Genomic DNA, 41,057 nt, shown 5'->3' with positions numbered 1-41,057 from the left:
CAAGCGACAAGACCTGAGGAAGCGTCGGGAACGAAGCGGCTACTCGACGGGGCTGGAGCGGGCGATGTCGGCGGCGTTGGTTGCCGCGGCCATCAGCAGGGCCGCACCCAGCATGTGTGCGCCCACGAGGAGCGCCGGAATGCCGTTGTAGTACTGCGTGAAGCCGATGACTGCCTGGAGCACAGTGACGCCGAGGAGCATCAGCACGGCCGTCCGGAAGATACCGGAGATGCCTCGACGGAACACAAAGTACACGGCGAGCAGCGTCCCGGCGGTGACCAGATAGGCGGGCACGGCATGGATGTGCGAGAACAGGTCCCAGTCCAGGTTGTTGCGGGGCGCATTGGCGTCACCCGCGTGCGGTCCGGCCCCGGTCACCACGACGCCCAGCATGACGGCGATCGCGGAGAAGAGCGCGACGGCGGTCATTACCGGCCGCACAACACCCGGCAGTGAGGTGAGCGGACGGGTCCGGAACCCGCCGGTCCTGCCGTAGGCCCGGTTGACCAGCAGCGTGGCGAAAACCACCAGGGCCATGGACACCAGGAAGTGCAGGCCAACCACCCACGGGTTCAGCTGGGTGAGGACGGTGATGCCGCCAATGATGGCCTGCGCCGGAATACTCGCCAGCAGGCCCAGGGCCAGCAGGAACAGGTCCTTGCGCTCCTTGCGCAGGTTCCAGAGGTAGACCAGCATGAGCGCTGCGACGGCCGCCAGGGCGAACGTCAGGAGGCGGTTGCCAAACTCGATGAAGCCGTGGATGCCCATCTCGGGGGTGTTCACCAGGGAATTGTTCGTGCACCTGGGCCAGGTGGGGCAGCCCAGGCCCGAGGCGGTCAGCCGGACGGCGCCGCCGGTGACCACCAGGACCGTCTGTCCGATCAGGGACAGCACGGCCAGGCGGCGGACGGTTGAATCGACGGTGACGGGCAGCTTGGATGCCAGGCGGCCGACGAACTGGGGGAGGCGCGAAGCCGTGCTCACTTATTCTCAATTCCATTTGAACCAGCGGATGGCTGCTGCGCCGGCGAGAACCGTCCACATCAGCAGGACAAGGACAGCGTTGCCGTTCACGACGCCCTGCAGGAACGCGTCGCGCAGGCCCTCGCCGAGGGCCCCGGAGGGCAGCAGGTGGACGGTGTTCTGGGCTAGTTCCGGCAGCCGCTGCATGGGGACCACAATGCCGCCCACGGCGCCGAGGAGGATCCAGAGCAGATTCGTGATGGCCAGCGTGGCCTCGGGCCGGACAGTGCCGGCCACCAGCAGGCCCAGGGCGGTAAATGCGGCAGCTCCGAGGACAAGCAGGCACAGGCCGGGCAGCAAGCCCAGCGGATTCGGCTGCCAGCCGAGGGGGAAAGCGACGGCGGCGACAATGACCACCTGAATCACCAGAACGGCCAGGACCGCCAGGATCTTCCCGGCTATGAGGCCGGCCCGTCCCAGCGGCGTGGTGGACAGGAACCGCAGCACGCCGTACCGGCGGTCGAAGCCGGTGGCGATGCCCTGACCGGTGAACGCCGTGGACATCGCGCAGAGCGCAAGGATGCCGGGGACGGCGACATTGATCCGGCTGTCCCCGATGCCGTCGAGCAGCGGGGTGACCGTGAGTCCGATCAGGGCAAGGAGCGGCAGGACCACGGCCAGGATCAGCTGTTCGCCGTTCCGGAGCATAGTGGCGGCCTCGTATTTGCCCTGCAGCAGTATCCGGCGGAGCAGGGGAGCAGGTGCGGCGCCCGTGGCTGTCGTCATCGGATTTCCCTTCCGGAAATGTCAAGGAATACATCTTCGAGACTCCGGGCCTCCATGCTCAGCGAGCCCGGCATGATGCTGTGGTGCGCCCACCACGCCGTCAGCGCTGCAAGATCCTCGGGGGTCAGCGCGCCGGTGGCCGTGTAGCTGCCGGAGCGGGTCTCGCGGATCTCGATCTCGGCAGGCAGAACGCCGGTGAAGTCCAGCCCCGGCAGTGCCTCGAAGTGCAGCGTCCGGACGTGGTCCCGGTGGGGCGTCTCCGGCATGTTGTGCTGGAGCAACTGGGCCACGGTGCCCTCCGCAACATTCCTGCCGCCGTCGATGATGTAAACGTAATCGGCCAGGCGCTGGGCATCATCCATGAGATGGGTTGTGAGGATGATCCCCATCCCGCCATCCCGGAGTTCGGCGATCAGTTCGAAGACCAGCTGACGGGATTGCGGGTCCAGCCCGGCACTCGGTTCGTCCAGGAACAGGACCTCGGGGTTGCCGATCAGGGCGGCGGCGAGGGCCAGCCGCTGCTTCTGTCCGCCGGACAGCCGGCGGACATTGGTCCGGCTAAAGGAGTCGATGCCCAGCCGCTGCACCAGCTCATCCAGAGGCCTGGGATTGCGGTACATACCGGCAATGTGGCGGAGCAGGGGAATGGGACGGGCCGACGGCGGGAGGCCGCCGTCCTGGAGCATGACGCCGACGCGGGCGCGCAGATCCGCACCGGCGGTGCCGGGATCGGCGCCGAGCAACGTAATAGTTCCGCCCGTGCGCTTCTGGAGCCCCTGGGCGCATTCGATGGTGGTAGTCTTGCCGGCACCGTTGGCTCCGAGCAGTGCCGTGACCTCGCCGCGGCCGGCAATGAGTGAGACGTCGCTCACCACCCTGAGCATCTTGCCATCGAGGGTGGGGAGCGGACCGACGTCCTTGATGAGCCCGTCGATGGTCAATACGGGGGATTTGGGGGATCGCACCCCAGCATTCTACGTGAAGTAGTACTGTCGCCGGTGAGCCGCTGGGCCGGGCCTGCCGGTGGCCTCAGGTCAGCCTTGCCTTACTGGAAGGCAGCAATAAATTACGACATGATTGTGTTGTGTATTCCATGACCAACACCACGTCCGCGCCTATGGCCGGGCAGGGCGCGCCAACAGGTGCGCTGCGCGGTGGCCAACGTGCTGCCCTGGCATCAGTGCCGGCCGCCGCCGACACTGACGAGCGCACGCGCGACCGCGTTCTCAGCGCCGTCCTGGAGCACGGGCCGGTCAGCGCCGCAGAACTGGGTGACCTGCTCGGGTTCACCCCCGCCGCCGTCCGCCGCCACCTGGACCACCTGTCCCGCGCGGGCGTCATCGAGGTCAAGCGCGTTGCCCGCGCAGGAGCCGGTGCCGGCCGACCCGCCCGCCGTTACGTCCTCAGCTCCCAGGGGCAGTCCTCGCTGGGTGACGACTATCTGAACATTGCCAGCCTGGCGCTCAAGCAGCTCGGCGCGGTGGCGGGGGATGAGGCCGTCCGCCAGTTCGCCGTCGAGCGTTTCGCGGAGATGGAACGCCGCTACGCCCCCGAGGTGGAAGCGGCCGGAACGGACATCACCGCCCGCGCACAGGCCCTGTCCGCCGCCCTGTCCCGGGACGGCTTCGTCGCCTCCACTGCCTCGATCGAAGCCAAGGCCCCCCTGCCCGCGGCGCTGTCCAGCGTCCAGCTGTGCCAGGGCCACTGCCCCATCCAGCAGCTGGCCACCCAGTTTCCCGTCTTCTGCGACGCGGAAACGGAAATGTTTTCGCGCCTCGTCGGTGTCGATGTCCGCAGGCTTTCCACGCTCGCACGCGGCGGACACGTCTGCACTACCCACATACCTACAGGCCGTCCGGCCATATCGGTGGCGGAGGCCGCCGGCAGCCAACCGGACAACCTGAATGAAGTATCCAACCATCTGCAAGAAAGGCCGTGATGACGGACCAACTATCAGAGAAGACGGTTGCCGAGACTGCTGTGATTTCGGAGATTCTGGAAAAGAATCCCGAGCTCCACGGAATCGGCACCTACGAGTACGGCTGGGCCGACAAGAACGACGTCGGTGCCAACGCACGCCGTGGCCTCAACGAGGACGTCGTCCGCGACATCTCGGCCAAGAAGAGCGAGCCGGAATGGATGCTGGACCTGCGCCTGAAGGGTCTGAAGTACTTCGACCGCAAGCCCATGCCCACCTGGGGTGCAGACCTCTCCGGCATCGACTTCGACAACATCAAGTACTTCGTGCGCTCCACGGAGAAGCAGGCAGCCACTTGGGAAGACCTTCCCGAGGACATCCGGAACACGTACGAGAAGCTCGGCATCCCGGAAGCCGAGCGCAGCCGCCTGGTCTCCGGCGTGGCAGCCCAGTACGAGTCCGAGGTGGTCTATCACCAGATCCGCGAGGACCTTGAGGCCCAGGGCGTCATCTTCCTGGACACGGACACCGCGCTGCGCGAGCACCCGGAGATCTTCCAGGAATACTTCGGCACCATCATTCCGGTGGGCGACAACAAGTTCGCCTCGCTGAACACGGCCGTATGGTCCGGCGGTTCCTTCGTGTACGTGCCCAAGGGCGTGCACGTTGACATCCCGCTGCAGGCTTACTTCCGCATCAACACGGAAAACATGGGCCAGTTCGAGCGCACGCTGATCATCGCCGACGAGGACTCCTACGTCCACTACATCGAAGGCTGCACCGCGCCGATCTACACCTCGGACTCGCTGCACTCGGCTGTCGTCGAGATCGTGGTCAAGAAGGGCGCCCGCGTCCGCTACACCACCATCCAGAACTGGTCCAACAACGTGTACAACCTCGTGACCAAGCGCGCCATCTGCGAAGAGGGCGGCACCATGGAGTGGATCGATGGCAACATCGGCTCCAAGGTCACCATGAAGTACCCGGCCGTGTACCTCACGGGTGAGCACGCCAAGGGCGAGACCCTTTCGATCGCGTTCGCCGGCGAGGGCCAGCACCAGGACACCGGCTCCAAGATGGTGCACATCGCACCGAACACGAAGAGCTCCATCATCTCCAAGTCCGTTGCCCGCGGCGGCGGACGCGCGGCCTACCGCGGCCTCGTCCAGGTCCGCGAGGGTGCCAAGCACTCGGCGAACACGGTGCGCTGCGACGCACTGCTGGTGGACACCATCAGCCGCTCGGACACCTACCCGTACATCGACATCCGCGAGGATGACGTGCAGTTGGGCCACGAGGCCACCGTCTCGCGCGTTTCCGAGGAACAGCTCTTCTACCTCATGTCCCGCGGCATGCGTGAAGACGAAGCCATGGCCATGATCGTGCGCGGCTTCATCGAGCCGATCGCCCGCGAACTGCCGATGGAATACGCCCTCGAGCTGAACCGCCTCATTGAACTCCAGATGGAAGGATCCGTCGGTTAATGACTGCCGAAATTACTACTGAAAAGGCCCGCATCGGGGCCCCTTCCATCGCCGGTTTCACGGAGGAAGGCGAGGCGCTGGTCCCCGCTAAGGTGGACCACAGCCACAACCACGGCGTCACCGTCATGTCCTCGCGCGCCGAACGGCTCACGAGCTTCGACGTCGCCGACTTCGCACTGCCCACCGGCCGCGAAGAGGAATGGCGCTTCACCCCGGTCCGCGGACTGGCCAACCTGTTCTCCGACGCAGCGACGGACGGCGAAGCGGCAGTGTTCACCGTCGAAGCCCCCGAAGGCTACCTCCGCGGCAGCCTGGCACAGGGAGCCGCCCCGCGCGGTTCCGTCCTGACCCCGGCCGACCGGGCCGCCGTCGTCGCCTCCGCCAACACGGATGAGGCACTGCACGTGGTCATCCCGGCCGACGCCGAACCGGCTGAGCCGGTCCGCATCCTGGTCGACGGCGCGGGCGCAGGCCGCCGCTCCAACGCACACTTCGTGCTGGAAGCCGGCGCCAACTCCCGCAGCGTCGTCATCGTCGAGCACACGGGCGCGGCGGACCACAACGGAAACCTGGAAGTGATCGTCGGCGAGGGCGCGCACCTCACCGTGATCTCCGTGCAGCTCTGGGAAGACGACGCCCGGCACCTGGGGCAGCACGACGCCCAGGTGGGCAAGGACGCCGTCTACAAGCACATCGCCGTTTCCCTGGGGGGTTCCGTGGTGCGCCTGAACTCCAACGTACGCTTCTCCGGTGAGGGCGCCGAGGCCGAGCTGCTGGGCCTCTACTTCGCCGACGCCGGCCAGCACCTGGAGCACCGGTCCTTCGTTGACCACAACGTGGCCAACTGCAAGTCCAACGTGCTCTACAAGGGCGCCCTGCAGGGCAAGAACGCGCACACCGTCTGGGTGGGCGACGTCCTGATCCAGAAGCAGGCCCTGGGCACCGACTCGTACGAGAAGAACCAGAACCTGGTGCTCACCGACGGCTGCCGCGCGGATTCCGTGCCCAACCTGGAAATCGAGACGGGCCTCATCGAGGGTGCCGGCCACGCCAGCTCCACAGGACGCTTTGACGACGAGCACCTGTTCTACCTGATGGCCCGCGGCATTCCCGAAGAGGTGGCCCGCCGGCTCGTCGTGCGCGGCTTCCTCAACGAGATCATTCAGCAGATCAAGGTTCCGGCACTCGAAGAGCGCCTGACCGAGGCTGTTGAGCGCGAGCTCGCCGCCACGAATTCCTAAGCAGCCCGAAAGTACAGGACAACGGATGACTGAACAGCCAAAGGGCGAACTCGTCTGCCATGTCAACGAGATCCAGCCCAAGCAGGCCCTGCGGATCCTGATCGACGACTTTCCCGTCGCGATCGTCAAGGACTCCATGGGAGAGATCCACGCCATTGGGGACACCTGCTCGCACGCGGACATCTCCCTCTCCGAGGGTGAGGTCGAAGGCTGCGCCATCGAATGCTGGGGACACGGTTCACAGTTCGACCTGCGCAGCGGCGAACCGCTCCAGCTGCCGGCCTACGACCCCGTTCCCGTGTTCGCGGTGGAGATTGTCGGAGACGAGGTCTACGTGGACTTCACGAACGTCCTGAACGGCGCCGAAGCTCCGAACTTCAGCTAGCCCGCCCTGTACCAGAACTTAACAACTTCCAGACCAAAAACCGCACCGCTGCCTAAATAGCGGCGCAGAGGAGAACAAGACACATGTCTACTCTTGAGATCAAGGACCTGCACGTCAGCATCGACACCGAGCAGGGCACCAAGGAGATCCTGAAGGGCGTCAGCCTGACCATCCGCACCGGCGAGACCCACGCCATCATGGGCCCCAACGGCTCCGGCAAGTCCACCCTGGCGTCCACCATCGCCGGCCACCCCCGCTACAACGTCACCGGCGGTACCATCACGCTGGACGGCGAAGACGTACTGGCCATGAGCGTCGACGAGCGCGCCCGCGCCGGCGTCTTCCTGGCCATGCAGTACCCGGTGGAGGTTCCCGGCGTCACCATGACCAACTTCCTGCGGACCGCCAAGACCGCCATCGACGGCGAAGCACCGGCACTGCGCACCTGGACCAAGGACGTCAAGGCAGCCATGCAGCAGCTGCGCATTGACGCCGACTTCGCCCAGCGCAACGTCAACGAAGGCTTCTCCGGCGGTGAGAAGAAGCGCGTGGAAATCCTGCAGCTGGAACTCTTCAAGCCGAAGTTCGCCGTCCTCGACGAGACCGACTCCGGCCTGGACGTTGATGCGCTCAAGGTCGTTTCCGAAGGCGTCAACCGCGCGCACGCCACCGGCAACATGGGCACGCTGCTCATCACGCACTACACCCGCATCCTGCGCTACATCAAGCCTGACTTCGTGCACGTCTTCGTGAACGGCCAGGTTGTGGAAGAGGGCGGCCCGGAACTCGCCGACCGCCTGGAAGAAGAAGGCTACGACCGCTACGCCGCGGGCGCCGGCTCAGCCGCGGCTGCCGCAGCGGTCCAGGCCTAGTTAGGACTCGCTGACCATGACCGAAATCGACGCAGCCCGCACCGGGCTGGAGGATGTCGAAGAGGCACTCAAGGATGTCATCGACCCCGAGCTCGGGGTCAACATCGTGGACCTCGGGCTGCTGTACGGCCTGAAGTACTCGGAGGATGACGGCGCCCTGCTGATCGACATGACCCTCACGACTGCGGCATGCCCGCTCACCGACGTGCTCGAGGAGCAGGTCGGCAAGGCGCTGGACGGCGTCGTGGACGAGTGGCGCCTGAACTGGGTATGGATGCCGCCATGGGGTCCGGAGCGGATCACCGACGACGGCAAGGACCAGATGCGGGCCCTCGGCTTCAACATCTAAAAAAGTACGACGGCGGCCGGTCACCTTCTCATCGAAGGTGCCCGGCCGCTGCCGTTTCAGTTAGGCCGCCGATTCAGTTAGAGTGTCGCGGCGCTGAATGTGTCGCACTGGTTGATGTCGCCGGTTTTGTAGCCCTGGTAGAACCACTTCTGCCGCTGCGCGCTGGATCCGTGCGTCCAGCCTTCGGGATTGACGCGGCCCGTGGCGGCTTTCTGGATCCGGTCGTCGCCGACGGCGGAGGCAGCCGACAGTGCGTCGTTCAGGTCCTTCTGCGTGAGCGGCTCAAGGAAGGGCTTGCCGGTCTTCGGGTCCTTCTGGGTGGTGGCGTACCGCGTCCAGAGCCCGGCATAGCAGTCGGCCTGCAGCTCCACCCTGACGGCGCCGGACTCCGCGCCCTGCGGATCCTGCTGCGCCTTGTCCAGATCTCCAAGGATGTTCTGGATGTGGTGGCCGAACTCGTGGGCCACCACATATTCCTGGGCCAGCGGGCCGCCCGAGGAGCCGAAGCGGGTCACGAGGTCCTGGAAGAACCCGGGATCGAAGTAGGCCGTGGTGTCCGGCGGGCAGTAGAACGGGCCCACCTCGGACGTGGCCGTGCCGCAGCCGGTGCGGGTGGCGCCCTCGAACAGCACAGTCTTCGGCCGCGGGTACTTCACGTTGTAGTCGGCGAGATAGGCCGGCCAGAACACGTTGAGGCTGTTCACCGTCCCGGCAATCCGGCAGTCGAGGTCCTTGTCGGCGTCGGAACCCAGCTTGCACTGCGTGAGCGCCGTTCCCGTGCTCTGGGCGGGCTGTTCCTCGCCGGTGCCCAGCAGTCCGCCCAGCAGTTGCGGGTTGATGCCAAACAGGGCCGCAAGGAGCAGGACGACGCCGCCGCCGATACCTCCGCCGATCTTTGTGCCGCGGCCAACTCCACCGCCGCGCCGGTCTTCCACCTGTGATGGGTCCAGCTCGACCCCGTCATTGAAGCTCATGTTGTCACAATAGTCTTTGCCACAGGGCCGTGGCGGGTTCAGGCCGGTAAAGTTGGTCCGATGCCATTTCTCAACAACCTTCAGCGCTGGGCCAATGAACGCCCCGACGACACCGCCGTCGTCGTGGCCGGAAAACGGCTCAGCTGGGCCGAACTGCGCGACGGTGCGCAGGCCGCTGCAGCCGGCAGCACGGCTGCGGTCACAGTCCTTGCCCAGCCCAATTCCACCCGGTTCGCGGTTGACTTCGCCGCTGCCGTTGCCGGTGACCGCGAGTGCGCGGTCCTGGACCCCACGTGGCCCGAATCGCTACGGGACGAGATCGTCCAGCGGCTCGGCAGCGGGGTTAGTCCCGTGCCTGGGAACGCCGGGATTGAATTGGCGGACGGGGATCCGGCAGCCTCGTTCCTCATCGGCCTGACCTCCGGCACCACCTCCGTGCCCAAGGCGTTCACCCGCTCGCGGCGCTCCTGGCAGCAGTCCTTCGAAGCCTCGATGGAGTTTTTCGGGCTCAGCCAGCAGGACAAAACACTGGCACCGGGCCCGCTGGCTGCCAGCCTCAACCTGTACGCCCTGGCCGAGTGCCTCTACGCCGGGTCTGAGTTCCACACGCTCGAGTCCTTCGACGTCGGGGATGTCCATGCCGCCATCACGCACGACGGGATCACCCGGCTGGTGCTGGTACCCACCATGCTGCGGCTGCTCAGCGAACGCGGCCTGCTGGGCTGCGTGGACGCGTCGGGCGTCCGGACCATCATCTGTGCAGGCTCGAAGCTGGATGCACGCACGCTGGAGGCGGCCCGCCGGTGGGCCCCGCACGCCACCATCTTCGAGTACTACGGCGCGTCGGAGCTGAGTTTCGTCTCCGGCGCCGGACTCGCCGCGGGGGAGCCGTTCGCCGCCGGAAGCACCGCGATCGGCCGGCCGTTCCCGGGCGTCGAGGTGCGCATCCTTGACGACTCCGGAGCCGAGCTGCCCGATGGGGTGGCAGGCAACATCAGTGTCCAAAGCGGCATGGTCAGCAACGGCTACCTCTGGGGCGACGACGGTCAGGCGCTGCGCTGCTTTGACGGCTGGTTCACCGTGGGGGACCAGGGCTACCTGTCCGGCGGGGTGCTGCACATCCTCGGCCGCCGCGCCGACATGATCATCACGGCAGGCAAGAACGTTTACCCGCACGAGGTGGAGCTGGCGCTGTCCTCGGTGCCGGGAGTCGCGTCCGCGATTGCCGCCGGCATGGAGGATGACCTCCGCGGGCAGCGCGTGGTGGCCGGCATTGTCCCGTCCCATGGCGGGGTCACGGCGACGCAGCTCAAGACCGGCCTCGAGGACGTGCTGGCCAAGGACAAGCGGCCGCTGCAGTACTACGCCCTCGACGAGCTTCCGGTGACGGACCGTGGAAAGGTCAGCCGCCGGCTCCTGCTCGACTGGATCGCAGCCCGCGACAGCCGGGTCCGGCACCTTGTCTAACAGCACGGGATCCAGGAGCGCGGCGTTCCAGCTCCCGGACGACCGGACGCCGGTGATCATTGCCGCGCTGCGCACACCCGTCTGCCGGGCGAACGGCGCACTGAAGCACCTGCGCTCCCACGAACTGCTGGCCCCGGTCCTCACGGCGCTGCTCGCCGAAACGGGACTGGACGCGGGCGAGATCGCGGACGTCGTGATCGGCAACGCAGTGGGCGCCGGCGGCAACGTCGCGCGGCTCGCGGCCCTTGAAGCTGGCCTTCCGGTCACCGTTCCCGGCCTCACCGTGGACCGGCAGTGCGGGTCCGGCCTGGACGCCATCGTCCTCGCCTCGCGGCTTGTCGCCGCCGGCGGTGGCACATATCTTGCCGGCGGCGTCGAAAGCATCAGCACCGCGCCGCTGCGCGCGCACCGGAACGACGACGGCGAGCCCGCCTTCTTCAGCCGCGCCCAGTTTGCGCCGCACAGCCACGGCGACCCGGACATGGGCGTCGCGGCCGAGAACGTGGCACGGGAGTATGGCATCAGCCGTGCGCGGCAGGACGAGTTTGCGCTGCGCAGCCACCGCAGGGCGGTGACAGCGCAGGCCAAGGGCACGTTTGCCGGGGAGACGGTGGCGCTGCCGGCCGCTGCCGGACCAGGGCCGGGCGCTTCGGGTGCAGTCGACGACGGTCCGCGCCCCAAACTCAGCGAAGCCCTCATGGCGCGGTTCCCCGCAGCGTTCGTGGAGTCCGGCACCGTCACCGCCGGAAACTCGTGTTTCGACGCGGACGGTGCCGCCGCCGTCGTCATCACCTCCCTGGCCAGGGCCCGGGAACTGGGCACTGCCGACGCGCTGGCCGTGCTGGGCACGGACACGGCCGGGGTGGAACCGCAGCTGCTGGGCATCGGTGCCGCAGCCGCAGCCGCGAGACTCCTGACAGCGCAGTCGGTGGATGCCGCGGACGTGGACCTCGTGGAGTTCAACGAGGCGTTCGCCTCGCAGACCCTCGCGTGCCTGGACCACCTGGGGATTGACGCCCTCCGGGCCAACGCCGACGGCGGGGCGCTGGCTTTGGGGCATGCCTACGGGGCGTCCGGAGCAGTGCTGGTCACCCGGCTCCTGGCGCAGGCACGCCAGGAACCGGCCGCTCCTGAGCAGGGAAAATTGGCCCTGGCCATGATCAGCATCGCCGGCGGCATGGGCACCGCGGCGCTGTTCCGCCACATCCGGCTGTAGACGGGACGGAAGCAGCCAAGAACCGCCGGAGACCGTAGCGCTACAGAGCCGCCGGGTCCGGGAACAGCTTCTGCCGGAGGTCCTTCTTGCGGATCTTCCCGCTGGCCGTGCGCGGCATGTCGTCGACGAACACCACCGTCTTGGGGATCTTGTAGCGCGCGAGCCGGCCGTCGAGGTGTGCCCGGACCTGCTGTTCGGTCAGGCTCGCACCTTCGCGCACCACCACAACGGCGCGCGGCACTTCACCCCATTTGTCGTCCGGAACACCGATCACCGCGACGCTCCCCACGGCGTCGATCTCGGCGATGGCCTGCTCCACCTCGGCCGGGTAGATGTTCTCGCCGCCGGAAATGATCATGTCCTTGAGCCGGTCGGAAACGAAGACAAACCCGTCCTGGTCCCGGTAGCCCATGTCGCCGGACTTGAACCAGCCGCCGTCGGCGTAGGACCCGGCGGTGGCGTCCGGCCGGTTCCAGTATTCGCGGATGACATTGGGGCCCTTGATCTGGATTTCGCCCACGGTGCCCTGCTGGACCGGACCACCGGCGGGGTCGGCGATCCTCACGTCGGTGAAAAAGTGCGGCAGGCCAGAGGAGCCTGCCTTGTCCCGGGACCGGGAGGCGGGCAGGGTGGTGGCCCCCGGGGCGGTTTCCGTCATGCCGTAGCCGTTCGAAAAACGCAGTCCCCGGGCTTCGTAGGCTTCCAGGACCCGCAGCGGGACGGCGGATCCGCCGCAGGTGAGCTTGTTCAGGGAGGTGATGTCGGACGTCGGCCATTCCGGGTGCTCGCAGAGCATCTGGTAGGTGGTGGGCACCCCGCTGATGGTGGTCACCCGGTGGCGTTCGATGAGCTGCAGGGTCCGCTGCGGATCGAACCTGGGCTCGAGGATCACGGTTCCGCCCTTGAGCAGGGTAGGCAGGACCCCCATGTCCAGCGATGCCACATGGAACATCGGGGAGATCATCAGGGCAACGTCGGTGGAGGCGAAGTCGAAATCGGTGATGACGTTGATGCAGTTCCAGGTGATGTTTCCGTGCGTGAGCAGGGCGCCCTTGGGGTTGCCAGTGGTTCCGGAGGTGTAGAGGATCATGGCGCCGTCGTCCAGGGTGACGGCTTCGTCGATGGGCTCGGTGCTGCCCGATGCCACGACGGCTTCATAGTCCTCGGCTGCCGCGTTGGGCACGGGGCCGCCGCCAACGGCCGTGCCGCCGTCGGTCTGGGTGCCGTCGACGGCGATGAGGTTGGAGAGCGCCGTCCCCTCGGCCGCCGCCCGGGCCAGGGTGGCCAGGTCCCCGGCGTAAACCAGAGCGGCGGCGGAGCAGTCGTCCAGCTGGAACCTGATTTCCGGCGGTGCGAGCCGGCTGTTCAGGGGAACGAAGATTGCGCCCAGCTGGCCGCAGGCGAAGAGGGTCTCCAGGAAGGCGGGGTGGTTCTCGCCGAGGTAGGCCACCCTGTCGCCCCTGGCCACGCCGCGGTCCCGCAGGGCGTTGGCAAGCCGGCGGCTGCGGTCGGCGAACTGTTCATAGCTGAGTTTCCGGTCTCCGGCGATGAGCGCCGTCTTGTCCCCGGATTTCGGGCGGCGCCGTTGCAGCCACGAGCCGATGCCAAAATTTTCCATTGAGCATCCTTTCTTGTCTCAAACTAGTCCTTGCGCGGCTGCTTAGAGCCGGGCGGACTCCAAATCGTTGTTCTTGGGTTCCCGCGTGAGCAGGATGAAGATGATGGACACCACGGACATTCCGGCCAGGTACAGGGCCACGGAGCTTGTGTTCTGGCCCGAGTCCTTGAAGATTTGCGCCACGATGCCGGGCGTGAAGCCCGCCCCCAGAAGCGTTGCAAGCTGGTAGCCGAGGGACGCGCCGGTGTAACGGGAGGTGGTGGCGAACTGTTCGGAGACGAACGCCGCCATGGGTCCAAAGAGCGTGGAGTGGATCATCAGCCCGATGGTGAATGCCACGAAGATCAGGAAGATGTTGTTCGAGGACAGCAGCTGGAACATCGGCACGAGGTAGAGGATGAACAGGACCAGCCCGCCGATCATCACCGGACGGCGGCCCAACCGGTCCGAGAGCCGTCCGCCCAGCACCACAAACGCAATGGAGATGAGCGAGGCGGCGGCGAAGGCGTACAGCACGCCCTGCCGTTCGGCGCCCTTGGAGACGGCGAAGGTCACCGAGAAGGTTGCCATCACCACTTGCAGGGCAAAGCCTGCGGCTCCGGCGAGCATGGTGAAGACCAGCGTCCGGGGGCGGCGCAGGACCTGCAGCAGGGGAAAGCGCGAGGCCGCGGTGCCTGTCACAGAGTCGTGGCTCTTTGCCAGCGTTTCCTGTTCAATGGCGGCCCTGAAGATCGGGCTCTCGGAAACCTTGAGCCGGACGAACATTCCGACGATCAGCAGGACGAAGGAGAGCAGGAACGGCACCCGCCAGCCCCAGGAGAGGAACTGCTCGTTGGGCAGGGCGGCGAAGGCGCCCATGATGAGGGTGCCCAGTACGGCGCCCGAGGGTGCGCCCGCGTTGACGAAGGAGGCCGCGAAGCCGCGCCGTCCGGACTCGGAATGCTCCAGTGCCATCAGCGCCGCTCCGCCCCATTCGCCGCCGACGGCAATGCCCTGGAATACGCGGAGGATCACCAGCAGGACGGCGCCCCACGGGCCTGCCACCGAGGCGTCCGGGATGACGCCGATCAGGGTGGAGGCCACGCCCATGACCGCCATGGAAACGATCAGCATCCCTTTGCGGCCCACCCGGTCACCGAAGTGTCCGAAGATGATGCCGCCCAAAGGCCGGGCCACATAGCCGGCGGCGAACGTGCCGTAGGCGGCCACAACGCCCACCCAGTCGTCGAGCCCGGAGAAGAACACTTTCGGGAAGACCACGGCGGCGGCGGTGGCGTAGAGCAGGAAGTCGTAGTACTCGATGGTGCTGCCCAGATAGCTGGAGGCGATGACAGTGCGGGCTTCCCTGCGCCGGGCGGTCACATCCATGGTCTGAAGCTGCGAAGTTTGGGACATCGTTGTTCCTTACTGCACGTGCGAGTGGGGGAGGTTTGGGAGCTGCTTACTTGTAGAAGCGGGCGAGGAATTCCGCCACGACTGCGGGGCGCTCCTGGCCTTCAATCTCGATGGTGTTGGACACCTTGATCTGGGCGCCGCCCTTGACCTCGGTGACCTCGGCGATGGTGGCCCGCATGCGGATCCGCGAGCCCACCTTTACCGGGGACGTGAACCGGACCTTGTCCAGGCCGTAATTCACCTTGGTGGTGACGCCGTCGACGTCGAACAGCTCGCCCCAGAACGGGATGATGAGCGAGAGCGTGAGGAAGCCGTGGGCGATCGGGGCGCCGAACGGGCCGTCCTTGGCACGCTCGGGGTCCACGTGGATCCACTGGTCGTCGCCCGTGGCGTCGGCGAATTTGTTGATCTGTTCCTGGGTGATTTCGCGGTATTCGGTGACGCCGAGGTCGGTGCCGGCGAGGGTGAGCAGTTTGTCGAAGTCGACGACGAGGTTGGGCATGGGGTGCCTCCTTGGGCGATGGTTTTTGGTTGCGGAAGTTTGGGGTTGCGGAAGTACGACGGCGGCGCGGTGCTGCCGCCATCGCGTTTGGGTTGGTGGTGCTTCAGTTAGCGGGTGAAGGCGCTTTCCCCGGTGAGGGCGCGGCCGATGATGAGGGCGTTGATGTCGTGCGTGCCTTCGTAGGAGTAGACGGCTTCGGCATCGGCGTGGAAACGGGCGACGTCGGAGGCGAGCGTGATGCCGTTGCCGCCCACCACTTCGCGGGCCAGTGCGACGGTGTCGCGCATGAACAGGCTGGTCTGCATCTTGGCCAGGGCCGAGTCCTGGTCGCGATAGATGCCCTTGGCCTGCTGTTCGGTCAGCCGGACCACGAGGGACAGGCTGGCCGTGACGTTGCCGAGCATCCGGGCGAGCTTTTCCTGGACCAGCTGGAAGGAACCCAGCGGGCGGCCGAACTGGGTGCGTTCGGTGATGTACCGCAGGGCCGCTTCGAATGCCCCGGCTTGGATGCCGGCGGCGATCCAGGCGACGTCCGATCGCATGGCCCGGAGCATCGCTGCGACGTCGCGGAACGAGTTCACGTGGTGCAGCCGCATGGCTTCGGGCACCCGCACGCCGTCGAGCGTGATGTGGGCGTTCTGCATCATCCGGAGCGAGGTCTTGCCGTGGATTTTGTCCAGCGTCACGCCGTCGGATTTCCGGTCGACGAGGAAGGCCTTGACCTGCCCGTCCGCCACGTCGCGTGCGAACACGGCGAGCACATCGGCCGTGGCAGCGCCGCCGATCCAGCGCTTGGCGCCGTTCAGCACCCAGCTGCCGTCGCTGCGCCGGTGTGCGGTGGTGGCCAGCCCGCCCGCGATGTCCGAGCCGGATTCCGGCTCGGTCAGGGAGAACACGCCCTTGAGCGAGAAGTCGATGACTTTGGGCATCCATTCGCGCTGCTGCTCCGGTGAGGCGCCGACGCGGATGGCTGTCCGGAAGAGACCTGCCTGGGCGGTGTACCAAGTAGCGAGCGAAGCGTCCGTGCGGGCGAGCTCGAAGATCCGGAAGCCCTGGTAGATGCCGCGGGCGGGTGCCTCGAATGGCTCCATAAGATTGAGGCCGATGAGCGGCTGCGCCAGCTGTTCCGGGAATTCGCCGCGCTCCCAGAAGTCGGCCAGCAGCGGCCCGGCCTCGCGGTCCAGGAACTCCCGGAGCCGCGCGAGGACCTGGCGCTCCTCGATTGTGAGCAGGGCTTCGGCGTCGTACCAGTCAGCCACAGCGTAGAGCCGGGTCTGCTCGGCCGTGGTGGCGCTCATCTCAGGCCCCCAACCCGAGAAGCCGGACGGCGTTGTGCTTGAGGATCTTCGGCCGCACTTCGTCCTTCAGGGGCAGGTCCGTGAAGGCACCCAGCCACTTCTGCGGCGTGATGAGGGGGAAGTCAGTGCCGAAGAGGACCTTGTCCTGCAGGACCGAGTTGGACGCCTTCACCAGGGACTCCGGGAAGTATTTCGGCGACCAGCCGGAGAGGTCGATGAACACATTCGCCTTGTGAGTTGCGATGGAGTTGGCCTCGTCCTGCCACGGCACCGAGGGGTGGGCCATGATGATCTGCAGCCCCGGGAAATCCGCGGCCACCGCGTCCAGCAGCAGCGGGTTCGAGTAGGCAAGCTTGATGCCGTACCCGCCGGGCAGCCCGGCGCCCATGCCGTTCTGGCCGGTGTGGAAAATGGCGGGCAGGCCAAGTTCCTGAAGGGTTTCCCACAGCGGGTAGAAACGCTCATTGTAGGGGTCGAAACCCTGCAGGCTGGGGTGGAACTTGAAGCCCCGGGCGCCCAGTTCCACGGCCTGGTGCTTGGCGCCAGCGATAGCGTCCTCGCCGGTACGGGGGTCGACGCTGCCAAAGGGGATGAGGACGTCGTTGTTCCGTGCGGCGCCGGCGATCAGTTCGGGGATGCTGTTCGGCTCATGCTTGAGCTGGGTCCGCGCGTCCACGGTGAAGACGACGGCGGCCATGTTCAGTTCGCGGTACACCTCGGCGATGCGGTCCAGGGACGGGGTGCGGTCCTCGGCCTTGAAGTACTTCGCCGAGGCCTCGGTCAGGGCTTCGGGCAGGGAGCCGTGGCCGCAGCTGTCCACTTCAAGGTGGACGTGCATGTCGATCCCGTCGATCTTGGCGGCGTCGATGCCCGGTTCGTAGCGGGTGGAGGCCATGTCAGCGCACCCGCACCGGTTCGGGCTGGACGGGCCGGGATTCGGGCTGCAGCTCTGCCGGCAGCGGCAGGAACTCCTCACCGACGCTCTGCAGGGCTTCCCGGTTGAAGAGCGTTCCGGCATTTCCGCGTATTGCCTCGTAACTCCAGCCGCCGGCGCGGTATTCGGTGGTGGCCGCGGTCGGGTGCGTCCAGACCTGCAGGCGGTCCCCGCCGGCGCCGATGGCCTGCCCGGTGATGCCGGCGGCCTCGTCGGAGGCAAGGAAGGCAATCAGCCCGGCGACGTCGTCGGCAGTTCCGAAGCCCAGGTCGTGGCGGAAGAAGGACGGCATGGCCTCCCCGCGCTCGTCCGCCTCCACAGCTTTCTGGAAGTAGGGGACTGTTTTGGTCATGGCGGTGGCGGCCACCGGGATGACGGCGTTGGCGGTGACGCCCGCCTTCTTCATCTCCATGGCCCAGGTCCGCACCATGCCGACGATGCCGGCCTTTGCAGCCGCGTAGTTGGTCTGGCCGAAGTTGCCGCGCTGGCCGGTGGGGGAGCCGATGGTGATGATCCGGCCGGGAACGCCGTTTTCCTTGAAGTAGGCGAAGGCCTCGCGGACACAGGTGAAGGTGCCGCGGAGGTGGACGTTGATGACGGCGTCGAAGTCCTCGTCGGTCATCTTCAGCAGGCTCTTGTCGCGGAGGATGCCGGCGTTGGTGACCAGGATGTCGAGGCGGCCAAAGGCGTTGACCGCGGCCTGGACCAGCTGCTTGGCAACCTCCGAGCTGCCGACGGGGGCGACGACGGCGGCCGCCTTCCCGCCGTCGGCCTCGATGGCCCGGACGGCATCCGCTGCAACATCGGCGTCAACGTCGTTAATGACGACGGCGGCGCCCTGGCGGGCGAGTTCCCGGGCATAGGCGAGGCCCAGCCCGCGGCCGCTCCCCGTGACGATTGCTACTTTGCCTGACAGGCTCATTTGCTGCTCCTTTGCTAGCTGATCGTGCATCCTTGCCTCCGGCATGGGATGCTGTTCTATATCCATGAAAATCTGGATAGTTGAAAAAGTCAATGATTATTTTTGTTTATTATTGGAGGGTCCATGACTGAGGCGGTGACGGGGCAGCTTGCCCCCGCGGCGGACAAGCTTGTTCCTGCCTCCATCAGCAGCGACGCCGGCTTTCTCCTGGCGAAGCTCCATGCCGCGGGATCGGTGGTTAACAACCGGGCGCTGGAGGAGTTCGATCTGAAGGAGCGCTCGTATTCAGTGCTGGCCCTGGCCGCGAGCGGCCTTGAGCCGAGCCAGCGCGAAATGGCTGATTTTCTCAGCCTGGACCCTAGCCAGATCGTCGCCCTGGTGGATGACCTGGAGAAGCGGGGCCTGGTGCTGAGGGCGCCAGGAAAGCAGGACCGGCGGGCCAAGATCGTGACGGCGACAGCCGAGGGGCAGAAGCTGTTCTCCGCGGCCACGAAGTCGACCCGCCGGGCCGAGTCGGAGGCTCTGGACCGCCTGGACCGGGAGGAAATAGCCGAGCTGAAGCGCCTGCTCCGCAAAGCGCTGTGGCCTAGCCTGGAGGGATAGCGGAACAGGCGCTCACGGCCTCTTACTGTCCGGGCGTCCAGTCGCGGTCGTTGATGAATTCGGCCGGGCGGAATTCGACGTAGTTGGCGCCATCCAGTTTCAGGGACGTTGCGGTCGCCTGCAGATCGGCGGTGGTGGCCACGGAGCCCCAGTGGCCGGTTTGGAGCCGCTGGTCCATGGCGTCGACGGCGGCCACGTTTTCGGCCACCGTGAAGTTGCAGTGCCCTTCCCGGCTGACGAAGGCCTGGCGGAACAGGGCGTTTTTGCCCGCCTGGCGGACTGTTTCTGCGTACTCTTCCTGGTATTCGATGGGGGCCAGGAGATCCATCGTGGTGTGGGTGGCTAGCAGCGGCACCTGGAGCTCGCCGGTGGGGGTGGAGGTCCGGAGCATCCACTGGAGGCCCTGGCTGCTGGGCTCGATGTCGGCGTTGGCCGTGAGCGCGGAAAGGTCGCCGTTCAGGTCCAGGCCGGCCGTGGCGTACATGTGCTCCACCAGTTGGCGCTGGGCTGAGGACTGCAGGAGTCTTGAATAGTCGACGCCCGCGGTCCAGCCGCTGTCGCCGCCGGCGGCGTTGACGATCGTGTGGCGCCGTTCGATCACCGTGGGGAGAGTGCCGAGGACCAGCTTCGCCTGGGCAGCTGCCAGCGCGTCCGGATTGTCCGCGGCGACCCCGTCGAGTTCGGTAGGGGTATTCAGGAGCGCGGCCACCAATGCGAGCCTTGCGCGGCCTTCCGAGGAAGTGCTTGCGTGCTGCAGGGCTGCTTTCAGCGCGGCAATCGTCTCGGCAGACTCCGCCGGGGTGGTGAAGCCGGCGAGGCGGATGTCCCGTCCGGGAAGAAGCAGTTCCGCCGCCGCATAGGCCGCGTCGAGCTGGTAGTTGTTCAGGGCAACGCCGCCGCCCACCAGGCCGCAGGTGCTGACGGCGCCGTCGATGCCGGAGTTCGGGATTTCCGCCATCATGCTGGTCACGAGGCCTCCCATGGACCGCCCGACGGCGATGACCCGGCTTGCCTTGCCGAAGTGCTCCTCGAAAGCTGCCAGGGTGCCGAGTTGGTCCTGGGCTGCGGTCTGGAGGGCCCAGCCGGTGGTGGCGTAGGACGAGGACGCAACGGCGTAGCTGCGGACCACAAGCGCGCTGGCCGTGGGCGCGAATCCTGTGTCCCAAGCGGGGTTTGCCGGTCCCGGGCGGAAGCCGTGGGCAAAGAGGACCAGCTTTCCGTTCCAGTTCGCAGGCACCTCGGCCCGCCACGCAGCCCCGTCCGAAAGGGTGCCCGAGGCGACGGAAGGGGTTGCTGTCGATGGCGTGGCTGCCGCGAGCGACGGCCCCGACGCATCCGCCCGCGGCTGGGCTGCCAAGGCGGCCGGGGATGCGGAGGCTGCAGCGAGGAGGGCGGCAAGGGCTGATGTCGAAGCGATGGTGCGGCAGCTTTGGCGCAATGTGCGGGTCATTCGGGCAACCTTGTCAGTCGAATTAAAGTTAGATCAGACAACTAATGCTTATCTTAATGATTGATGTTGTCAACGAATTTCCGTTTCAGTCAACTGACCTTCGACCACTAGTTCGCCTCACCCACGGCAGCTACCCGCGGCGGCCTGCTGTAGCTGTCCCCAGCCGGGCTGGTCTCGTAGTGTTTGATAAATGACGGGGGAACGCGCGGGGTGAGGCGGCAGCTCTGGCTTGGGACCGGTGGGACTCGACGCACACATCCACGGCCGGCGGGATGTAAGCGGACCCGTCATCACGCCATGCAAACTCCATCAGCGCTGGGCGGACAGTCGACTCATCGTCATCGAGAACGAAGGGCACGGTGGCCCGGAATCGGTGGCCGCGCTTGTCGACGCCGTCGAAGAAATCGCTGCTGGCCTGCCCTAAGCGGACAGACAAGGGGGGCCTAACAGAACTGCACGTCGTGTTTTAGGCTTACTCCACACCTCGCGTCTGCCCGTCGCGAGCTGAATGAAGAGAGGCAGAGCCAATGCAGCCCGACCTTGGCCAGCGCGCCGCGAACGAGCACGCCGACGCGGCACAGTCCCTTCTTTCCGCCGCCGAACAAGCTCTCTCAGGCGCCGATGTCGACGCTGAACTGCAGATCAGGCTGGCCCAGGCGCATGCCACTCTGGCCCTCGCATTCGAGACGCGCGCCGCGGCCTATGACACCCGGACTGCCGCGTACGTCGGATATCTGGCGACGCTGAAATCGGAGGCTCGATCGGACAAGAAGCAGCACGCTGCCGTCGTGGCGAAGCTCGTCCGCGATCGTCTGGGCTTCGAAGCCGAGTAGAGCCGCAACGCCTAGAAGCCGGCGCCGCCGGGCCGTGCCGGTGGACGATCAGAGCGTGGCGCTGGTCCGGCCCGCGAACACCTTGTCAGCAATGAACGACGGCGGTGGGTTTACTTACACTTTCGTCGCCCCGGCCCGCGCTGCCAAGGGCCAGGCAACGGTCACTGCGGTGCCGTACAACATTGACTGGTGCGACGACACCGGCAGGAACAACCCGCTGGAGGGAGCCATCGTCGTAGACGACGTCGATGACGAGGTAGCCGTTCTCCGCCCCCGACATCAGGATCGGCTGCCCCCGCAGTGAAGTCAGCTCCCGCTGGAGTAACAGGAGCTGCATTTCCTTGCCGTTCCCGGGCGGTCCTGTGACCGGTCGGGCTTCCGGAGGGGAAGCGTCAGTGGAGGGAACGGGCCTCCTGGTCTGGATGAATTCGCCATTCGCCAACATACCGGTCACCTCGTAGGAGCCCCACATCACACCGCCTGCGCTGGCGAAGTGCCCGGCCTCGGACCAGTCCCAGTTTCGGAGCACCGGTCCGCCGCATTGGGGCGGAAGCGAGGCGGCAAAGGGGCCCAGGCAGAACAGGGGCGCGCCGCCCCGCTTCTGCAGGACCATGCCCTGGCCAACGAGTTCGTCGCTCGGGACAGCTCCAGAGGTGGACTCCGTGGCGGTGGGTCACGGCTACGGGCGGGGCCGGTGAGCATGCGCAGAGCATTGCGGCAAGGGCCGCTATGAGCCACCACTTGCGCCGCCCGGTCATGGATTCGTTATGGATCTACACGCGTTTGCCGGTCGCTGCCCCGGCCGCTTTGCACTTGGCCCTGAGAAAGGACTGCTCTGCTTGTGACAATTGGTGTTCGCCGTGCTGGTCCTGGGCGACGTGGCCGCCCGAGACCTGGTGAACCACGTTTGCCACGGTCCGCGGAAGAACCACGCAACCGGGATTTTCAATGAGCCACTTCTTTGTGGGCTCATCAAGTTCGTTCCACCACTCATCAATCGGCCGTTGGCCCATGACGTGCTCCTCGGATTTTGAGACCCTGCATAAATTGACTGCGGCCGCCGGGGCTGGCGCTTCGGGCGCCGCTTGACGTGCAGAAACTGCCAAAGCACACATCGCTTAGGTGCTCATGCCCACCTGCCCCCGTCGCGGCGCCGGACTGTCAACACCTCTGCCATTGAGGTGCCGAGAAGAATTCACGAATCTCTGAGTTGGTAATCAGTATCGAGTGTGGTCCTGATGCAGGGAGGGGTCAAGGGGTACCCGTAACGTCGCGCAACCCGGTGGCGAAGCCCAATTGGTGGGCAAACACTATGCGGGGGAACTGACGGTGGAGTAGCTTTTACACGTCCGGATGGCCGTGCGGCCTCCGCCAGCGAAGACCCCGCTGCCACCCGCCACGAGGAGCCCCGGATGACACGAAAGACAACCGGCCCCCTCACTGACTTCGACCGGACGGACCTCGCCGCCGCCGGCGGCAAGGGTGCCGCTCTGGGCGAACTGGTGCGGCAAGGGTTTCCGGTGCCTGGGGGATTCGTCATCACCACGGACGCCTACCGGTGGCTTCTCGCCGATACGGGGCTCGGGGCTGCCCTGGACGGCATGAATCAAAACGTGCCCGACGGCGGTGCCCTCCGTGCGCTGTTTGCCCGCTTTGGCATGCCGGCAGCTTTGCGGGCGGAGATTGGCGAGGCATATGCCGCCCTGGGAGGGGGCGCCGTGGCGGTGCGCTCCAGCGCCACCGCCGAAGATTTGCCCGGCGCTGCGTTTGCCGGCCAGCAGGACTCGTTCCTGAACGTCGTCGGCGAGGAGGCGGTGGCCAAAGCTGTCGCCGACTGCTGGGCGTCCCTCTGGACCGACCGGGCCATTGCCTACCGGCGGCGGCAGGGGATCGACCCCCGCGAGGTGGCGATCGCCGTCGTAGTCCAAAAGATGGTGCCGGCCGACGCCGCAGGTGTCATGTTCACGGCGAACCCGGTCACGGGTGAGCGGAGTGAGACCGTTGTGGACGCCAGTCCGGGCCTGGGGGAGGCGGTGGTCTCGGGAAGGGTGACGCCCGAACACTACGTGCTGGACCGCACTGGCGGGATCCACAGCTTCCGTCCCGGCGGCGGCGAGGTGGTGGTCAGCCCGGACGCAGGCGGCGGCACGCGGGAGCGGCCCGGCGTCCGCAGCTCGGTTCCCACCCTGGCCGCGGCCCAGCTCCGGGAGTTGGCTGACCTGGGCCGCAGGGCGCAGGAGCACTTCGGCCGGCCGCAGGATATCGAGTGGGCGCTGGCCGGCGGCCGGATCCATGTCCTGCAGTCGAGGCCCATGACGGCGCTGCCGCCGCAGCCGCTCCGGCTCAACGCGATCCAGCGGCGGGTTGGGCCGTTCTTCATCGAAATGTTCCAGGAACGGCCCTACCCGTTGGATGTGTCCGGCTGGATGGAACAGGGGATTTTGGCCATGCTGCACCGGATGGCCGGCAGCGTCGGAGTGCGGTTCCCGAGTGTCGGGGAGCTGCTGCCCGAGGAGGACGGCGTGGTGGTGCAGCTGGTACCGCCGGTACCGCGGCTAACCCTCCGCGCGCTGGCTGCGCCGCTGACCCTGGCCCGCCGCGCCAGGCAGTTCAAAATGGCCGAATGGAAGGACGATTTCCGGTTCATCCACTTCCTGGACCGGGTGGACCGGCTAAACGCATTGGACCCCGAGCCCCTGCGCTGGGCCGAAGTTGTGGGTGTTACGCGGGAGTCCTTCGCCACGATGCGGGGCATCACCGACCTCCGCAGCTCCTACCTGCCCGGCATGTTTCTGCCCATGCTGCGGCTGCGCCTGTTGCTCGTGCTGCTGGGCAGGATGAGGCTGGCCTCCGCCCTGATCGCGGGCGCAGAAACCCGGACAAGCCAGGCGAACCGGTCCTTGGAGCAGCTGGCCGCGATGGTCGGAGCGGATCCGGGGCTGGCCGGCGCCTTTGCCTCATCCGACGGGCCGGCCCTGCTGCAGCTTGTGGAGCGGGACCCGGCGCACGCTGCCTTCCGCGAGGCGTTCGCTGGGTTCCTGCGCGAATACGGGAACCGTGAAACTGTCAGCGTTGTGCTGAGCAGTTCGCCCACCTGGTCCGACGCCCCCGAGGTTGTGCTGGGACTTGTCAAGGCGCTCCTGGGCCAGCGGCCGCGCACGGCCGACCAGACCGGCGCGGCGCTGGCGGAGCTGAAACGCCATCCGCTCCTGCGGTTCAGGCGCATCCGGCGGCACGTGCTGGCCGCCGTCGACGCGGCCCGGGCAGGCATGGCGTTCCGCGAGGACAGCCACTTCTATGCCACCAAGGTCATCCGCCCATGCGCCGCGCGTACCGGGAGCTTGGCCGGCGCCTCGTTGCCGACGGTGTCATTGATGACGCCAGGGACGTCTACCACCTGCGGTTTGCGGAACTGGCGGCAATAACGGACGACGACGGCGCGCTGCCGGCGTCCGTCCGGCAGCGTTACCGGCCGCTCGTGCAGGCCAGAGCGGCCAAACGCCGCGAACTCGAAGGGATTCCGCTCCTGGACACGGCGCTGCTGTTCAGGAACCGCCGCACTGCTGCCGGCGTTCTGGTCTCCGGCACGCCGGCCAGCCGCGGCCGCGCGGAAGGGCCGGTGAGAATCATCAGGGGACCGAACGAATTCGGCCGGCTGCGCAGCGGCGACATCCTCGTGTGCCCCTACACGAACCCGTCCTGGACGCCGCTGTTCCAGCGCGCCGCCGCCGTCGTCGTCGACATGGGAGGGCTCGGCTCCCACGCGGCGATTGTGGCGAGGGAGTACGGGATCCCCGCAGTCATGGGGACCGGCACGGGAACGGGCATCCTGGCCGAGGGGCAGCGCGTCATCGTGGACGGCAGTGCTGGGACGGTCGCCGCAGCCGACTAGGGGCCGGCGGTTTGGGGGCCAAGCACGACGGCAACCAGATTGGCCGTGGCCGGCCATGCCAGAAATCGCCGCAGACAAGACCTTCGCCGATCTTGCCCGAAACTTTCGCCGATCTTGCCCGAACGGGGTGAGCATGAAGACGAGGCTGAGAGGGGTGAACATCATGGCTGACGACAAAGAAGTGCTGGACTGGGTCTCTCCCCGCAAGCAGCGGGAAATCGACAACCAGGCCGCGTTCCTGCGCTTCCTCCTGGAGCGTGAAGAAGCGATCGCTCAAGAGGGCGAGAAACTGTATGGGTGATTGATGGCACCAATCGCGGTCGCCCGAAAGTAGCTGAAGAGGCACAATTGCCAAGGTCATTGCGGTCGGCGGCCTCGTCGTCGTACCTCTTTGGGGCAGACTGGTGGCATGAGCGGAATCCGGTGGGTGCTGCACGTCGATCTCGACCAGTTCATCGCGGCGGTCGAAGTGCTCCGGCGGCCGGAGCTTGCGGGCAAGCCGATCATTGTCGGCGGCCGGGGCGACCCCACGGAACGGGCTGTGGTGTCGACCGCATCCTACGAGGCCAGGGCGTTCGGCGTGGGTTCCGGAATGCCCTTACGCATTGCGGCCAGGAAAGTGCCGGACGCTGTGATCCTGCCCGTCGATCACGAGGCCTACCTGGCTGCGTCTGAAACAGTCATGACGGCCCTCCGCGCGCAGCCCGGCGCCACCGTGCAGGTGCTGGGCTGGGACGAAGCATTCATGGGCACTGAGACAGACGATCCGGAAGCCTACGCCCGGCAGGTGCAGGCCGCTGTCCTGGAGCGAACACAACTGCATTGCAGCGTAGGCATCGGCGATACCCTGGTCCGAGCCAAGGTCGCCACCGGTTTCGGCAAGCCGGCCGGCGTCTTCCGTCTCACGGCCGGGAACTGGCTCGAGGTCATGGGCAGCCGGCCTACCAAGGACCTGTGGGGCGTCGGAACCAAAGTGTCGGGCCGGCTGGCCAAACTCGGCATCAACACAGTCGCGGAGCTCGCCGCGTCCGACCCCCAGGACCTGGTCCCGGAGTTCGGCCCCAGGATGGGTCCCTGGTACGCGGAGCTCGGACGCGGGGACGGCGCCAGCATTGTGGACGACACCCCGTGGGTTGCCCGCGGGCATAGCCGGGAGACCACTTTCCAGCACGACCTGACCGAGCCCGCCCAGGTGGACGACGCCGTCAGGGAGCTGACAGCGCGCGTTCTTGAGGATGTTGCGGCCGAAGGGCGGCCCGTGGTTGGGCTGACCCTCAAGGTTCGGTACGCGCCGTTCTTCACCAAAACCCACGCGAGGAAGGTTCCCGAGACGTTCGACCGGACCGAAATCCTCACGCGGGCCTTGGACCTCGCAACCGCAATCGAAGCGGGCCGCCCGATCCGGCTCCTAGGACTGCGGGCCGAAATGGCGATGCCTGACGATGCCCGAAAGGGACATACGCCGACGCGCGGTGGTTGGTGACGCCGTCGCTCTTGTCCTTTACCCGTCGGGTAGGTTTGTGAAAAAAGGAGAGGTCAATGAGCGAGAAACTCCGTTGGGGCATCCTGGGCACCGCCCGCATCGTCCGCAAGACAATTCCGGCCCTGCAGGAAACGAAAAACGGTGAGGTCGTAGGCATCGCCTCCCGCACCGAGGAAAAGGCCAGGGAGTACGCCGACAAGCACGGCATCCCACAGGCGTTTGGCTCTTATGAGGCGCTGCTCGCTGCCCAGGACATCGATGCTGTCTACATTCCGCTGCCGAACGCACTGCACCTCGAATGGATCCTGAAATCCTTGGACGCGGGCAAGCACGTCCTCTGCGAAAAGCCTTTGGCGATGAGCGCCGCCGAGTGCGAGGAGATTGCGCGCAAGGCCGACGAGACCGGGCTCAAAGTCCTGGAAGGCTTCATGTACCGTTTTCACCCGCGTTTCGAGAAACTGCAGGAGCTGCTCGCGGCCGAGGCGGTGGGCAAACTGACCTTTGTCCACGTCGGTCACTCCTTCGATGCGGGCGCGGACGACAACATCCGATGGTATTCCGGGCTTGGTGGCGGCGCACTTTTCGATACGGGGTGCTACTGCGTCAACGTGAGCCGGATGGTCACGGCGCAGGAGCCGGCTCGGGTCGCCGCTTTTGGCAACTACCGCGACGCCAACGACGGCGGCCGGATTGACACCAGCATTGCGGGCATCCTGCGCTTTCCCGGCGCCGCAACCGCGCTTTTTGATACCGGAGTGAACCTCGAGCGCCGCAACTTTTTGGAAATCACGGGCACCGAGGGCCGGCTCTTCCTCGACAATCCTTTTGGGCTCCTGGAAGAGGATTCGGTCCTGGAGGAGCATCACTTCGGGCAGGACACGGTCTATCACGAGGTCAAGGGCGAAAACCACTTCGTACGGATGGGCGAACACTTCGCCGACAGCGTCCTCAACGGCACGCCGCTCCGCTACGATCTCACGGACGCGGCCAACAACGCGCGGGTGCTGGAAGATCTCGACGGGGCAGCGCGGAGCCAAGAGGGCGTCTGAACCGAGGGCACATCCGGATCCCGGCTAGCTCGCCGGGTCGTACCCGAACTCGCGGAGCTCCTGCGCGCAACGGCAGGCCACCGCGATCTTCCTCGCCCACCCGACCGCGTCCTCGCGTGTCGGCAGCTCCAGCACGGTGAATCCACCGGTGAGCTCGGAGCCCGGATAGATCTCGGTGCTCACCGACCCGTCGGCGGAGACCAGAACGGGATCGACTTCCTCGTTGATCCCGCCGCCGAATACGTAGACGCCGGCAGCCTTCGCCTCCTCGATGACTGCGTGGGATTCGGCCGAGACGACCGGGAACTCCTCGTCAGTGAGCACCATTGCTTCGCTGGGGAAGGAGATGAGGTATTTGGTCATGCCTCGATGATGCCCCGCGGGCGGGCCGGACAGCAACGGTTGTGCCTCAATCCCCATTTGCTCCCGGCGTGTTCAATCGGGTCCCGCCCGCCACTGGAGCTAGCCGGCCTGTCTTGGTAGCTTTCAACGCATGGCCATCAAACTTGAGAACGTCGGGATCGCCGTTCGCGACCTGGAAGCAACCATCGCCTTTTTCACCGACCTCGGTCTCACGGTCGTGGGCCGTGACACGGTCAGCGGGGAGTGGACCGATACCGCCGTCGGACTCGATGGCAACCACGCCAAGATTGCCATGCTCCAGACGCCAGACGGTTACGGCCAGCTTGAGCTCTTCGAATACATCCACCCCAAAGCGATCGAGACGAAGCCAACTCGTCCCAATGACATCGGCATGCACCGCGTCGCCTTCTCAGTCGACGACATCGACCAAGCCCTTGAGATAGCCGCGAAGCACGGATGCTATCCACTCCGCGGCGTGGCGACATACGAGGACGTCTACAAACTCACCTACGTACGCGGTCCCAGCGGCATCCTCGTGATGTTCGCCGAGAAACTGATCAAAGACTGACGCTTGAATCGGACCAACTATAAGCGTGGGTGCCCGCTGCAGCTGCACGGATAGGCCGGCGCGACGGAACGATCATCCTCGCAGGCGGCAGCGGCCACGCGGACGTCACCGGGGATCAGGCCTTGGCGAGCGGCAGCACCAGCATGTAGCCGGCCGGCAGATTGCTGCTCCAGCGTCGCGGTGCACGGACGACGAACTGCGTTGCCAACTGTTTGGGGGTGAGCAGGGCGTTGGGCGCGGGGGACGGTCCCCATCGAACGTCTCCGTACGGGTAGAGCGGATCCTGGACGCGGATGCCGGTGACCGAGAACTTCGGGAACTGGTCGGGATCGCCTAGTGACGTGAAGCCGCTCATCACCCACACATGGCGACCGCGCCACATGACCAGCCCGACGGGCCGGCCTGTCTCGGCGATGGCCCGCGCCGCGGTCCGCAGCGCTACGTCGTAGTTGGCGATGCTAACGACGGCGTAGGGCCCCATCCCGACCTTAGTCAGCACCTTCGCCCAGCCCAAGGGGTTGGCCCCGTTGAACGAGTTGGACGACCGCGCCCGGGCCATCTCCCACAGCTCGCCCTGCTGAACGCGATCGGTCCACGTGCCTGCTGCCCCCGCATCGTCGATTAAATTGTGCATGATCTGGATGCTCGCGGCCACACACCACTCAAAGGTGTACTGGGGAACGAAGTCCCCCTCCTGGTAGAGGTTGAGGGCGAACGCCCGGGGCACCGGGGTCGGCGTCGGAATCGATGTCGGGGTGGGGGACGGGGTCCGGTGAGGAGCTGGGACGCCATCGCGTGGGGCCGGCGGGGCCGAGGTGGTCTGGATCGGTCGATCGGTGGCGACTTCATCGAGTCTGACAGCGGGCGCGCAGGCCGAGAGGAGGGTCGCTAGGCTGACGAACCAGGCCAGGATACGGAGCTGGGCACCGATCATGATCGGACCATTTTATCCCTCCGCGCACAAAATGCGTCGCTCAGGGGAGGGCGGGGCCTTAGTGCCACGCTGATTCAGCTTGAGCAGGGGCCGAAGCGTTGGTTCTTGTTGTTGGTTCTCGCGTGCGGGAACCTTGGTGAGTCAGGTCAGATCACGTTCTGCAGGGAGACCAGCCGTGTCATCCACCCGCACCAGCGTGGCGTTCCACGTCTCAGAGCCAGTGGCCGCAGCCGTTGCTGGCGGGCGCCCTGTCGTGGCTTTGGAATCGACCATTTTCACCCACGGTCTTCCCCGTCCGCGCAATCTTGAAGTTGCTTTGGAAGCTGAGGAACGCCTCCGCAGTCAAGGGATCCTTCCTGCAACGATCGGTGTCTTCGCCGGTGTTCCGACGGTGGGGCTCAGCCTTGAGCAGATCACCTCGCTCTCCAATGACGGGGCAGTCAAGAAAGTCAGCCTCCGCGATCTTCCCGTAGTGGCTGCTCTTCGGCTCCACGGCGGCACGACCGTGGCAGCAACAGCATTCCTGGCACACCGCGCCGGCATCAAAGTGTTCTCAACCGGCGGCTTGGGTGGAGTTCACCATGGTGCGGCGACATCCTTCGATGAATCTGCCGATATGACTACCCTGGCTACTACCCCGATCATCGTCGTGAGCGCCGGCGTGAAGTCCATACTGGACGTCGCAGCCACCCTCGAACGGTTCGAAACGCTCAACATCCCGGTCATCGGATATAAGACCAAGAAGTACCCTGGCTTCTACGTTTCCGACTCGGGGTTTGAGATCGAGTACGCAGTCAACACCCCCGATGAAGTTGCAGCAATCTGCAGCGCACGAGACGACCTGCACATCGAATCGGCCATCCTGTTGGCAAACCCGATCGCAGAGGACAAACAGTTCCCTCCGGCCGAACTCGACGACATTCTCTCCCGGGCGTGGGCGGAGGCGGAGAAGAACGGGATCAGCGGCAAGGACACCACACCGTTCCTTTTGGACTTCATCCAGCGCGCATCAAACGGCCGCAGCGTGAATGTAAATGTCGACGTGTACCGCAGTAACGTGTCCCTGGGTGGCGAAGTCGCCTCCGCGCTGACCCGCTAACCGGAGTGGCCGCCTTGAATGGCCAGCGTTGGGAGTCGGCCCGCCCTTCGCAGCATCAATTTCCGAGGGTGTGGTTGGTGGCTGCTTCGTCGCTACCTTTCACCTCGACGCTGTTTGTGGCGGCCCAATTGGCCAGCAGCTGCAGTCCGTCGTGGGACGTGGAGCCTGGTTCCGCGGAGAACACGAGCATCTGAAGGCCGCGGTCAGCGGCCAGGTCCAGCCCGAGGTAGTTCAGGTCGAGGTCGCCAACGATGGGGTGGTGAATGCTTTTGATGCCGGTGCGGTGCTCGCGGACGTCGTGCGCTCCCCAGAGTTTCCGGAAAAGGTCGCTGCGGGTTGAGAGTTCGCCGACGAGGTCGCTGAGCTGGCGGTCGTAGGGGGAACGGCCCGCTTCGACCCGGAGAAGGGCAACGATTTGGCGGGTGTTGAATTCCCAGTCCCGGTAGAACGTCTGTGCCCTGGCATCAAGGAAGGCGAAGCGTGCGGCGTTCACGGGCTGCCGGGAGTCCTCGAACATCTCTGAGAAGAGAGCCCGGCCGAGGCGGTTGGTGGCCACGGCGTCCAGCCTGCCGTTTTGCACGTACACCGGGACAGTGGACATCGCGTCGATGGTCTGCTGCAGGGTGGGGTTGATCTGTGTTTTGCGTGCCGGGCGCCTGCGCTGCGGGTGGGCGCCGGCGTTGGCTGAACGGATGAGCTCGTGGAGATGCGAGTGCTCTGCCTCATCCAATTGGAGCGCCCGGCTGACCCCATCAATGACGGCCTCCGACGCTCCCTTGGCATTGCCGCGTTCCAGGCGTTTGTAGTACTCCGAGCTCATGCCGGCCAAGAGCGCCACTTCTTCCCGCCGCAGGCCAGGAACGCGGCGCCGCCCGCCGAAGTCAGGCAGGCCCACTTGCTTCAAGGTCAGCTTTGCCCGCCTCGAGACGAGGAACTGGCTGAGATCGTCCTGGTTGTCCATGGTGTCGAAGGTACTCCACCTCGAGCCCGCTAGCGGGTCCCTGCCAGGGAACCTCTAGGTAGGGTCTCGTTAGCCCACGCGCTGACCGGTTGACTTGAATCATCAGCCGTCCCGCACGGGCCGGTTGGGACCTGGGAAGGCATCATCGCAGATCTCCATTGCTGAGCCTTGGGCCATGCCCAGACCCAGGCCTGAAACCCACACTGAAAGGAAAGAGCATGAAGAACGCACGTCTCGGAGACCTGGAAGTTTCCGCCATCGGACTCGGCGCCATGACCATGGCCGGCACTTACACCAGCGAGGGCACCCTGGATAACGCGGAGTCGATCCGCACGATCCACCGCGCACTCGATCTCGGGGTCACCCACATCGACACGGCAGAGATCTACGGGCCTTTCCTGAGCGAAGAGATCGTCGGCCAGGCGGTCAAGGGACGCCGCGACCAGGTCAGGATCGCCACAAAGTTCGGCCTCGTCTCCCATTCCGGCGGCGGTCCCGGCGAGATCGACAGCAGTGCAGCGAACGTGAAGGCCGCCGTCGAGGGCTCCCTCAAGCGCCTCGGCACCGACCACATCGACCTGTACTACCAGCACCGGGTCGACCCGAACACCCCGATCGAGGAAACCGCCGGCGCCGTCGCGGACCTCATCGCCGACGGCAAGGTACTGCACTTCGGACTGTCCGAAGCCTCCCCGGAGACCATCCGCCGCGCACACGCAGTACAGCCGGTCACCGCCTTGCAGACCGAGTACTCTCTCTGGACCCGCGACGTGGAGGAGGAAATCCTGCCGCTGCTACGTGAACTCGGCATCGGCTTCGTCCCGTACTCACCGCTCGGACACGGCCTGCTGACCGGTCAAATCCGGTCCGTGGACGACTTCCCTGACGACGACTGGCGCAAGACCAACCCGCGATTCACGGGCGAGAACTTCCACCGGAACCTCGCGATCGTCGACGAAGTGAAGGCTATCGGCGCCGAAATCGGCGCGACCCCCGCACAGACAGCCCTCGCCTGGCTGCTGACCCGTGGGAACGACATCGCCCCGATCCCCGGCACCCGTCGGGTCTCCCGCGTCGAGGAGAACACTGCTGCCGACGGCATACAACTCACCGGCGACCAGCTGGAGCGGCTGAACACCCTGCGGCCTGCCGCAGGGGAACGCCACGACGAGGCCAACATGGCCTCGATAGACGGCTGATCCCCGGCCGTGGTGTCCGGCCAAACTCCCCGTTCCAGTGGGCGACAACGCAATGGCTGCGACATCGGCTCCCACGCGACCTGAGGCGATCAGAGGGGCTTGTCCGCGGTTGTTCCAGTTCCGAGTTGGGTCGCAGCAATGCCTCGTGCCGGCAGTGCCGCCACGTTCCCGGGCTTTCCGACGAAGCCGAACGACCCTTTGTGGAACCAGGGCGCCGTGGCGTCCGAGGTGCATGACGCTTCAAAACCGTCTGAACCGGTGAGGACGACCGGCACCCAGGCTCCCCGCCGTTCGGCAATGGCGACGAGGATCATGAAATTGCCAGCAAGTACAACAACGCGCAGATTACTGACATTACGGAAAAGACAGCCACAATCGCGGCGAAACCCCACTTTGCGCTCATGATTTCTCCCACTCCTAGGGGGCCTACATGCCCTGGTTCCTTCCATTCGCATTTTGATACGCACAAATGTGAATTCCATGGGAAACAGCCCTGCGTTCACCCAATTCGCGCCGAAGCGCCCGGACGGAGAACAAGCGACCAGAAAACTTCTGGACGACAGAGGTTGGGGTAGCCCGCTGTACGCGAACGAGGCAACGCCCTAAGGGTCCGGCGTAGCCGCTTCGGTGAGGGGTGCTGGCGGGTATGCCGAGGGTGACTACGGAGATGCCGGAACGACGCACGAGGCCGGAGTTCCGGAGGGCCAGCCAACGGAATATCCGGAGGGCCGGGATGCCGCTCCGGGCCCCACCGATAACGATAAAGAAGGCAGGAGCCGCCGCGACTGATTCTCAGGCCGGCGCCATCACCGGTGCTCATTTTCAGTCCTTTCCTGCGGGCGTCCGTGGAGTCTGCGTGGCTTTAAGGGTGCCCGGTCAGTGCTGTTCGCGCAGGTCAAAGTTCAGGTCGAGGTCCTCGAATGAGCGCAGGCGGCGCCACGCGGAGGCCGGCCGGGCCGCGGGCTGTGCCGCTGCTATTGGCATGCGGTCCGCCGCGGTCAGTTGTTTGAGGTCCAGCCCAGTCAGGGCGGCGATATCCCGGACGGGCACCTGGAAGGTCCGGAACGGGCCCAGCGGGGGAGAGCCTTCCTGAACTCCTGGTCGTGAGAGGTCCGGGAGTACCGGGGTCTGGTCCACGATGTACCCTGTGGCTGCCAGTGTGCCGTCGTGAATGAAGGCGGCGACCTTGAAGAACCGCAAGGGAATCTGGACATCCCGGTACAAGGGGTCGCTGTCGCTGAAAACGGGGCCGGTGAAGACGATGAGCCGGCGGCGGTAGTCGGCTGCGTTGTCCAGCAGGTATGTTTCCAGACCAAGCCAGAGCTCCATGCCCTGGTTGAACCTTGCTGCCTGCGGCGCCGCATTGGTGTAGTGGAAGGTGTCTTTATTGGCCTGGGCCGCCTCGGCGCGGGTGTCACCCCAAACGGCGGACGCCCTACGTGCGAGGTGGCCCCGATCGATGTCGTTGTTGGCATAGACCCGTTCACCTGTCTGCTGACTCTCCGGCAGCCTCGGATCCAACTTCCAGGGAATTCCGGAGCGGTCGATGTCCATCAGTTTCCCGCCGTCGATGCCGAGGCCGGCTACCGCGGCAAGGCGTTTGTCGGTGCGCATGAGCACCGAGAAGTGCGTGTAAGGCAGCAGGACGGTGTCGACCCCGTTCAGTGTGGGCAGGGGAACGTGCTGCCCCAGGAATTCGGAGTCAAAACCCTCACGGCCTGACAGATCGCTGGCGATCAACGGCAGCGGGTCAGGGGTCAGTTCCGTCATCTGTTGAAGGTATCAGCGACAGCTGGCGTCTGCGCGCACCACATGCGGTGCAGGCCGGCAGGGCTCCTCCGGAGCCGCCGGGTGCGTGGGCAAAACACCGGCACTGAATCTACCGCGGTCGCTGACGCCGCCCAGACTTTGCTCCCTTGCTGCTCAGTGCGGGACTGCCATGCATGCGGCGCAGGCAGCGCCGTCACCGGCACTTCTGCCCGGAGGTGTGCCTTGGTTCCCGCCGAACCCGACGTTACAGGCGGTGCATCACAGGGCCCGGCGGACTGGTCAAGAGCCACCGTACTGGCCAGGTGTCCGATCCTTTCGTGCTCTCCTAGGGATACCTGAGGAACACACGAGGCCAAGCCCCTCCACGAAGCGGTTGCCGCCACTAGAGTCTCGAGACTGATTACTTGCCATCGTGGCTGATCAAATCCACCGTTCTGCCCGTGCATATGCCCCGGCCCCGTGCCTTGGATCAAGAAGGCGGCCGACGGCTGGCTTGACCTCCACGTCGTCGAGTTGCCGGAACTTCGGGCCATGCCCGAAGCGTCGAAGATATCCCGGACGCTGTCAGGGACGCGGCAATACTGACTGACCGCCCCGGGCATGACTTCGACGTCGAGGTCCGGAATTAGCGCCTCAGGCCCTAGGACCTGAACTTTTCCCCAACCGGGAGCAGCGGACGCTTTATTGAGGTCCGCTCCGCACGTCGTCGCGCGTCGCCGGTCCGGAGGCTCGCCATCCCGTCAGCGTGTCACAGGAGGATCGCGACTTCATCCTGGACAAAGCCCGCCACACCACCCAGCAGGGCCGGGGCACCGCTTTTCTGGTCCCGCACCGGCACCATGGAACTAGGACTTCCGGACGATGGCCGCTCTGGCGGCTCGGCAGTAGCCCCGCAACGGCGCCTGCCCTCGCGGGCTTTTCCGCCGGACCCGACATAGGCGGTGTCTCGAAGTAGACGCCCCCAGTTTGGATAGACCGCCGCGGCGCGTCCTGCCAGTACGGTTTTCGGCTCCTGGAGCGGCGTCCTGCCCCCCGAATTTCATCCAATGATTTTGAGGAGTGTTGACGGTATGGTTGGGGTCAATCCAGCAAGCGCTCCATAGGACTGACCGGCGTCACGGTTTCACCCACGCGAGTGATTTCACCCCGTTCGGGCGCGCAAGGGGCTTAGGCGGCGCATTGTCGATGAGAGACGATCATGATGTCGTGTGGTTTCTTGAGGCAGGGGAGGATGAACTCTTCGTCAGGCTGGGGCGGCAACTTGTAGGCGACAATCTCGGTATGAGGCCGGACGATACAGATGAAAACCAGCGTTTCGGCAGGGCATGATTCGACGCGTATGCAATGGAGTTCAGAGCGGTGGTTTGTGCCCAGCGCTTCGCAAAGGGCGTTCTGAGCGGTGATTCGACTGGCATCCTGGTCGACATGGCGACCGTGGTACTGCCGCTTGTCAACAACCAGAAGCCGATCGCACTCACTGTTTCAGGAATCATCATGCGCCGCGGACTGACAGCCTTTTACCAACCCGGTGAGTCTTAACTCCTCAGGAGTCTGACCACTGTCGATGGAAGGGCGCACACCTTGAATTCTCGATCGGGGTGAAGGGCTGCCATCCGGATGTCCCGTATGCCCGGCTCGAGGACCTTCACCGCCCGGTGAAGGTCCCCGAGCTGGAGCACGGGCCGTCTCGAAGCCCTAGCGTTTTGAGGCAGGAAGTTTATGAGACGCGTTCCGATGGTTTCAAAGGTGAATAGAGGTCGATTGCACGAGTTAGCGGGAGTCAAGGGGGCCGTAGGTGGGGAGATCGAACTGCGTGTTCGATTTGCCGTCTCCGTTTAGGCGGCTGGCGATTCCTCGCACGAAGGGCGTGCCAGCTGTCCGGATCGCAGCTTGAAGTACCGCAACGCCGGCGCGCGAGGTGGGGTTGGCGATTCTTGGTACCCCTGGCGGAAGTTTCTGCACCTGCTCGACCCATGGGCGCATGATCCGTTCGTAAGCAGCCAGCCCGTCTTTTACGGCTCCGTACGCGGCGATCTCTCCGGCGAGGACATAGGCGCCAACGATCGCGAGGGTAGTGCCCATCCCGGTCACAGGCGAGGGGCAGTAGGCCGCGTCACCGACCAGCACGAGCCTGCCTTGTGACCACCGCGGCGCGTGGACTTGGCCCAGCGACTCGGTGTACAGGTCTTCGACATCGTCAAGGGCATCGAGCACCCGGTCCGCCTCCCAGCCAGCACCTGCAAAGGTTCTGCGCAGCAGTGCGCGCTGCTGGTCAGGTGTCCGCTGGGGAGAACCCATGGGTTTCTCGGCCCGGGTCAGGGTGCGCGTTACGATCGCGCGCGTGGTGCCGTGCCGGTCAGGTCGAAGCGAGATGGTTCCACCCGGGGCGTTGAACCAGCGCCACCAGTCCGTGTCTGTCTCCGTCCGCGGAATGGTCGCCCAGGTCGCCTCCACCCCCAAGCCGTGAACGACGGACCCACCACTCAGGAGCAGCCGGCGGGTGCTGGAGCCGATGCCGTCGGCGGCCACCACGAGGTCGAACCGCTCGGCGCTGGCATGCTCGAAGCTGGCCAGAACGCCGTCGCCTTCCGGCGTGACCGCGGTGATGCGGTCTTCGAAGCGGTATTCAGTGCTGTCGGAGGTGGCCGCGACAAGGAGTTCGGCGAGGTCACCCCTTAGGATCTCCACTTCGGCGGTCACGCTCAAACCGCTCGGGTCGCCGGCCGGAAAACGGGCAAGCACCTGCCCGCGCGAGCCGATGAACTCCACGCCCAACTCGCCCGGATGCACGGCGCGGACCTGTTCCTCGAGCCCCATCCGGCGAATGACCTCCAGCCCTGCTCCCTTCAAATCAACGTTCTGCCCCCCAGTGCGCAAAGCCGGCGCCCGCTCCACCACTGTCGTGCGCCAGCCGAAGCGGTTCAACCAATATGCGAGAGCCGGGCCGGCGATGCTCGCACCGGCGATCAGGGCGGAAGGAACAGACATCCACAAAGGCTATCGCTGTACTTCCGTCATTGGTGCAGAACGTCAGCGGACCAGTGCCTGGGTTCCGCTGGATTGGCGGCGATCAGAGTCGGCCTGGATCGGCGGATGAGGGCATTACTCATGGGCGGTTGATTTTTCACCTGCGAACGGAAGGACCTTCGTGGCCCTTCACGGAGGACGGCCATCTTGAGCCTGCCGGCCGGGCGCGGCTGCGTAAGTATGTAGTCACCGAGAATGTCACCAAGACCGTCCCGGCGCAGCGTGAAGAAGTCCTGATCGTACGCGAACCCATCACCGATGCCAACATCGCTGCCGCTACCAGCGGTCCCGACATCAGCGAGGAAGAACACGAAGTCATCCTTCACGAGGAACGCCCATTGTGGAGAAGGAAACCGTCCCGGTTGAACGGGTCCGTGTCGACAAAGGTCCGTGACCGAAAACGTCGCCGTCAACGAAGAAGTCCGCAAGGAGAACATCGAAACAGACGGAATCGACGACACCTGCCGCTAAACGATCAGCTGCAACCGGGCCCGGGCCCCTTCGCACGTCCTCCCTTGCCCCGCCCCTTTTCCTTCACCAACAACTCTAATGTGCCTGCCCCGGGGCAGCTGCTGTTGAAAGTCCCAAGGAGCAGAAGCCATGATAGGTCTGCCGTGAAGCAGACGCGGCGCGAGAACCTGTCCACGTGCAGCAGCGGCCAGGGCTATCACTCCCTGGGCTACGGACCTGCTAGTTGTAAGGTGGGTGGCAACCGAGAAGGCCGGGGGGCTCGAATGGATCAAGGCCGCGTTTGCCTTGTCGTAGAAGATGATGATGACATCAGGGCACTCATCAGGATCGTGCTGACGCGCTGATTTCGAAGTGCGTGCGGTCCGCACAGGGGCTGAAGGCATTGCCGCGGCCGCCGATCCTGCCATTTCCTTGATCACTTTGGATATGGGCCTGCCCGACATGGACGGGCACGTGGTTGCCCGCGCCATGCGCGCGCAGAACAACGCCCCGCTCCTGTTCCTGACCGCCAGGGCCGAAAACGACGATGTTCTTGCCGGGATGGCCTCAGGCGCAGCGGCTTACCTCACGAAGCCCTTCCGCCCAAAGGAGCTAGCCCAAAAAGCAAGTGAGCTCTGCCCCGCTCCTCTGGAGCACACCGTAACCAAGGCAACGCACCCAGCATGAAGGATCCTGCCTGCCAGCTCTCGCAAAACGCTGCAGAACCTGAAGAGCCGGACATGTCGCGACTCAGTTCGCCCTGCGGCGGCTTTCTTCAACACATATCTCGTACCAAAGGATTGCATCCGGTTCCGGCGCGCGAGTATCAAGATTTCGATAAAGACCATCCAGAAGTCGGGCTAGTTCTTGATCCGATAAACCAGCAGCGACCACGGCAGGCCCTCTTGAATCGCCCATGATCCTCAAGAGTTGCGTGTTCGTCGTCGGGGCGGAGATTTCAGCCGGGCGTCGGCTCCTCGTCATTGGCGACAGCCTCGATCCCGTCCAAAACCTCGGAAAGCTGCGGACGGGCGGTTGATTCGCCAGCCCACCACCACGCAAAATCAGCCGTGCCGCTCGTAACCCCGGGGATGTGGCCTTTACAGGCGGCGGCAGCGGCTCACCGTTGTGCTCGATAAGCCAGGTACGGGTTCCCGCCTGGAACAGCGGCCACCACTTGGAAATGCTCATTACTGCAGTGTGGCACCGACGAGGTCGTGTGCATACAGCTTCCATAAGAGCCCCGGGGTTTTGTACCCGCAGCCTTAGGAGAGGCACCTTCCTGACTTTCGGCCAATAACGCAGCGGCGGTGATTCCAAACCGGTTTGGAAGGAGCAGGGCCGGGAGCTTCGGGCCGATCGGTTATGTACCAAGCAGGAAGTCGGCCATCAGCCCTTGAACGGCTTCGACCATGGTTGTCGCCGTTGGCGGTCTTGCAGCCTACTTAGTCTGCGGTGGAACGAAAGTCTTGGCGGATCAGTGTTTTGCCGTTGTGAAGTGGGTAGCTCAACGTCAGGACGTGTTTGAATCCGGATTTATTCATCGCGTCTGCAAGGTTCACCGGATCGATGTCGGAGGAGATGGATTCCAGGGCGTCAAAGGATGCCGCGTACTGGGTGGCGCTGACGAAGCTGGCAGCCTGGTTGAGTTGGGTGACGCATGAGAGCGTTCCGATGTGGTGGTGGTTTGCGGCCGCAAAGGCGGCGAATTCGTCAATGCCAAGATACTCGATGATCAGGTTTGCAATCAGGAGCCCGACCGGTGGGACCCTTAGAGCACGGTCGATCGCCGTCTGAACCAGCTGTAAGCGAGGACCAAGCGTTGCTTTGTGCCGGTCCGCGCAGGCTCGAAGGTAACTGCCGTTGATGTCATATCCGAAGACCGCGTCCGTTGTGGCTGGATTAATCAGGTCCAGTCCGTTTCCGCCGGCGACACCCAAGATCCCGATGGAGGGGGACGGGTACGCACTGACGGGTACGCACTGAGTTGTTCCCCCGTGATCCGGTGAAGGAGCTGTAGCTGGCCCACCCCGGCGTCGCTCATATGCTTCTCGTAGATCGCCAGGTCAATGCCTTCCCATGGATGATTTTTGCGATTTCCGTGGTCGGAGGTGGTCATTACATCGATACCTTTGCGTGTTGGACAGCGGGAATTATCAAGAATGCAGGTGTCTCTAGACTGCCGGAAAACCGGTCCTCTTTGCGGGAGCCGGCGCGACGGTGTGCCGGGCTGTGCAGAACACGAGATTGGACCCATCGGAATAGAAGGTCCCCTTCCGGAGCCACCACGTGTGGAGGCCCAAAATAGGGAACCTCAACCGGGCCAGCTTCCTTGGTCTACTCCAAGGGGGCGGAAGCCGGATCGCTGAGCCGCAGCACCTCTATCGGGGGACGAGGAACTAATGATCGACGGAGAACAGGAAGTCCTCAGCGGCCATCAGGCAACTTTGATTTAAGTTCTTCTGCACGGGAAGCGATGGCCTGACGCTGCTCTCGGGTGAATCTTCTAGCCTGCAAGTCAAGGACTGCCCGGCTGCCCAATTCTCCCACACCCAACAGCTGGCCCACCCGACGGATTGCTTCGTCCCTGTCCTCTGAATCCTCAACCATCTGGAAGACCTCGTCACGCCGATCCATCGCCTGTACAAGGGCATCGAGGATCATCAATTCTTGCCTGGTCTCCCGCTCATCCCCACCCATGCGGCGATTCTTGCACGACGGAAGTCACAGGGCATCGCGTCCAGTTGAGGATCGCAGAAGAAACGTCTACCGGGCGTTCTTTGGCGGGAGGTTGAAAAAACTACCTCGGTCACCAGGGACCGATGTTGCTGTCGTCCTCTTCGCCCTCGTACCTGTACTCCTCTGGAAGCTTTGTGAGCTCTCTAATCGACAGGAATAACGCAATAGCACCGACAACTACTATGGCTGCGGCAATTAGGACATGGTCTCGCGTCGGCTCCCGCAGTAGGAGAATGGGACCCACGATCATCGCAATGACACCTAGAACGATTTGAGTCCACCAGTAAATCCTGGAACGCCTCTCCTGTGGGTG

At 65.2% G+C, this 41,057-nt stretch carries 42 protein-coding genes and 1 pseudogene; 22 read left to right on the top strand and 21 right to left on the bottom strand.

Features of this window, described 5'->3' with window-relative positions; genetic code table 11:
- Positions 1-39 precede the first annotated feature (39 nt).
- Genes ARGLB_RS03455 through ARGLB_RS03445 form a run of 3 tightly spaced genes read right to left on the bottom strand, consistent with a single transcriptional unit; the run spans position 40 to position 2,714 of the window.
- Complete coding sequence (locus tag ARGLB_RS03455) at positions 40-984, bottom strand: COX15/CtaA family protein (RefSeq protein ID WP_003798958.1); 945 nt, start codon at positions 982-984, stop codon at positions 40-42.
- A 6-nt stretch (positions 985-990) separates the two neighbouring features.
- Positions 991-1,749, bottom strand: coding sequence for an ABC transporter permease (locus tag ARGLB_RS03450; RefSeq protein ID WP_003798954.1), 759 nt, complete (start codon positions 1,747-1,749; stop codon positions 991-993).
- On the bottom strand, positions 1,746-2,714 hold the full coding sequence (locus ARGLB_RS03445; protein ID WP_003798953.1) for an ABC transporter ATP-binding protein: 969 nt from the start codon (positions 2,712-2,714) through the stop codon (positions 1,746-1,748). The genes ARGLB_RS03450 and ARGLB_RS03445 overlap by 4 nt, the downstream gene beginning before the upstream one ends.
- A 119-nt stretch (positions 2,715-2,833) precedes the next feature.
- Between ARGLB_RS03445 and ARGLB_RS03440 the strand changes: the two genes are divergently transcribed.
- From ARGLB_RS03440 to ARGLB_RS03415, 6 genes are all read left to right on the top strand, one after another.
- Positions 2,834-3,688, top strand: a complete 855-nt coding sequence (locus ARGLB_RS03440) for a helix-turn-helix transcriptional regulator (RefSeq protein ID WP_003798949.1) — start codon at positions 2,834-2,836, stop codon at positions 3,686-3,688.
- A complete protein-coding gene (sufB, locus tag ARGLB_RS03435) occupies positions 3,688-5,151 on the top strand; it encodes a Fe-S cluster assembly protein SufB (protein WP_003798948.1) in 1,464 nt (487 codons plus the stop codon). The genes ARGLB_RS03440 and sufB overlap by 1 nt, the downstream gene beginning before the upstream one ends.
- Positions 5,151-6,392 (top strand): Fe-S cluster assembly protein SufD, encoded by a 1,242-nt coding sequence (sufD, locus tag ARGLB_RS03430; RefSeq protein ID WP_003798946.1) that lies wholly within the window; start codon positions 5,151-5,153, stop codon positions 6,390-6,392. The genes sufB and sufD overlap by 1 nt, the downstream gene beginning before the upstream one ends.
- 25 nt (positions 6,393-6,417) lie before the next feature.
- Positions 6,418-6,777: a non-heme iron oxygenase ferredoxin subunit gene (locus ARGLB_RS03425; protein ID WP_003798945.1), complete on the top strand. Its 360-nt coding sequence runs from the start codon at positions 6,418-6,420 to the stop codon at positions 6,775-6,777.
- An 83-nt stretch (positions 6,778-6,860) separates the two neighbouring features.
- Positions 6,861-7,649 (top strand): Fe-S cluster assembly ATPase SufC, encoded by a 789-nt coding sequence (gene sufC / locus ARGLB_RS03420; RefSeq protein ID WP_003798942.1) that lies wholly within the window; start codon positions 6,861-6,863, stop codon positions 7,647-7,649.
- A gap of 16 nt (positions 7,650-7,665) precedes the next feature.
- Positions 7,666-7,998 carry a metal-sulfur cluster assembly factor gene (locus ARGLB_RS03415; protein ID WP_003798940.1) on the top strand — a complete coding sequence of 111 codons (333 nt, stop codon included), beginning with the start codon at positions 7,666-7,668 and terminating at the stop codon, positions 7,996-7,998.
- A gap of 77 nt (positions 7,999-8,075) precedes the next feature.
- Here ARGLB_RS03415 and ypfJ read toward each other — a convergent pair whose 3' ends face one another.
- Positions 8,076-8,972, bottom strand: coding sequence for a KPN_02809 family neutral zinc metallopeptidase (gene ypfJ / locus ARGLB_RS03410; RefSeq protein WP_003798938.1), 897 nt, complete (start codon positions 8,970-8,972; stop codon positions 8,076-8,078).
- 60 nt (positions 8,973-9,032) lie between these two features.
- Here ypfJ and ARGLB_RS03405 point away from each other — a divergent pair, with 60 nt between their 5' ends.
- Together ARGLB_RS03405 and ARGLB_RS03400 are read left to right on the top strand one after the other, a co-directional pair.
- Positions 9,033-10,439, top strand: coding sequence for a class I adenylate-forming enzyme family protein (locus ARGLB_RS03405; RefSeq protein ID WP_003798936.1), 1,407 nt, complete (start codon positions 9,033-9,035; stop codon positions 10,437-10,439).
- On the top strand, positions 10,432-11,655 hold the full coding sequence (locus ARGLB_RS03400; RefSeq protein WP_050934257.1) for a thiolase family protein: 1,224 nt from the start codon (positions 10,432-10,434) through the stop codon (positions 11,653-11,655). Before ARGLB_RS03405 ends, ARGLB_RS03400 begins: the two co-directional genes overlap by 8 nt.
- 40 nt (positions 11,656-11,695) lie before the next feature.
- Here the strand turns inward: ARGLB_RS03400 and menE are convergent, their stop codons facing one another.
- From menE to ARGLB_RS03370, 6 genes are all read right to left on the bottom strand, one after another.
- Positions 11,696-13,273 (bottom strand): o-succinylbenzoate--CoA ligase, encoded by a 1,578-nt coding sequence (menE, locus tag ARGLB_RS03395; RefSeq protein WP_003798932.1) that lies wholly within the window; start codon positions 13,271-13,273, stop codon positions 11,696-11,698.
- Positions 13,274-13,315: 42 nt separating this feature from the next.
- Entirely contained in the window at positions 13,316-14,668 is a 1,353-nt protein-coding gene (locus tag ARGLB_RS03390) for an MFS transporter (protein ID WP_003798929.1), read from the bottom strand.
- Between the two features lie 46 nt (positions 14,669-14,714).
- Complete coding sequence (locus tag ARGLB_RS03385; RefSeq protein ID WP_003798928.1) at positions 14,715-15,170, bottom strand: MaoC family dehydratase; 456 nt, start codon at positions 15,168-15,170, stop codon at positions 14,715-14,717.
- A gap of 107 nt (positions 15,171-15,277) precedes the next feature.
- On the bottom strand, positions 15,278-16,468 hold the full coding sequence (locus tag ARGLB_RS03380) for an acyl-CoA dehydrogenase family protein (protein WP_003798926.1): 1,191 nt from the start codon (positions 16,466-16,468) through the stop codon (positions 15,278-15,280).
- A gap of 1 nt (position 16,469) precedes the next feature.
- On the bottom strand, positions 16,470-17,363 hold the full coding sequence (locus tag ARGLB_RS03375) for a 4-hydroxyphenyl-beta-ketoacyl-CoA hydrolase (RefSeq protein WP_003798924.1): 894 nt from the start codon (positions 17,361-17,363) through the stop codon (positions 16,470-16,472).
- A gap of 1 nt (position 17,364) precedes the next feature.
- On the bottom strand, positions 17,365-18,324 hold the full coding sequence (locus ARGLB_RS03370; protein WP_003798923.1) for an SDR family NAD(P)-dependent oxidoreductase: 960 nt from the start codon (positions 18,322-18,324) through the stop codon (positions 17,365-17,367).
- Between the two features lie 123 nt (positions 18,325-18,447).
- Here ARGLB_RS03370 and ARGLB_RS03365 point away from each other — a divergent pair, with 123 nt between their 5' ends.
- Positions 18,448-18,927 (top strand): MarR family winged helix-turn-helix transcriptional regulator, encoded by a 480-nt coding sequence (locus ARGLB_RS03365; protein ID WP_003798920.1) that lies wholly within the window; start codon positions 18,448-18,450, stop codon positions 18,925-18,927.
- 22 nt (positions 18,928-18,949) lie between these two features.
- On the opposite strand, the gene ARGLB_RS03360 is transcribed toward ARGLB_RS03365, so the two are convergent.
- Positions 18,950-20,377, bottom strand: coding sequence for an alpha/beta hydrolase family protein (locus tag ARGLB_RS03360; protein WP_003798917.1), 1,428 nt, complete (start codon positions 20,375-20,377; stop codon positions 18,950-18,952).
- A 238-nt stretch (positions 20,378-20,615) separates the two neighbouring features.
- Here ARGLB_RS03360 and ARGLB_RS03355 point away from each other — a divergent pair, with 238 nt between their 5' ends.
- The 8 genes from ARGLB_RS03355 to ARGLB_RS03325 all read left to right on the top strand — a co-directional run bounded on the left by ARGLB_RS03355 (position 20,616) and on the right by ARGLB_RS03325 (position 27,634).
- Positions 20,616-20,801 carry an alpha/beta fold hydrolase family protein gene (locus ARGLB_RS03355; RefSeq protein ID WP_175304952.1) on the top strand — a complete coding sequence of 62 codons (186 nt, stop codon included), beginning with the start codon at positions 20,616-20,618 and terminating at the stop codon, positions 20,799-20,801.
- A gap of 103 nt (positions 20,802-20,904) precedes the next feature.
- Positions 20,905-21,210 carry a hypothetical protein gene (locus tag ARGLB_RS03350; RefSeq protein WP_003798913.1) on the top strand — a complete coding sequence of 102 codons (306 nt, stop codon included), beginning with the start codon at positions 20,905-20,907 and terminating at the stop codon, positions 21,208-21,210.
- Between the two features lie 40 nt (positions 21,211-21,250).
- Positions 21,251-21,514, top strand: a complete 264-nt coding sequence (locus tag ARGLB_RS22625; RefSeq protein WP_139023239.1) for a hypothetical protein — start codon at positions 21,251-21,253, stop codon at positions 21,512-21,514.
- A 1,108-nt stretch (positions 21,515-22,622) separates the two neighbouring features.
- On the top strand, positions 22,623-24,635 hold the full coding sequence (locus ARGLB_RS03335; protein ID WP_003798907.1) for a PEP/pyruvate-binding domain-containing protein: 2,013 nt from the start codon (positions 22,623-22,625) through the stop codon (positions 24,633-24,635).
- Entirely contained in the window at positions 24,530-25,102 is a 573-nt protein-coding gene (locus ARGLB_RS23810; RefSeq protein ID WP_003798905.1) for a PEP-utilizing enzyme, read from the top strand. The genes ARGLB_RS03335 and ARGLB_RS23810 overlap by 106 nt, the downstream gene beginning before the upstream one ends.
- Before the next feature lie 55 nt (positions 25,103-25,157).
- Positions 25,158-25,403: a hypothetical protein gene (locus ARGLB_RS23100; protein WP_139023238.1), complete on the top strand. Its 246-nt coding sequence runs from the start codon at positions 25,158-25,160 to the stop codon at positions 25,401-25,403.
- A 108-nt stretch (positions 25,404-25,511) separates the two neighbouring features.
- The gene (locus ARGLB_RS03330) at positions 25,512-26,585 is read left to right on the top strand and encodes a DNA polymerase IV (RefSeq protein WP_175304951.1); all 1,074 of its coding nucleotides are present in this window, start codon (positions 25,512-25,514) and stop codon (positions 26,583-26,585) included.
- Positions 26,586-26,641: 56 nt separating this feature from the next.
- A complete protein-coding gene (locus ARGLB_RS03325; protein WP_003798898.1) occupies positions 26,642-27,634 on the top strand; it encodes a Gfo/Idh/MocA family protein in 993 nt (330 codons plus the stop codon).
- Positions 27,635-27,658: 24 nt separating this feature from the next.
- Here ARGLB_RS03325 and ARGLB_RS03320 read toward each other — a convergent pair whose 3' ends face one another.
- Complete coding sequence (locus ARGLB_RS03320; protein ID WP_043417812.1) at positions 27,659-27,997, bottom strand: YciI family protein; 339 nt, start codon at positions 27,995-27,997, stop codon at positions 27,659-27,661.
- A 130-nt stretch (positions 27,998-28,127) separates the two neighbouring features.
- Here ARGLB_RS03320 and ARGLB_RS03315 point away from each other — a divergent pair, with 130 nt between their 5' ends.
- Positions 28,128-28,565: a VOC family protein gene (locus ARGLB_RS03315; protein ID WP_003798895.1), complete on the top strand. Its 438-nt coding sequence runs from the start codon at positions 28,128-28,130 to the stop codon at positions 28,563-28,565.
- Between the two features lie 115 nt (positions 28,566-28,680).
- On the opposite strand, the gene ARGLB_RS03310 is transcribed toward ARGLB_RS03315, so the two are convergent.
- Entirely contained in the window at positions 28,681-29,292 is a 612-nt protein-coding gene (locus ARGLB_RS03310; RefSeq protein WP_245531464.1) for a hypothetical protein, read from the bottom strand.
- 382 nt (positions 29,293-29,674) lie between these two features.
- On the opposite strand from ARGLB_RS03310, the gene ARGLB_RS03305 reads away from it, so the two are divergent.
- Positions 29,675-30,598 carry a pseudouridine-5'-phosphate glycosidase gene (locus ARGLB_RS03305; protein WP_003798889.1) on the top strand — a complete coding sequence of 308 codons (924 nt, stop codon included), beginning with the start codon at positions 29,675-29,677 and terminating at the stop codon, positions 30,596-30,598.
- 55 nt (positions 30,599-30,653) lie between these two features.
- Here ARGLB_RS03305 and ARGLB_RS03300 read toward each other — a convergent pair whose 3' ends face one another.
- Entirely contained in the window at positions 30,654-31,559 is a 906-nt protein-coding gene (locus ARGLB_RS03300) for a helix-turn-helix transcriptional regulator (protein ID WP_003798888.1), read from the bottom strand.
- 218 nt (positions 31,560-31,777) lie between these two features.
- On the opposite strand from ARGLB_RS03300, the gene ARGLB_RS03295 reads away from it, so the two are divergent.
- Entirely contained in the window at positions 31,778-32,758 is a 981-nt protein-coding gene (locus ARGLB_RS03295; protein ID WP_003798886.1) for an aldo/keto reductase, read from the top strand.
- Between the two features lie 89 nt (positions 32,759-32,847).
- Here ARGLB_RS03295 and ARGLB_RS03290 read toward each other — a convergent pair whose 3' ends face one another.
- The 3 genes from ARGLB_RS03290 to ARGLB_RS03270 form a co-directional block, all read right to left on the bottom strand.
- Positions 32,848-33,072, bottom strand: a complete 225-nt coding sequence (locus ARGLB_RS03290) for a hypothetical protein (RefSeq protein WP_043417810.1) — start codon at positions 33,070-33,072, stop codon at positions 32,848-32,850.
- Positions 33,073-33,634: 562 nt separating this feature from the next.
- Entirely contained in the window at positions 33,635-34,528 is an 894-nt protein-coding gene (locus ARGLB_RS03285; RefSeq protein WP_003798882.1) for a DNA/RNA non-specific endonuclease, read from the bottom strand.
- Between the two features lie 1,770 nt (positions 34,529-36,298).
- Positions 36,299-37,516 carry an FAD-dependent monooxygenase gene (locus tag ARGLB_RS03270; protein WP_003798876.1) on the bottom strand — a complete coding sequence of 406 codons (1,218 nt, stop codon included), beginning with the start codon at positions 37,514-37,516 and terminating at the stop codon, positions 36,299-36,301.
- 188 nt (positions 37,517-37,704) lie between these two features.
- On the opposite strand from ARGLB_RS03270, the pseudogene ARGLB_RS22620 reads away from it, so the two are divergent.
- Both ARGLB_RS22620 and ARGLB_RS03260 read left to right on the top strand, forming a co-directional pair.
- Positions 37,705-38,026: pseudogene (locus ARGLB_RS22620) on the top strand (YsnF/AvaK domain-containing protein); the annotation flags it as partial.
- A 351-nt stretch (positions 38,027-38,377) separates the two neighbouring features.
- Positions 38,378-38,692 (top strand): response regulator transcription factor, encoded by a 315-nt coding sequence (locus ARGLB_RS03260; RefSeq protein WP_003798873.1) that lies wholly within the window; start codon positions 38,378-38,380, stop codon positions 38,690-38,692.
- 63 nt (positions 38,693-38,755) lie between these two features.
- Here the strand turns inward: ARGLB_RS03260 and ARGLB_RS23955 are convergent, their stop codons facing one another.
- The 4 genes from ARGLB_RS23955 to ARGLB_RS23805 form a co-directional block, all read right to left on the bottom strand.
- Entirely contained in the window at positions 38,756-39,196 is a 441-nt protein-coding gene (locus ARGLB_RS23955) for a hypothetical protein (protein ID WP_245531463.1), read from the bottom strand.
- Positions 39,197-39,450: 254 nt separating this feature from the next.
- Positions 39,451-39,945, bottom strand: a complete 495-nt coding sequence (locus tag ARGLB_RS03255) for a hypothetical protein (protein WP_003798871.1) — start codon at positions 39,943-39,945, stop codon at positions 39,451-39,453.
- Between the two features lie 487 nt (positions 39,946-40,432).
- Entirely contained in the window at positions 40,433-40,705 is a 273-nt protein-coding gene (locus tag ARGLB_RS03250; protein WP_003798867.1) for a hypothetical protein, read from the bottom strand.
- Between the two features lie 109 nt (positions 40,706-40,814).
- On the bottom strand, positions 40,815-41,057 hold a 243-nt coding region (locus ARGLB_RS23805), incomplete at its 5' end, for a hypothetical protein (RefSeq protein ID WP_003798865.1).

Source organism: Arthrobacter globiformis NBRC 12137, assembly GCF_000238915.1.
Classification (GTDB): domain Bacteria; phylum Actinomycetota; class Actinomycetes; order Actinomycetales; family Micrococcaceae; genus Arthrobacter; species Arthrobacter globiformis.
The sequence above is the reverse complement of the archived record's forward strand: the minus strand, read 5'-3'. Positions and strand labels throughout refer to the sequence as shown.

Coding starts and splice junctions, on each gene's coding strand:
- ARGLB_RS03295 (WP_003798886.1), top strand. CDS start 31,778: ATGAAGAACGCACGTCTCGGAGACCTGGAAGTTTCCGCCATCGGACTC.
- ARGLB_RS23810 (WP_003798905.1), top strand. CDS start 24,530: ATGCGCCGCGCGTACCGGGAGCTTGGCCGGCGCCTCGTTGCCGACGGT.
- ARGLB_RS23100 (WP_139023238.1), top strand. CDS start 25,158: ATGCCAGAAATCGCCGCAGACAAGACCTTCGCCGATCTTGCCCGAAAC.
- ARGLB_RS03405 (WP_003798936.1), top strand. CDS start 9,033: ATGCCATTTCTCAACAACCTTCAGCGCTGGGCCAATGAACGCCCCGAC.
- ARGLB_RS03285 (WP_003798882.1), bottom strand. CDS start 34,528: ATGACGGAACTGACCCCTGACCCGCTGCCGTTGATCGCCAGCGATCTG.
- sufD (WP_003798946.1), top strand. CDS start 5,151: ATGACTGCCGAAATTACTACTGAAAAGGCCCGCATCGGGGCCCCTTCC.
- ARGLB_RS03375 (WP_003798924.1), bottom strand. CDS start 17,363: ATGGCCTCCACCCGCTACGAACCGGGCATCGACGCCGCCAAGATCGAC.
- ARGLB_RS03385 (WP_003798928.1), bottom strand. CDS start 15,170: ATGCCCAACCTCGTCGTCGACTTCGACAAACTGCTCACCCTCGCCGGC.
- sufC (WP_003798942.1), top strand. CDS start 6,861: ATGTCTACTCTTGAGATCAAGGACCTGCACGTCAGCATCGACACCGAG.
- ARGLB_RS03315 (WP_003798895.1), top strand. CDS start 28,128: ATGGCCATCAAACTTGAGAACGTCGGGATCGCCGTTCGCGACCTGGAA.
- ypfJ (WP_003798938.1), bottom strand. CDS start 8,972: ATGAGCTTCAATGACGGGGTCGAGCTGGACCCATCACAGGTGGAAGAC.
- ARGLB_RS03380 (WP_003798926.1), bottom strand. CDS start 16,468: ATGAGCGCCACCACGGCCGAGCAGACCCGGCTCTACGCTGTGGCTGAC.
- ARGLB_RS03350 (WP_003798913.1), top strand. CDS start 20,905: ATGCAGCCCGACCTTGGCCAGCGCGCCGCGAACGAGCACGCCGACGCG.
- ARGLB_RS03390 (WP_003798929.1), bottom strand. CDS start 14,668: ATGTCCCAAACTTCGCAGCTTCAGACCATGGATGTGACCGCCCGGCGC.
- ARGLB_RS03290 (WP_043417810.1), bottom strand. CDS start 33,072: ATGATCCTCGTCGCCATTGCCGAACGGCGGGGAGCCTGGGTGCCGGTC.
- menE (WP_003798932.1), bottom strand. CDS start 13,273: ATGGAAAATTTTGGCATCGGCTCGTGGCTGCAACGGCGCCGCCCGAAA.
- ARGLB_RS03360 (WP_003798917.1), bottom strand. CDS start 20,377: ATGACCCGCACATTGCGCCAAAGCTGCCGCACCATCGCTTCGACATCA.
- sufB (WP_003798948.1), top strand. CDS start 3,688: ATGACGGACCAACTATCAGAGAAGACGGTTGCCGAGACTGCTGTGATT.
- ARGLB_RS03250 (WP_003798867.1), bottom strand. CDS start 40,705: ATGGGTGGGGATGAGCGGGAGACCAGGCAAGAATTGATGATCCTCGAT.
- ARGLB_RS03320 (WP_043417812.1), bottom strand. CDS start 27,997: ATGACCAAATACCTCATCTCCTTCCCCAGCGAAGCAATGGTGCTCACT.
- ARGLB_RS03425 (WP_003798945.1), top strand. CDS start 6,418: ATGACTGAACAGCCAAAGGGCGAACTCGTCTGCCATGTCAACGAGATC.
- ARGLB_RS23955 (WP_245531463.1), bottom strand. CDS start 39,196: ATGAGCATTTCCAAGTGGTGGCCGCTGTTCCAGGCGGGAACCCGTACC.
- ARGLB_RS03300 (WP_003798888.1), bottom strand. CDS start 31,559: ATGGACAACCAGGACGATCTCAGCCAGTTCCTCGTCTCGAGGCGGGCA.
- ARGLB_RS03270 (WP_003798876.1), bottom strand. CDS start 37,516: ATGTCTGTTCCTTCCGCCCTGATCGCCGGTGCGAGCATCGCCGGCCCG.
- ARGLB_RS03450 (WP_003798954.1), bottom strand. CDS start 1,749: ATGACGACAGCCACGGGCGCCGCACCTGCTCCCCTGCTCCGCCGGATA.
- ARGLB_RS03325 (WP_003798898.1), top strand. CDS start 26,642: ATGAGCGAGAAACTCCGTTGGGGCATCCTGGGCACCGCCCGCATCGTC.
- ARGLB_RS03370 (WP_003798923.1), bottom strand. CDS start 18,324: ATGAGCCTGTCAGGCAAAGTAGCAATCGTCACGGGGAGCGGCCGCGGG.
- ARGLB_RS03330 (WP_175304951.1), top strand. CDS start 25,512: ATGAGCGGAATCCGGTGGGTGCTGCACGTCGATCTCGACCAGTTCATC.
- ARGLB_RS03335 (WP_003798907.1), top strand. CDS start 22,623: ATGACACGAAAGACAACCGGCCCCCTCACTGACTTCGACCGGACGGAC.
- ARGLB_RS03415 (WP_003798940.1), top strand. CDS start 7,666: ATGACCGAAATCGACGCAGCCCGCACCGGGCTGGAGGATGTCGAAGAG.
- ARGLB_RS03365 (WP_003798920.1), top strand. CDS start 18,448: ATGACTGAGGCGGTGACGGGGCAGCTTGCCCCCGCGGCGGACAAGCTT.